The following is a 56,903-nucleotide window of genomic DNA, read 5'->3' as shown; positions in this document are numbered from 1 at the left end:
AGCGAAGTGTTCAAGACGCCACCACTTAATCAGCTTGACAAGCGGCTTGAACCTGTTTTCGAATTTTCCGTTGATGCGTTGGCTCCAATAATAATGAGACATCGGATTGGTCTGACTCCAATTTCCAGAGATTCTATCAGGTATTTTAAACCCATTTCCTGAATTGATCAATGGAACAACATCTACATCAACAAGTCCGGTATTGACGCGCACGGATCGTCTGTTAATCCGCTCTACATGAAACCGTTGATCGAGAGCATCCTTTAATTCGACCAATATTTGCCGTGGGTTGGCAGTGAAGCCATATCTTAGTTTTAGGTATACATCGACGTCTGGCCTAGAATTGAGGTCATTCGCAAAGCAGGGTCTGACCGCAGTGTACCTCGCATAACTTCCTGCAAGGAAGTCGTAGTCCAATCGGCCAGAGAATTGTGGGTGACGCCAGAGATGATCACGTACCGAAATATGTGCAGCGGACGCTGCCTGCCTGATCGTTCTCTTAGGCTCTATGTCACTCAGCAGTTCTTTGAATCGGGCATTGGGCAACACGGTTGTAACCCTGGCTTCATGGCTCTGGCCAGCCAAATCTACCCTTGAAACAAGCACAACCTCAACACCAGGCGCACGTGTTTATCAACTCGCTATCAAGTTGATGTTTGCGACTGCTTACGGCTCCAAAAGTCTCGCGGATTCCGATCAATCCAAAGCGTTAGTGCGTTAGGGGCGCCCCAAATGTCGGAATAACGTCCGTGAACTTTCATTAACTTGATGGCGTTCACCACGCGAAGGCGAAATGGTGATTGCTACCCCCGCTATGGAAACGGCTCCTACTGCGGATGATCCGAAGCGGCTTTCGAAAACTATCGGCAGCGCCTTGAACTCAGCGAGACGGTCATCGGCACAGGAGGTGCTTGCACCAACCAATACCTCAACAGGTGGGATGAGCGTATCACGTTATAGTGCGATCCAATCCGTCACCGCTCGCGGCTCATGAACCTATCGTAGCTGTCCTCCAACGGTTCATCGCTGATCTCGTACCTGTCGCGATCCTCAAGGGTCAGTAGGCTGATGACGAAATCATACTGCTCCGAGAAGACCGTCATCTCCTGGACGGGTTCGCGAAACCACACGCCGCCAGGATGCGCCAAGCCGGTGCGGCCATCGACCAGCGTGTCCGGCCTTGCCGCATGGGACCGACCCGGTATCTCGATCGGGCCCCTCGAGGTGCGAAAAAAGATGCCGGACTTGAGCGCACTCTCGCTCGGCTTCGCCCATAAAATGTAGCCGTCGCGCGAACACACCAGGATGGCCCGCCGCGTCGTGTAGCCCAGCCACCGGAGCGCCGCCGCGATCAGTGAAACGCGGTAGCGCTCGGCGCAGGCCGAGATCATATCGAGGTCCACCCGCTGATGCTGCGGGATTTGACGTCGATAGTCGTCGAGCGGCATCAGGATGCTCGCGGCGAACACGTTCGCCTGATGCTCGATCTGGCCGTACTGCGAATCCCACCGGACCACGTCGTTCGAGCTGCAATGGAAGCCCTCCGGATGGGCCTTCCGATGTAGAAGATAATGTCCGAGCTCATGCGCGAGCGTAAAATTGATCCGCCCTCTCGATTTGAAGGTGTTGTTGTAGAAAATGCCCCAGCCGGGCTTCCCCCCGCGCGGCTTCATCAAGGCACCGTCGAAACCCGGCAGGTCGTCGCCGGCGACGCGCAGGATCGGATCATCCGGAAATCGCGTCTTCGAATATTCCAGCGCCAATTCGGCGATATCGACCGGAAATCGATTCATGCCCTTGACCGCGTTCAGCAGAAGGGAAAGGTCGATCGCCCACCGCTCCGGAGACCGCTCTTTCATTCATCCTCGCCCAGCAGATCGACCATCTTGCGAATTTTGCTTTTGGTCGATGCGTCCATGTGGCGATATTTTCGATAGAAGGCCTGGTCGGCGGCGTCCTCGATCGTGACGCTCGCATTTACATCGACGAGGTAGTCGCTCGTTACGCCCAGCGCCATCGCGATGCGGGCGACCTTGTCGGCCGACGGCCTTGGCGGGTTCTTGTTCTCCAGTTCCCAGATGTAGCTTTTGCTGGATTCGGTGAGTTCGGCGAGTTTGTCGAGCGTAAATCCCTTCTGTTTTCGTAGGTCGCGGATTTTGGTTCCAAGACGGGTTGTCACGACCGCATGCTCCTTCATTCACAAAGTTCAGAGTAGCGATATTTTTCCTCCTTGACAACGAGAACCCGCTGCATTTACCGTGTTCGGAGTTCTGGTATTTTTGCTACCGGCTTTGCTGAACGCCACTATATGTGGTGTTGGAAGGCGTCAGAAAGTAACTATATAGCTGGCGAAAGCGGGGCTTCCAAAGGGAAACGCATTTCAGCCGCTACGGAATGGGACCGCAGAACAGGGTCCCCGAGAGGGATTTTGAGCATGGACGTTATCGCCGAACACAAGCAACTACCGAGCAAGGATTTCGAGGCAGCGTGGGATGCAATCAAAGTCGATGCCTCGGTCAAGGAGAGGCTCGTCGCGCAGGCTGTGCTCTCGCTGCAGATGCGTCAGAAGTTTTCGTTCGAGCAGGTTCCGATGCACGGGCTGATCATCATGTCGGGGCCGCCTGGCACGGGCAAGACGACACTCGCCCGTGGCCTTGCCGACAAGATCGCGAAGGTGGTCGGCAAGGCGCAATATGTCCAGCTTGACGCACATGCCCTCGGCAGCTCCTCGCTCGGCAAGAGCCAGAAGGAGGTGTCAAAAATCTTCAGCCAGACGATTCCGGAACTGGCAATGTCGATGCCGGCCATCGTGCTGCTCGACGAAGTCGAGACGCTCGCGGCAGACCGCCAGAGGATGAGCCTTGAAGCCAATCCGATCGATGCACACCGCGCGACCGATGCGGCTCTGGCGGGCATCGATCTTCTCTGTCGCAAACACCGCAACACGCTTTTGATCGCTACGACCAATTATCCGAAGGCGGTCGACCGGGCCCTTCTCTCCCGCGCCGACTGGATCGAGGATATCGGTCCGCCGAACGCGGAAGCGCGCGCCGAAATCATTCTCGATGTGCTCGCGCTTCTGGGCGGCCAGTGGCCGAAACTCGGATTGCTGAAATCGCAGCTCGCCGCTTTCGTCAAGGCATCGGAAGGGATGGACGGACGGCGGCTCCGGAAGGCCATAACGTCGGCGGCGGCGATCTCCATCGAGACCGCGAAGGACCCCAATAAGGTTACGAGCAAGGACGTGCTCGATACGCTCAAGCGCGCTGCTTCGCAGGCCGATCTGGAGGAAGCGGCATGAAAGTACGTCGCGACATTGCATCTATTCCGAAGCGCTCGGCGGCGCAGACCTGGAAGACGATCGTCGACCTAATCACGGGCGCTGGCACCATCGACAAGAAGGGGTTGGAGGCCGCTGCAAGCGTCATGGAATCGCTCATCGCGGACGAGCACCCGGCCAAGAAGCCCATCGTCGTCAAGGGAATGGGTAGCCGCCTCGTGATCTATTTGCTCTACGGCGAGAATGCGATGGAAGCCGATCTGGAGGTCGACAAGCTCAGCTGGAACCCGACGGCCGGCGACTGGTCGATGACGGCCCCATCCGACGCGGACGATGTCGCCTGGATGAACAATGCGCTCAAGGATCGCGCGCCGCGCATCAAGGTCCACGACGTCGACGAGGCCGTCGACGACGACGAAAGCGCGGCCGGCCAGCAGGCGCTAAAAATCGATTGGGGAGCGCTGGGCTGACAATGACTACCACCTACGCCACTACTTATACGCGCACCAACACGGCGATCTACGTCGCCGACAAGATGCGAAATCTGATGAAAAGCCTGGTCATCAATGCCGGGCTCGATCCGAAATCTCTCGTCGATGAGTGGTCCGACTGGGTTCACGATGCAGCCCGCAAGCTGATGGAAAGCGGCCACCTTTTGAAAATCGTCATTGAATTCTATGTGCCCGGCGCGGCGAACGCGTCCGGCCGGTGGGATTTTCCCATTCGCTACGACGCGAACGGGATCGACGAGATGTGGGTCGATACCGAGTTCTTCAAAAGCTCCTTCGCGAAAGCACCGAAGCCACCGGCTAATTGCGTCTATCGCATCCTGCTTGTCCGAGCTCCCGGCGCGCCGGACGTCGGTCTCACATCCGTTCCCTTCCTAGGTCTCAACGGCTTGTCGGCTCGTGAAGCCGGAACGGTGATTGCAACCCCTGACATCATGGCATCGGCGGCCTACTACAGATGATCACGACGCAAGAAGCTTTCGAAAAATACCGGCAGCGCCTCGAACTCAGCGAGACCGAGCGCAAGGACACGATCAAGAGGCACACCGAGGTGCGCGAACTTATCCGCGCTGATTTTGCCGTCGATCGCGATATTCTGACCGGCTCCTATGGCAGGTCGACGAAGACGAAGCCGCTCAAGGATGTCGATGTGTTCTTCATCCTGGGCCAGAAGGAGAAGGACAAGTACCGCAACAAGCCCCCATCTGAGCTGATCGATGCGTTCGTCAAGACGCTGCGCAACACCTATGGCGACGACGCCGTAGAGCCCGGCCGACGCTGTGCGACCGTTGAGTTCGAAAAGAACACCAAGGATGAAGAAGGCAAGGTGCTTTCGATCGACGCCGTGCCAGCATTCGATATCGGCGACTGCTATGAGATCCCCGACCGCATCCTTGGCAAATGGATCAAGACCGACCCGGAAATCCATGCCGATCAGGCCACGAAAAAAAACAGGGAGCTCGGCGGCACGTGGGTGCCGCTCGTGAAGATGGTGAAGCGCTGGAACAGGTCCGCCGGGAAGCCGATCAAGCCCTCCTTTCTGATCGAGGTCATGATGCAAGAACTCGTAGACGCTCCATTCACTGCGTACCCTAGCGAGGTCAGACGCTTCTTCGCAGCCGCCCTGGATGGCGTCGGAAAGTCATGGCCGGACCCCGCCGGATATGGCCCGCCAGTGTCCGATCAGATGACGCCGGAGCTGATCGCGAAGGCGAAGGAGAGCGTGCGGCAGGCGGAGATGAAGGCTGCGATCGCCGTGCGCTACGAACAGCAGGGACGGCAAGGCGACGCCAACGCGCTCTGGCGCGAGATCATGGGCAAGTATTTTCCGGCGAGTTAGGCAAGGCGAATGGCAGAATCGATCGTAGCACGCCAGCAAGGCGATGATTTCCAGGCGAGGCTGTTTTGGCTTCACGCCACGCTTCTGCTGGATGACGCATCGCCAGTCCGGCGCGTGTTTTTCGAAACCGGTCCTAGGGCATTCGATGATGTAGTCGTGGACTACGATCCGAAAGGCGCGCCGCAGGATCATACCGGCAAGCCTGTTTTGCGCGATCATCTGCAATGCAAGTGGCATGTCCGCCCCGGCCAGTTCGGGTACGAGGATTTCGTCAACCCCGACTTCACAAAGGGCACGAGCGTTTCGATCCTGAAGCGCGCGCATGACGCCCAGCTCGCCCATGCACCGAACGGCGACGGCGCGCGGTTCCAGTTCGTCACCAACTGGGACGCAACCGATCCTTTGCGGAAGCTCATCCTCAATCAGCACAATACGCTCGATATTCCCGGTCTCTTCAAAGGCGGCCCCCGGAGCGAGATGGGAAAGTTCCGCGCGCAGTGGGCGGATCATCTGGGCATCGACGAAGATCAACTGCGGCTCCTCGTGCGCACGCTCGGCATCAATCTGCGGATTCGCTCCGGCGCCGACATCCGCGAGCACTTGAACGAACGCTTCGCTAGGCTCGGCATGAAGACGATCCCCGCAAATGAAGCGGGCTTCTCGTACGATGACACGATCAAGAAGCTACACGCGCAGGGGAGAAAGGAATTCGACCGCGAATCTTTCCGCGACATGGTGCGCAGCGAAAATCTGCTCGCCGATCGCAAAGACCCGCCAAGCTTTACGATCGGGGTCAAGTCCTTCATTCATGCGATCGACAGCCTTGAGGCGCGAACGGACGAGAGCCTCAATCTGGTGCCGAATTTCGAAGGGCGGTATCTGCGCGATGAAAGGTCGTGGAACCAGACGCTCTATCCCGAGCTGAAGGAATTTGTGCTCTCGCACGCGCGGGAGCATGACTCGCTGCGGCTGGTGCTGGATGCACATGTTTCGCTGGCCTTCGCGATCGGTTCGATCCTCGATGTGAAATCGGGCAAGTCGATCCAGATTGAACAGCGGACGGGCGGGCGCCGCTTCTGGTCGCGCGATGATTTTCCGCCCGAACCTGATTGGCCGACGATCGATTGCGATGCGGAAACCTTGGGAGATGGGCCTGAGCGTGCGATCGCCATCGGTCTCACCCACGACATAGGCCAGGACGTCCGGAACTTTGTCTCCAGCAACTTACCCGGCGTCGGCAGCTTCGTTGCGGCGAAGCTTTCACGCACGGCGTCGCAGTCATCGGTTAAGTGCGGCGCGCACGCGGCCCTGCTTGCAGAATCTCTGGTCGATCAGCTGCGAAAGATGGGGCGCAGCCCAAAGACCCACCTGTTCGTCTCCGCTCCCAACGGCTTCACCTTCCTCCTAGGCCAGTTCCACAAGGCGATCGGACCCAGCATCGTCTATGAATTCGATTTTGACGGGCAGCGCACCTGCACCTACAGCGAGGGACTAAACGTGGGTTGAAGGCCTTGCAATAGGCATTCGACCGCAGAGGGGATGTGACGTGGCGGTTGCGCCGAAGGCGCGTCCTGAAGGCCAAGTTCATCGACCTGGAGAACGCCATACGCCATTCGCTGAAGGCGTTCGGCATCGGTTAGGTCGGGCGAGGGGCTTTCCAGCAGGCGGTGCGCACCGCAGTGTCGGAAGATCCGCTGTCGTCCGAGTTGATGGACGCCATGTTGTCGGCGCGTGCAGCGCTGTGGAGGCAGTATTGCCGGCTGCACGATCTCGTCGTCAAAATGGTGGCACGCAGCGAACTGTGCCGCCGCTTCATGGCAATCCCCGGCGTCGGTCCGGTCACAGCACTTTCGTTCATGACTGCGATCGATGATCCGTCGCGCTTCCGCCGCTCACGCGACGTCGCGGCCTACTTCGGGCTGACCTCGGCGATGGCAATCCGGAACCTCGATCGACGTTCAGGGTCGAATATCGAAGGCCGGCGATGTTGATGTGCGACGCTCGCTCTGCGAGGCGGCGTCGGGGCTGATGACGCGCTTCAAGGGCAGAGACAAGGTCTCGAGCTGGGGGCAGGCGATCGCCAAGCGCTCCTGCCACCGCAAGGCCTGCGTCGCCGTGGCGCCCAAGCTGGCGGTGATCATGCACGCCATATGGAGCTACGGAACGTTCTATGCCGGCGATTCCGCGGCGACCCGAAGCGGCTTCCGTTCAGGTCCTTGGCACCAGTCGAAATTCTCAAGGGCGAAGGGCATGACTGGCGAGTCGTGGCTGGATTCCATCCACGGGGAGCCGTTTTGACCATAGGAGCACACCGAAGAAAATAATGGCTGGGAGTAGTCTCAGCTACTTTTCGGCGCCCGTCCGTCGCAGGAGTACCACGGGCTCGATTTGGTTTGGGATGTCCGCCGGACATTCATCAAGAACAATTGGATTGGCCCGGCGAAGGTCGAGGCGAACCGCCCTTTGTTCGTCCGCTATAATCGCTTGTTGACCAACTATTGTTGCCGCTTTGCGAACGGAAGGAAAGCGTGGACAGCAGGGGGGCAGTGCCCTGAGTATTCTGTTGAGCACACCCGGCCCGCGATACAGTCCGAAACAAATACTGGTGGACGATATGGGCAAAGACACCGATTCGGGATTCATCACAGTCGATATGACGGCCACGAACCGACTGCCGGCGCGGGGTCTGGAGTTGATGCGGGTCGTAACGCGCTTCGAATATGCTCTGAAAGAGATCGGCTATGGCAGACCGGGGAAGAACGGTGAAGTCGACGTGGACTGGGACGGATTCGCGAACACAGAACTCAAGGCTGCGTTCTTCAAGCGCATCCAGGAAAACGCCGTAGCGCCAACACTACTTTCCAAACCGCCGAGCAAGCAGATCTTGACCGGAAAGACGCTTGATTGGGAGGAAGGTTCGCCACCGACAAGCGTGCAGGATCTTTTCGGAGCTATGCGTCGGGTCCGAAACAATCTCGTCCATGGCGGAAAGTCGGGCGATAAAGATTCCGATCGCAACGATAAACTCGTCTCGGAATCAATCGACGTCTTGACCGAAGCGCTTAGGACGCATGCCGATCTGCGATTCATGTTCGAGGGCAAGTGGTAGCGTCTCTCAGCCGGCAATCGCCAGGCTGATCACGGGAGTTTATGGCCTACCAAAGATTGTGGGGCGTGCATGGCTGGTCATCGAAGAACGGAATTCGTCATCGAATTTCTGGGAGCGGACACCTCTGTTTCGGTGGTGCGCCACACAATGGCGATTGCGTTCTGCCTGGCTGGGCCGATGCTCGCCGGAGCTATCCTAATTTTTTCTGCCTCAACGCGACTTCCTAACATACTGCCAACTCGCCGCTCCCCTTTTCGGTCTTTTCGGATCACTGTTGTGGCTAGCTTGGCCGTGGTTTCGTACAGACATCGAAGCTTCTTTTCGCATTCATCGTATCGATACCGATGAGCGCGACGACGAAGACGCCCTCGAGGCCCCCTAAAGGTAACGACGGTCAGCCCACTCCTGGATCGCGCCGAAAAGGCAAGCTACAGCTATGTTGCAGCTGCGCTGGCGCTAAGTTGGCTACTGACATTGTTGCCGGTTTTGAGCAACGCATTTTCACCTGCCACCGCTGTCGATCCAACGGCCATCACACAGAATGTCATTGCTTTGAGCATCACGGTTCATCAGCAAGGCATTGAGATAGAGCCCTGAAAGCAAAACAGGCTACGCTCGATGAACTGAAGGTGCGTATCGGCAACCTCGAAAGTCGCTCTGCGCAGAAGCAATAAAGCTCGGCACGACCCTTTGCCGGTCTAGTCGTCTTTCGACATCATGTGGTCGCAGTAGTCGCACACGCGCGAGTTGTTTACCGACATGTTTGAAACGCCGAGCGACGTGCCGCAACGAGCGCACCGTCCGCTAATGGCGTAGTCACACCAAAAGCACTTCACCGTATCGCCGGTCTCAACATAGGTGGCGTTAGAACATTCCGGACAGTCATGAATTACCGAATCCAATCCTTCCTTCGCGGCGATATAGTCGTCCGCTCCAAACTGAGTCTCGACGAGAAGTTCAACTGTTTGTTCCGCCGAGAAGCTATCGGCACAGGCCTTGCACCGGCCCTTGATCTCGGCAGGGTCACTATTGTCGACGTCTTCCTGATAAAGCAGTGACGAACCGCATGTCGGGCAACGAATCTGCGCCCGGTCCGTTATCTCGCCCCACCATGCGATCGCGTTGAACGTCCCGTCGCATTCGCGCTTCAACTTCTCGAAGAACTTCTTTTCCGCAAGCATCACATCCCACGCATCTCCGAGCTCCGCTTTCGGCGACCGCTCGAGAATGGCGAAGAATCCTTCCACCAATGGAAAGCAGGACGCGATCGCCTGCCGGATCGCCTCCTTGGGAGCTTCCGAGTGGTAGTGCTCGAATTCGTTGCGAAGTTTCTGTAGATCCTTGATCTCACCCGCCGGCCACGTCAGTCGGAAGGCCTTGAACCGCTCGCGCAGCTCTGCGAGGTCAATCGTCTGAAACCCCTTCGGCTGATGGACGAGGTCGCCGTCGTCGTTTAGAACGGGTGCGAATTTCGAGGCGAGAACGTCCATCGGGTCAGCATCAGGCGCAGCATTCAGAAGACATTGTTTCCCGAGCAACAGGACACCCGCGTAAAAATTTCGCAGCGCACTGACCGGTCGACGCTCATCATTAGACTGAAAGTCCTCGATTCCCATCTGGATAGAGTGAACCGCGTTCTCAAATATGTCCGTCATACGAATCTCGGCCTCAGGTAAAAACCACTGTTAGTGGATAGCCGCCGCCGGTGTTCCGGCGACGGCAGGTTATTCGTCACGCAGGGTTGGCGACCGCTTGCGCCATTGCATCGACTGTGAGCGCAAACAGCGCCGGCTTCTCGATCGTTGCCTTCAGGCTTTCGGACCAATCTGGATTGCGCGACGCCCACGACAATATCTTGGATGCGCCGAGACGCCGATGACTTGCGAGATAACGCGACGAAATTTTCGCCGGGACCGCCTCGCGCACGAACTGGGCGTTCGTCGGTCGAATCGTGGCGAACAGCCCGTACGCTTTGGCGAGTGTCTCGAGCTCGCCTTCTTCGGCAAGCGCGGACAGCAACTCCAAAACCGGACCAGAGGGTGTGGTGTAGGCTTCCGACCCTTGGCGGGTGATAGCGTCCGCAACACGCCGGGCGTTGCGAACGCCGATCGCTACGAGCGCATCGTGCAAGGCGCGCATCGCCTCGGCGCCACCCGTATCTGCCCAGTACTCAGCTTTTCCGCTTCTGTAATCGGCGATGTAAGTTGCGATCGCCTCCGCATCGGGGGACAGAACTCTCACCCTGCCTTCCCGGATATCCAGAATGCCGGCAGCGGTCAGGGCCTCAAGTTCTGCTTGGAACCTCGGGTGAAAAACATCGTCCCGAAATACCGACTCCAGATCGCCCTTAAAGACAAATGCCAAGGTGTCGGGTTCGAGCAAAGGAACCGCCCGAGCGCCTCCGTGGATGTTCAGGAGCGGCCCAATAACAAGCTTCTCCCTGAGCTGTTGGCCGGCTCCTGAACCTGGCCGCAAGAGCGACGTCCGACTGCGATGCAATACAGAAGCCGCCATCAGGTAGGGAAACACGTCACGATACCACCGAGGCGGCGTCTCAGGATCTGGAGCGGCTTCAGCCGGATCTTCGTCAAGCCAAGCTGTCACCGGTGGATGGCAAGGTAGCGGCAACGCCGTCAGCAGCCATTTGCGAAAGGCGGCTGGGTCGATCGTTCTCGGGGTTCGACTGAGAGCCGCTTCGAGGTCGTTCCAGTCGCGAAAACCACCGCCATGCGCCACGGCAGTCTGGCATTTACTCAACGGGTAGACGAAACCGCTGCCGTCAAACAGCCGCTTCAGCTCTTTTGCGCGCCTCTTGGCGCCATCGATTGTGGAATACATTGCGATTACCTTCATCTGGGCCAGGTCGAAACGCGCTGCTCGTCTCTGCGGCCCCAATGAGGGTTACGTCGCTAGAGGGTGACTCGTTGGACCAGGGGTCCTTCGCCATGGCAGCGGCCGCGCCGACGATGACGGCGCTTACCCTCCAATATAAACTGGCGATGCGAAGTTTCAAGGATGTCTGAAAATGCGTTGGATGACCCAGATTAGGCTGTACCGGTGTTCGCCTTCTGCTCGGCCTTTCTCAGCGAGCGGAGGCCCTGCCGATAGAGCGATGCATAGCGTCTTTGGAGCGCGGCGAATCCATTAGCCTGCGCAATTTCGGGAACAAGCACCAGGAGGATCCGTGTAGCATTTAGAAGTGCCAGCGCCGCCAAGGAGGCTGCATCCTCCATGTCAAAAGAGCTGAATTTCGGTTCGATTCGTAGCCTCTCAATGCCCTCCTTGTCCGGCGCCACGTGACGCTGAATTGCAGTCAGAGTCACGTGCACCGTATCCGCCGAAAGCTCACGGAAGGAATGGGTCAGCCGCGGAAGCGCAGTGTCGAGCTCGGATATCTGCAGTTTGCTTTATTTTGGCATACGTTGAATGAAGTCGCTGAGCGTCTTGTCCGCTTCCGTGGTCAAGGTAGAACTCTTGCTCCGGAATCGTATGGCGCGCGATCGGCGACTGGCATCATCGTCGTCCTTCAAACGAGTGAGATAGGTCGGGTCAGTTTCCGCCATCTCAAGGTGTAACGCACATTCAATGATCGATCGGCACGTCGTACGAAAAGCAAGGTCTCGTTTCGTCTCCGCAAGAATCAGCGCCGTCGTCAGCTCACTCAATAGCCGAGCATAGAGTGCCAGCACGACTGATTTACGCCGCTCATGATCAGAGAGCGCGAGGGATCTCTTTGCCAACTGCAGTCGGTTGGCCACTTCTGCGAAGTCTACGAGCCATTTGTGCCAGGCGCGCCGCACGGTCATGTCATGTCACCTCTTAGCTCACCACCGCGTCGCTCACGTGCCGCCAACATCTTGCACCAAGTCGACGCAAGACGTCGCATTGGCAGTCTTCATTTCGTAGGAGGTGAATCAGATACGGTACTGGCCACCAATTCGAAGTCATCAGGATGAGCTCCGAATGTGGCTTCGAACATCGCTTTTGCCAGGCGATTAGATCGTCATTTTCTCGACGACCGGTTAACCAGTGAAAGTCATAGCGAAACGCACCGTCCTCAAGAATCCACTGCCGTGTCAAATTGTAGAGTAGCGTCGAGCCGAAAAAGACATTGAGGGTCTCGTGCACAGCGGTTTCATCGCGACCACGCACTTTCCGTGGAAAGATGCCATCCTCGTCCGAACGGTCCGAGAACAGGGAAAGATTCCGAATAAGCAGTTCGCGATACTTGTCGGTGGCACCAGTCCCCCCCGTATAGGCACCGGGCCAGCAAAAGAATTCAGGATGCTCATATTTATCGCGACAGAACGAGAGGAAATGGGCAACCATCACCCTGATTGGTTGGTTTCTGGGCGAGAAACGAAAGGTTTCCCATTCGCGCATCAGCGCGGTCGCACCGACATCGTCACCGATCAGGTTGACGATGTTCTCGAGTGCCGCCATCGGATGGTCATAGCCGCACCGCGACGTTAGAGCTCCTGCGACGTTGACGTAATCTTCGAGACTACGGGACTGTATCGCGCGCGCCAGCGCCGGATTATCTTTCGCTGCTGCGCAGAGACGGGTGAACCGCGCACCCGGGTCGATATCGATAATGATGTCGTCTGGTCCGTTGAGTGGAAACGGGAATCCACGAGTCGGATTCATCGCAAGGTCGCAGATTAGTAGGAATAGCGAGACGAGCGGATCATCTACCCGTGCTGGCCAGTCGAATCTGGTCAACCGCCGAAACTCATCAAAACCTGAAACATAAACGCCTTCGAAATAGCCCGTGACCTGCCACTGAACTGTCATCCAGCTGCGATTAGAGCCTCGACCGTTTTTGTTACGCCTTGTGACGCGGGTTGAGCAACCGGCGGAGGCGCGGAGCCTTCCATCAGCACAGCGTCGGAGCCGGTTGCGGTGATGACCTCGGCATAGGCTGCCGGGGTCTGGTAGCCGAGCGAGGAATGAGGCCTCGCGGTGTTGAAGTCCTCCCGCCATTCGGCGATGGCGCTGCGGGCGTGGTCGAGGCCGAAGAACAGGCTCTCGTTCAAGAGCTCGTCGCGCATGCGACCGTTGAAGGATTCGACATAACCATTCTGCATCGGCTTGCCCGGCGCGATGTAGTGCCATTCGATCGCGTGATCCTTCGACCATGCAAGGATGGCGTTCGACGTGAACTCGGTGCCGTGGTCGGAGACGATCATGCTTGGCTTGCCGCGCTGGGCGATCAGTTCCGTCAGCTCGCGAGCAACCCGACGGCCGGAGATCGAGGTGTCCGGGATCGCGGCCAGGCATTCGCGCGTCCCTTCGTCGACGATGTTGAGCACGCGGAACCTCCGGCCACAGGCGAACTGGTCATGCACGAAATCCAGCGACCAGCGTGCATTCGGCTTTGCCTCGACCAGGATCGGCGCCCGCGTGCCGACTGCTCGCCGTCTTGCCCGGCGCTTGCGCACTGTCAGACCTTCCTCGCGACAGAGACGGTAGATACGGTTGACCCCAGATGCCTCGCCCTCGCGCCTGAGCAGGATGAACAGCCGCCGGTAGCCGAAGCGTCGGCGCTCGTTGGCGAGGTCGCGCAGCCGACCGCGCAGCTCCGTCTCTGGCGGGCGGCGAGACTGGTAGCGGATCATCTTGCGATCGGCACCGACGAAGGAACAGGCCCGACGCTCCGATAGGCCCATGACGGCCTGCAGATGCGCTACGGCTTCGCGCTTGGCGGCGGGCCCTACCATTTTTTTGACAGAAGCTCGCGCAATGCCGAGGCTTCGAGCATCTGGTCGGCAAGCAGCTTCTTCAGCTTGGCGTTCTCGTCTTCCAGAGCCTTCAGCCGCTTGGCGTCAGAGACGTCCATCCCGCCATACTTGGCCTTCCAGTTATACAGCGTCGCCTCCGAGACCCCGTGCTTGCGGGCAAGATCGCCCGCCTTCGCACCCGCCTCATGCTCGCGCAGAACCGCGATGATCTGCTCTTCCGTAAACCGCTTTCTCTTCATCAGTCCGTCCTTCAATCAAGGCCCGGACTCTAATCTCAGATGGAGGAAATTCTCAGTGGCAGGTCACACGAGCTAAAGAAAAGGTTTCGAACGAACGTCGCAGTGCGCTATCGGTGATCGCAAGCTACCACACGGCTTGAACCGCCTGTTGGTCGAAATTGTCGGCAAAGGGTAACTGTACAGACTTCTAACATTTTGGATCTGACGGTCCTTCTAGGCGCCGTGCCGCTATCGCTGCTTTGAACTTCTTAAGGGCCTCGGCCTGAGATGGCGCGACTGCCATTTGACTTGAGCGGGAAGAGGCGTCGATCTGACCATGGAGTTCCGTTCAACGAGAGGAACTCGCCATGGCTACCCTGTCGACCGATGCACCAATCTCTCCGCTTCGCCAGCGCATGCAGCACGACATGCTCATGCGTGGCCTAGGCTCCCATACCCAGCAGGACTACTTTCGTCACCTCCGGCGCTTCGCTGTGTTCCTTGGCCGCTCGCCCGACACGGCGACGGCTGCGGACATCCGTCGATTCCAGCTGCATCAGCATGAGAGCGGCGTCGGCCCTGCGACGATCAATGGCGCGGTCTCGGCACTGCGGTTCCTGTTCCTCGTGAGGCTGAAGCGTCGGGATCTGGCGCGTGCGCTGGTGATCATGAGGTATCAGCGCAAGCTGCCCGAGGTGCTGAGCGTGGAGGCGCGGCTGCTCGAAGCCGCACCCGGCATCAAGTACAAGGCCGCGCTCGGCGTCGCCTATGGCGCGGGCCTGCGCGTGTCCGAGGTTGCGCACCTCAAGATCGACGAAATCGACTCGACACGCATGCTGATCCGCGTCGAACAGGGCAAGGGACGCAGGGACCGCAACGCTATGCTCTCGCTGCAACTTCTGGAACTGCTCCGGCTGTGGTGGCGCGAAGGCAGGTGGCGCGGGGTGATGCTCCCCCATGGCTGACTGTTCCCCGGGGCGCAGCTTCACCGCGCCGATCTCATCGAGGCAATTACACCGCGCAGTCCAGGAGGCAGCCAAAGTCGCCGGCATCCGCAGCTCACACCTATGTCGGCCTCCGTTACCTTGCCGCGAGCTGGCTTAACTAGGACGTTGCTCATACCTCCTACTCCTCGCATCGACGAGACCATCTCGCCCATCGGTAGTCTTTAGCCGAAACAGAGTGAGGTCAGCCGGCGCGTGCGGCTTTTGTGCGATTACGTCCACCTGCCGCTCTTTTGACGCTATGCACGGAGACGGCTTTGGGAGCCACCACGTCGCCGAGCCGCTCTATACGGAGGGCCGCGCGTGAGGGAAGGCGAACGACGAGTTCGAGTTGCCCCCCGATCGCCTCGACGTAGCTTTTAAGAGTAGACAAGTACATGTCGGCTTGTTTCTCGATCTTCGAGACCGAAGGCTGCTTGATCTTGAGGACCGAAGCGATTTCGGCCTGGGCCTTTCCAGCGGCACGCCGCAAATCGCCGAGACTCTCGACTTCTCCCCTTAATTCTTCGAATCGCGCGTCGACCCGCTCCCGACGATCCTCGGGGAGCGCAGCGATTAGGTCGTCAAGCTTGCGTCCCATCACTTCTTCTCCTTCTTCGCCGCCCCCAAACGGTCGAGATGCCCTTGATAGCGCTTGTCCGCCTTGGCGATCAGACTTTTATAGAAGCGCTACTCACTCACGCCCGACTTATCGCCGGCGACGAGCAGGATCGCCTCCCGCTTCCGGTCGAATGCGAACGCAACCCGCCAGACACCATCATCAGCGTCGAAGCGAAGTTCTTTCATGTTCGCGAAGCGAGTCATTCAAGGTCCGCATGCGGTCGCCCCAGCTGGGGCCCGAACACACCGAGCAGCTTAGCCGAGGCCAATAGCTCATCTTGGACTGTCTGGTGCAACGCCTCGACTCCCCGTCGAACTCATCGCCAAAAACGGCTTCGCAAGTCATATATAGCTCCTAGGCTATGTGGTCAAGATCACAAGCTGCCGAACGATAGTCTGCGGCCGAAACAAGGTACGCGCGATCGACGATAATCCGGCCGCCGTTGACACGACTGGCAATTCGCGACCTGTCTGCGCTATCGAGCGGCATCGTCACCGGCGTTCTGACGGGCATGGCCGGCGCGTAGCTGTCGCTTGGCCAGAATGCCGGCTTGTCGTGAAAGGTATGACCGCCAGCAAGGGTTCCATCGCGCCGGCAGCGCTCACCGTCGCCAAATGGAAACCGGTGCCGGCGAGGTTCGCGTGTCTGGCGGCGAAGGTCGCCATGGCCCGGAGGTGAAGCCGGCGAGGCAGCTGCGCTGGTCCATGCGTAATCGTGTGGAGAACCGCGCCGCGCCGTGCATCGCATCTCTCGTCCCGCTGCGCTGCTGAGGCCTTTTCTGTCAGGCGGTCTAGGTTTCGCGCTTCGGGCCGAGCAGGAACACTATGAGGGCAGCGAGGAACGTGGCAACAGCACTGTAGGCAATGGCACTGGTAACCCCGGCATTGTCCACCAATAGTCCGCCGAAAATCGCGCCGGCTGCGATTGCCACTTGGAATGCTGTGACCAGCAGCACACCGGCGCTTTGGGCCTGCTCGGGAACGGCCCTCCGTACCATCCACGTCTGCAATCCCACTGGCACCGCGCCGAAGGCAAACCCCCACGCGGCAACAGCAATCGCCGAGGCCAAGGCCGATGCTCCCGCCGTCAGCAGCGAAACAGCGGCTATCGCTATGAGCAGCGGTGCAAGGGCCGCGACTGCCTTGAGACTGTACTCGGCCAGAAGCCCGCCGGCCAAATTGCCGAAGAATCCGCCGATGCCAAAAGCCAGCAACACAAGCGAGATCGTCTCGACATCCAGCGCGGGAATCTTCTCGAGGAAGGCGCGAATATAGGTGATTCCGGCGAAGTGGCCGGAAGCGACCAGCAGGACGACCAAAAGCGCAACCTTGACCATCGGAATCTGAGCCACATCCAGCAGGCTGCGGAAGCTAGCCACTCCAATCGGAGGCAGTCTCGGAATGGTTATGAGTTGCACCAGCAGTGTAGCCGCGCCGCCGACTGCGGCGAGCATGAAGGCGCTTCGCCATCCCCAGATATCGCCGACATAAGCGCCGATTGGAGCTGCGCAAACGGTAGCCACCGAAACGCCGGTGAGGATGATCGACATAGCGCGGGCCAGGAGGTGGCTTGGAACGAGCCGCATCGCCAATGCTGCCGACATCGACCAGAAGCCTCCGAGCGCTATGCCGAGCACGATGCGTGCAGTCAGGAGAACCGCCAGCGACCAGGCGCCGGCCGCCAGAACGTCCGACAGGATCAGCAGCAGCGTCATCGCCCACATGACGATCCTGCGGTCCAGGCGCTTTGTGATAATGGCCACCGTCGGCGCCGAGATCGCCCCGACGATAGCTGTCGCCGTCATGGCCTGTCCAGCCGCTCCCTCGCTGATACCGAGATCATGCGCGAGGGGCGTGAGCAGGCTCACAGGCAGAAACTCTGCCGTGACCAGCCCGAAGGTGCCCAAGGAAAGCGAAATGACCGCACCCCATGCGGGACCAGACGGTGGGACGGGCTTTTCTGGGTCGCGCAGAACAGCGTCCATGACACCTGCTGCGGATTGGGTCATGAACGAAGTCTCCACTTGATGCAATGCAACATGATGTTGGCTGCCTTGACCCAAATCTAAAAACACAAGCGCATTTCCCGGCGGCGTTGCACGGAGGAGGGGATGTTCATTGCTTCGCGATATTTTGTGACGGTGCGGCGCGCAACATCGATGCCGGTTTCCTTCAGCCGGACAGCGATGTCCTCATCGGAAAGCACGTGGCCGGGAGATTCTGCGGCAATGATCGCTTTGATCCGATGCCGGACAGCTTCGGCGGAGTGCGCATCGCCGCCTTGGCAGGACGCGATCGCGACGGTGAAAAAATACTTCAGTTCAAAGACGCCGCGCGGGGTAAGCATGTACTTGTTCGAGGTCACCCGGCTTACCGTCGACTCGTGCACGCCGATCGCGTCAGCGACGGTTCTGAGATTGAGAGGCCGCAGGTGGGCGACGCCATGTTCCAAAAAGGCATCCTGCTGACGCACGATTTCAGCCGCAACCTTAACAATGGTCTTGGCGCGCTGATCGAGGCTGCGGATTAGCCAGTTCGCATTTTGCAAGCATTCGTCGAGAAATGCTTGATCTTTCGAATTTTGGGCAGTTTGACGCGTGACTTCGGCATAGTAGGTTTGGTTGATCAGCAGCTTCGGCAGCGTGGCGGGATCAAGTTCGATCTGCCACCCGCCTTGCGGCGAGGGCGTGACCCAGACGTCGGGTATGATTGATTCAGACGCACCGGATTGGAATCTGTTCCCAGGCTTGGGATCGAGCGCCCGAATCTCATGCATCATGTCGAGAAGGTCTTCTTCATCGACGCCGCAATGCTGCTTCAGCGCCTCAAAATCGCGTCGCGCAAGCATTTCAAGATTGGCAACCAAAGCTGCCATTGCCGGGTCGAGCCGGTTTCGCTGGCGCAACTGGATCTCGAGGCATTCTCTGAGATTTCGCGCAAAAACTCCCGGTGGATCAAATTGCTGCAAGGTTCCGAGAACCCGTTCCACAACAGCCTCACGGACATTCAGGCTCTCGGCCAGCTCCAAAAGGTTTGCCCGAATATAGCCAGTGTCTTCCAGATCGGCGGCAAGCTGGCCAGCGATCAGCCGCTCCTGTGGTGTGAACGCAGTGAGGGCGATCTGACGAGCGACATGGTCGTGCAATGTTTCGGCGAGGGTGGCAAACTCGTCGAGGGAAGGGCCATTGCCCAGCGGGTTGTTGGTCGTGTTGCGAAGTGATTTCCATTGCCCGAGCCGTTCAGGCGACCCTGCCCCGGTCGGTCCTTCAACGGCGTTTGTGCCAGGGCCGACAGGCTGATCCGCTCCCGAAATCGAAACGTCGTCAAAAGGCCCGCCATCGCTTGATGCAGATTCCAAGAGCGGGTTCTTCTCAATTTCCCGCTCCACGAACTGATGCAGTTCAGTATGCGCCAGTTGCAGCAAGCGTATCGACTCAATGAGTTGAGGCGATGCCACCATGGATTGCTTCTGGCGTTGAAGCAGGCTTGCTGAGGATTGCATGGTGAGCGCGATAATCCTGTCGAGGAGCCTCTTGGGGCCGGCACTGGCACCAGTGAGACGTTTTCTAGGTCAACCGGCGGCTTTCAGCGTTTCGAGAACGTTTTGCGGGGATGAGACGCCATAGGGGTCGGCCTCGCAGTTGTCGGAGAAACCTTCCTCCTCGAACCAGTGCTCCACCACGCCATTGTTGATCAGGGCGGCGTAGCGCCAAGAGCGCATCCCGAAGCCGAGATTGTCCTTGGCGACGAGCATGCCCATTTTGCGTGTGAACTCGCCTGAGCCATCGGGGATGAGCTCGACCTGCTTCAGGCCCAAGGACTTCCCCCACGCATTCATGACGAAGGCGTCGTTGACTGAGAGGCAGTAAATCGCGTCAATTCCCTCCTTCTCAAACTCATCATAGAGCTCTTCGAACTGGGGCAATTGGTAGGTCGAGCAGGTTGGTGTGAAGGCGCCAGGCAGCGAGAACAGGATGACCCGCTTGCCGGCAAAGTAGTCGTCAGATGTCTTTTCTTCCCAGCGATATGGATTTGGCCCCTGGACTGACTTATCGTGAACGCGCGTGAGAAAGGTGACGAAGGGAATTTTCTTTTGAACTGTCATCAAGTTGCTCCTAAAGAAGAAAACTGGCGCTGAATTCTGGCAGAGGCTGGCGCAATACCGAGCAGAGGCTCGTATGCCCGGCACGGGATGAGGACCTCGCGGCTCGCAACCTCCTTTTCCCCTCTCGACGTATGGGAACGTCTTGGCGGCTGGTCTTGGCCACCCGAACGCAATCGATCTGAGCGAGCTGGATACCGTCGAGCCGCTTGCTTTCCACGGCTATGGCGCCGAAAGCGGGATCGGTCACCCGCGATCGTGCCCGGGGAAAAGGGATAGCGGCCGGAAGTAGCCAATATCGCAAGCATGTGGGGGCCTGAAATGTCAGTTCACGCAGACTCGGGTCACTGGACTGGTTCAGCGTGTTGTCGATATGTGGCAGTGACCCGCCGGCCTTGGCTTGGGTGACCCTTTGACGGGGCCCTTGGGCACTCCCATGCTGAACAGAACCGGTAAACGGCATTTGCGCGAGCGGCCCGTGTTGGCGTGCCGGCATCGGACCAGCCATGCGCAAAGCGGCCACCGAGAACGGCCTTCCGGAGGAGACGATGTCCCGATGTTCAGCGGGAACGGGCACCGCCTCCTCAGGCCACTGTCTAGAGCTTCGCGCGTCGGGCATGGTGCAAGTCGCTTTCATCGTGATTTGATGGTGCTCTAACCAGGAGCAGCAAGCGGCGTGCCATTTCAAATAGAGGTGCTGTTGGACCGCACCTTCTTCTCGGAGGCCGTGTCTTAGAAGATCGGGCGCGCGCTATGCCGCCTCGTCACACAGGCAACAACGATGCTGTATGGTGCGGATATTCGGCGCTTCAGCCCCGGCTGGGCAAAGAAGAACCGGAAGCCGAGCCGATGCACTACCTGAGGCTGCGGGCACTCCGTCGTAGCGTGTGCCGCTAGCGTTCATGGGTGCGCAGGCACGGCTATCGCGAACACGCGCCTGTCGCAGCAACATGAGCGCGCGCTCTTGGGCAAGCGCCCTGGCGCCGTGAGGATCGAATTCCCCAATCGTGTCTGTTTGCCGCCCTCTTATGTTCAAAACTGGACCAGAATGTCGCAGGCCCGACCTAAAGGTCGCCCGAGGCGTTCTGTCCGACACTGTACCGTCGCCTTTGTTGCCCGCGACACCGGCTTATTTCGCCTAGCTCTTCTCTGGCCTCAGGCTAAGCCGCTGAGAAGCTGCCAAGATTTTTTTCTGCTGCTGCCAAATTGGCACGAGATTTGAAGCACCTTCGTTGCGGCCGGGAGCCGCCGACCGACTTTCATTTCGTGGATGACACGAATGGAACGAAGAAAGAAAAGCAAAATGTCAAATCCGCGTCGGATAGCGTCTATGGGCAGGGGGTCCTCGGCGAAACCGCCCCTACCAAACAGCGCGCTGGCCTTGTCGACCCTTGCGCAGGAAATCTTGGCCGGCGGCGAGTCAAAGGCTGACCACACCGACTTTATCCTGACCCGAAGGTACAGGATAACGTTCTGCATCTCGCCGCGCGTTTGCCTAGACAGTTAAGCGTCAGCCGATCCTGATAATCGGTCTGCCTTCCGACGACGTCGTCTACATGCCGTCTGAGGTCTTCTCTACCGCAGCGCCCGCCGGTCACCTTCCGCCCTTCCATCGCTATAGAGTGAAGTGCCACCCATGTCCGAACAACCTTTGCCGACGCTGCCGATGTGGCGCGTCGATCACATTGAGCCCTCGCCTGAGATGTTGGCCTTACGGGCCAACGGTCCGATCCACCGCGTGCGCTTCCCGTCCGGGCACGAAGGCTGGTGGGTGACAGGCTATGACGAGGCCAAGGCAGTGTTGTCCGACGCGGCGTTCCGGCCCGCGGGAATGCCGCCGGCGGCATTCACCCCGGATTCGGTGATTCTCGGTTCGCCAGGATGGCTGGTCTCGCACGAGGGGGGCGAGCATACGCGGTTACGCACGATCGTGGCGCCGGCCTTCAGCAACGGCAGGGTGAAGCTGCTGGCGGAGCAGGTCGAGGCGATCGCCGCGCAGTTGTTCGAGACGCTGGCGGCCCAGCCCCAGCCCGCCGATCTGCGGCGCCACCTCTCCTTTCCGCTTCCGGCCATGGTCATTGGCGCGCTGATGGGCGTGCTCTACGAGGATCACGCCTTTTTCGCCGGGCTGTCCGACGAGGTGATGACGCACCAGCATGAAAGCGGCCCGCGAAGCGCGTCGCGCTTGGCCTGGGAAGAACTCCGCGCCTACATTCGCGGCAAGATGCGGGACAAGCGCCAGGATCCGGGCGACAACGTGCTGACGGATCTGGTCGCGGCGATCGACCAGGGCAAGGCGACCGAGGAAGAGGCGATCGGCCTGGCGGCGGGCATGCTGGTGGCGGGGCACGAGAGCACCGTCGCGCAGCTCGAATTCGGCCTGCTGGCCATGTTCCGCCATCCGCAACAGCGCGAACGCCTGGTTGGCGATGCATCCCTGGTGGACAAGGCGGTAGAGGAAATCCTGCGCATGTACCCGCCGGGCGCCGGCTGGGACGGCATCATGCGATATCCGAGGACCGACGTGACCATCGCGGGCGCGCATGTTCCCGCGGAGAGCAAGGTGCTCGTCGGCCTGCCGGCGACGTCATTCGATCCGCGCCATTTCGACGACCCGGAAATCTTCGACATCGGACGTGACGAAAACCCGCACCTGGCGTTCTCCTACGGGCCCCACAACTGCGTCGGCTTGGCGCTGGCCAGGCTGGAACTCAAGGCGGTGTTCGGTTCGATCTTCCAGCGCTTTCCCGCGCTGCGCCTGGCCGTGGCGCCCGAAGAACTGAAGTTGCGCAAGGAGATCATCACTGGCGGGTTCGAGGAGTTCCCGGTGCTCTGGTGACACGCGGACGCCACCAGGAATCCCGATGTTCTCGAATTGCCGGCGCGCCTGCCGCGCCGATCAGATCAGCCAGCCAACAGGTGACCAAGATGGACGTGCAAGACACCATGGCATCATGCTGGGACGCCTTCGCCGAACTGGCGTCGCCAGCGTGCATTCAGGACCCGTACCCATTCATGCGGTGGTTGCGCGAGCACGATCCGGTACATCGCGCGGCGTCGGGCCTCTTTCTGTTGAGCCGGCACGCCGACATCTACTGGGCGCTCAAGGCCACGGGCGATGCTTTTCGGGGGCCGGCGCCAGGCGAACTGGCGCGCTATTTCCCGCGAGCGGCGACCAGCCTGTCGCTAAGTTTGCTGGCGTCCACTTTAGCGATGAAGGAACCTCCAACGCATACGCGTCTGCGCCGGCTGATCTCGCGCGATTTCACCATCGGCCAGATCGACAAGCTGAGGCCGACCATCGCTCGCATTGTCGCAGCGCGCCTGGACGGCATGGCGCCCGCACTGGAGCGCGGGGAGGCAGTGGACCTGCATCAGGAATTCGCGCTGGCCTTGCCCATGCTGGTTTTCGGCGAACTGTTCGGCATGCCCCCGGATGACATTCTCGGGCTCATCACCGGCATCAGCGCCATTCTGGAAGGCCTGAGCCCGCACGCCAGCGATCCCCAACTCGCCGCGGGGGACGCGGCCAGCGCCAGGGTGCAGGCCTACTTCGGCGACCTCATACAGCGCAAGCGCACCGACTCCCGCCACGACATCGTGTCAATGCTGGTCGGCGCACACGACGACGATGCCGAGACGCTGTCGGATGCGGAATTGATCAGCATGCTTTGGGGCATGCTGCTGGGCGGCTTCGCCACCACTGCCGCGGCCATCGGCCATGCGGTCCTGGCGATGCTGGCGTATCCCGAACAGCGGCACTGGCTGAAGGGAGATGCCGTGGGGCTGAAGGCTTTCGTCGAAGAAGCCCTGCGCTATGACGCGCCCGCCATGTTCAGCTCCATTCCGCGTATCGCCCAGCGCGACATCGAACTGGGCGGCGTGGTGATCCCGAAGAACGCGGACGTGCGCGTGCTGATCGCGGCCGGCAATCGCGACCCGGACGCCTTCGCCGATCCCGATCGCTTCGATGCCGTGCGGTTCTACGGCACCAGTCCTGGCATGTCGATCGACGGGAAGATCATGCTGACCTTCGGCCACGGCATCCACTTCTGCCTTGGTGCGCAACTGGCCCGGGTGCAGTTGGCCGAGAGCCTGCCGCGGATCCAGGCGCGCTTCCCCACGCTGGCATTGGCCGAGCAGCCGACCCGGGAGCCCTCCGCGTTCCTTAGGACGTTCCGCGCGCTGCCGGTACGGCTGCATGGGCAGGAGGGCTGAGATGCGCGTCCTGGTCGATCAGGATCTGTGCGGAACGACCGGGCAGTGCGTGCTGACGCTGCCGGGCACCTTTCGCCAGCGCGAACCGGACGGCGTGGCCGAAGTGTGCGTTACGACGGTCCCGCAGGCGCTGCACGCCGCCGTGCGGCTTGCGGCGAACCAGTGCCCGGTCGCCGCCATTCGGGTCATCGAAAGCGACGCTGGCCATGACGAGTGCGCCAGCGCCGACCCGGCGCCTTCTCCGACGCAGGCCCAGCGGCATGCCGCGAAAGACCAATGCAATTCAGGAGACACGATGGGAAGGTTTGAAGGCAAGGTGGCCGTGGTGACCGGCGCTGGCGCCGGCATCGGCAAGGCATGCGCTCTCGCCATCGCGCGCGGAGGCGGCAGAGTGGTGGTGGCCGACATTGATGGCCCGGCGGCCATCACCTGCACCGCGCAGATCGCGGCCGAAGCAGGCCACGCGCTGGCCATAGCCATGGATATCGCCGATGAGCAGGCGGTGGCAGCGCTGTTCGAGACGGCGGAGCGGCACTTCGGGGGGGTCGACCTGCTGGTGAACAATGCGAGCGCCATGCATCTGACCCCGCGCGACCGCGCCATCCTCGACCTGGACCTGGCAGTCTGGGACCAGACAATGGCGACCAATCTGCGCGGCACGCTGCTCTGCTGCCGGCAGACCATCCCACGGATGATCGCCCGCGGCGGTGGCGCGATCGTCAACATGTCGTCGTGCCAAGGGCTCAGCGGTGACACGGCGCAGACGTCCTACGCCGCGTCGAAGGCGGCGATGAACATGCTCTCGGCTTCGCTCGCCACCCAGTACGGTCACTCTCAGATACGCTGCAACGCGGTTGCGCCGGGTCTTATCATGACCGAGCGTCTCCTCGCCAAGCTGGACGAGTGCATGCAACGGCATCTGCGCCGGCACCAGCTCCTGCAGCGCGTCGGCCGCCCCGAGGATGTGGCCGCGCTGGTGGCGTTCCTGCTCTCCGACGATGCTGCGTTCATCACCGGCCAGCTCGTGTGCATCGACGGCGGCATGCTGGCGCATGTGCCGACATATGCCGACGGTGGCAACAGCTGCGCCGCGCGCCCTGCAGACGACACCGAATCGGCGGCGGCGGCGCGCTGCTGATGGACATGCTGCTCAATCCACTCAACCGTCGGCACCGGCTGCGATGCGACATCCCGGTCATGCCTGGCGCTTTCCCCCTGGTCGGGCATCTTCCCGCCATTGTCTGCGACCTGCCGCGCCTGCTGCGGCGCGCGCAACGCACGCTGGGCAGCCACTTCTGGCTCGATTTCGGCCCTGCCGGACATCTCATGACCTGTGTGGATCCGGACGCATTCTCACTGCTCAGGCACAAGGACGTGTCCTCGGCGCTGATCGAAGAGATCGCGCCCGAATTGCTTGGCGGAACGTTGGTTGCGCTGGACGGCGGCGCGCACCGGCAGGCGCGCGATGCCATCAAGGCAGCGTTCTTGCCCAGGGGGCTGACCCAGGCCGGGATCGGCGACCTGTTCGCGCCCGTCATCCAGGCGCGGGTGCAGGCATGGCGCGCCCGCGGCGAGGTACTCATCCTGCGCGAAACCGGCGACCTGATGCTGAAGCTTATCTTCAGCCTCATGGGAATCCCCGCGCAGGACCTGCCGGGATGGCATCGCAAGTACCGGCAATTGCTGCAGTTGATCGTCGCGCCACCGGTCGACCTGCCCGGACTGCCTTTGCGGCGCGGCCGTGCCGCCCGCGACTGGATCGACGCGCAGTTGCGCCAGTTCGTCCGCGACGCACGCGCGCATGCCGCGCGCACCGGGTTGATCAACGACATGGTGAGCGCCTTCGACCGCAGCGACGGTCCGCTCTCCGATGACGTCCTGGTCGCGAATATTCGCTTGCTGCTGCTTGCCGGTCACGACACCACTGCCTCGACGATGGCCTGGATTGTAATCGAGCTGGCGCGGCAGCCTGTGCTGTGGGACGCCCTGGTTGAGGAGGCGCAACGCGTGGGCGCGGTGCCGACCCGGCACGCGGACCTGGCGCAGTGTCCGGTCGCCGAGGCGCTGTTCCGCGAGACACTGCGCCTGCATCCGGCGACCACGCTCTTGCCGCGTCGCGCGCTGCAGGAATTGCAACTCGGCCAACGGCGCATTCCCGCGGGCACCCATCTATGCATCCCGCTGCTGCATTTCTCGACCTCGGCGCTGCTGCACGAGGCGCCTGATCAGTTCCGCCTGGCGCGGTGGCTGCTACGCACACAGCCGATCCGGCCCGTGGACATGCTGCAGTTCGGTACCGGCCCACACGTCTGCATCGGCTACCACCTGGTATGGCTGGAAATGGTGCAGTTCTGCATCGCCTTGGCGCTGACCATGCACAAGGCCGGGGTGCGGCCGCAGTTGCTGAGCGACGTCGAAAAAGGCCGTCGCTATTACCCTACCGCACATCCGTCAATGAAAATTCGAATAGGCTTTTCATGAGCTGGCATCGCATGCCCTGTGTGGCAAGGCAGCGGCGCCGGCGGGGCGCGGCATTGCTGCACTCAGCGCACGCACTCGTGTGACGCCGGCAACACCGTGACGACTTGCGCTCGCCGTGGCCGTCTCAGCTACAAGGACATGAACAACATGCAGACCGGTTCCACTCCACGCGACCGAATCGGCGTTTCCGCATCCGGATTGGGCGCGCAGGCGCGCGGCGCATCTGGCGGCCTGCTCCCGGAGATCTGGATGCAGGACGGCGCAAAGCGGGTCGAACAGGCGCTGGCGCGTCTGCTCTGCGCCGAAGACGACGGTAAGACAGAGTTGATGGCGGCCATGCGCTACGCCACCTTGCATGGCGGGAAGCGCACCCGCGCCTTGCTCTGTCTGGCTGCCGGCGCACTGGCGGGCACGCCGGCGCACATGCTCGACGACGTCGGCGCCGCCATCGAGATGATGCATGCCTGTACCCTGGTCCACGACGACCTGCCCTCGATGGATGACGACGTGCTTCGCCGCGGCCTTCCGACCGTGCACGTAAAGTTCGGCGAAGCCACTGCGATCCTGGTCGGCGATGCGCTGCAGGCCCACGCCTTCCTCACCCTGGCGAGCCTGGATGCGCCGGGCGACAACCGTATCGCGCTCGTGCGCGAACTGGCGCAGGCGGTGTCCGCCGAGGGTGCCGCAGGCGGGCAGGCCATCGATCTGTCGTTGGTCGGAAAGCACGCCGGGCTGGACAGGATCCTGGCGATGCATGGGATGAAAACCGGAGCGCTAGTGCGCGCGTCGGTTCGTATGGGCGCGCTATACTCCATCGCGGAGGATGCCGCGCACGCTGCGCTGTATGCTGCGCTCGATCGCTACACCGCCTGTTTCGGGCTGGCGTTGCAGGTGGCCGACGACATTCTCGACGCGACGGCGGATACCGCGACTCTTGGCAAGACCCCCGGTAAGGACGCGGCGGCGCAGAAGCCGACCTGCGCGTCGATCATGGGGCTGCAGGCTGCGCGCCAGTTCGCCCTGTACTTGTTGCACGACGCCGGGGAGGCGATCGCCCCTCTGGGGCCGCGTGCGGAAGGGTTGGCGCAGATGCTGCAGCGGGCCAACGTCTATCTGTCCGCGCCATACGCATGAGCGCGCGCATCCGTAAGGACTCGCCCCTGTGCTGCTGCGATCGGCCGGCGGGCGCTGCATGCTGCACTGTGTCCGTGTCGACGGCGACGTGCGCGGCGTCTGCCCGTTTCTGTTCTCGTTAGCCCTCTGCAGAAGGAACATACCGCGTGAACGCGCTGTCCGAACAGATCCTTTCCGAATTGCGTCATCTGCTGAGCGAGATGAGCGACGGCGGCAGCGTCGGTCCGGCCGTCTACGACACGGCGCGAGCTCTGCAGTTCCACGGCAACGTCACCGGTCGGCAGGACGCGTACGCGTGGCTCATCGCGCAGCAACAGGCCGATGGCGGATGGGGAAGCGCGGACTTCCCGCTGTTTCGCCATGCGCCCACGTGGGCGGCGTTGCTGGCATTGCAGCGTGCCGATCCTCTTCCCGGCGCTGCCGACGCAGTCCAGGCTGCAATCCGGTTCCTCGAGCGCCAGCCCGATCCCTACGCGCGTGCGGTGCCGGAAGACGCGCCCATCGGCGCGGAGCTGATCCTGCCACAGTTGTGCGACGAGGCCGCATCGTTGCTGGGCGGCTTGGCGTTTCCGCGCCACCCGGCGCTGTTGCCGTTGCGGCAAGCACGCCTGGTCAAGCTGGGGGCTGTGGCGACGTTGCCGAGCGGCCATCCGTTGGTGCACTCCTGGGAAGCCTGGGGGACGTCGCCAGCCACCGCATGCCCGGACGACGACGGCAGCATCGGCATCAGTCCAGCGGCCACCGCCGCGTGGCGTGCCCACGCCGTGACACAGGGGAACACGCCGCAGGTCGGGCGCGCCGACGGGTATCTGCAGGCGGCATCGCGGGCGACGCGCAGCGGCATCGAAGGTGTCGTTCCCAACGTCTGGCCGATCAATGTGTTCGAGCCATGCTGGTCGCTGTACACCTTGCATCTGGCCGGTCTGTTCGCGCATCCCGCTTTCGCCGAGGCGATGCAAGTGATCATCGCGCAGCTCGACGCCCGCCTCGGAGCGCGCGGTCTGGGCCCGGCCTTGCACTTCGCGGCCGATGCGGACGACACCGCCGTTGCGTTGTGCGTCCTTCGCCTTGCAGGCCGCGACCCGGCGGCCGACGCGTTGCGCCATTTCGCAACCGGCGAGCTCTTCGTCACCTTCCCCGGCGAGCGCAATGCCTCGGTGTCGACCAACATCCATGCCCTGCATGCGTTGCGAATTTTGGGAAAGCCCGCCGCCGGCACCAGCGCCTACGTCGAGGCCAATCGCAACCCGCACGGTCTATGGGACAACGAAAAATGGCACGTTTCCTGGCTGTATCCAACCGCGCATGCGGTCGCTGCGCTGGCGCAAGGCAAGCCCCAGTGGCGCGACGAGCGCGCGCTGGCAGCGCTGCTGCAGGCGCAGCGCGACGACGGCGGCTGGGGCGCCGGTCGCGCGTCCTCATTCGAGGAAACCGCCTATGCGCTGTTCGCGTTGCACGTGATGGACGGGAGCGAAGAGCCGGCAGGGCGTCGGCGCATCGCGCAGGCGGTGGCGGGTGCGCTGAAGTGGATGCTCGCTCGCCACGCGGCGCATGTATTGCCCCAGACGCCGCTGTGGATCGGCAAGGAACTGTATTGCCCCACGCGGGTGGTGCGCGTGGCCGAACTCGCCGGGTTGTGGCTGGCGCTTCGTTGGGGGCGGCGCGTCTCGGCCGAGGGAGCAGGAGCCGGGCCATGATCCCGACCGATCGCGCGCTGCAGCAGGTGCTGGAATGGGGGCGTTCCCTGACTGGGTTCACCGACGAGCATGGCCTGGAAGCAGTCAGGGGCGGCCAGTACATCCTGCAGCGCATCCACCCGAGCCTGCGCGACACCAGCGCCCGCACCGGCCGCGATCCGCTGGACGAGACGCTGATCGTGGCGTTCTATCGCGAACTGGCGCTGCTGTTCTGGCTGGACGATTGCAACGACCTTGACCTGATCGCGCCGGAGCAGCTCGCCGCGGTGGAGCAGGCGCTCGGGCAAGGCGTGCCGTGCGCGCTCCCCGGATTCGAGGGCTGTGCTGTGCTGCGCGCTTCGCTCGCCGCGCTCGCCTACGATCGTCGCGACTATGCTCAGCTTCTCTACCATACCCGGTGCTACTGCGCGGCGCTGCGTGCCGGACACGCGCAGGCGGCAGGGGCAGAGCGCTGGTCCTACGCCGAGTACTTGCAGAACGGCGTGGATTCGATCGCCTACACGAACGTGTTCTGTTGCCTGTCCTTGCTGTGGGGGCTGGACATGGCGACCTTGCGCGCGCATCCGGCGTTTCGCCAGGTCCTGCGGCTCATCTCCGCGATAGGGCGCTTGCAGAACGATCTGCATGGACGCGAAAAGGATAAGTCGGCCGGCGAGGGAGCTAACGCGGCGATCCTGCTGCTGCAGCGCTATCCGGCTATGCCTGTGGTGGAGTTCCTCAACGACGAGCTGGCCGGCCATACCCGCATGCTGCACCGGGTGATGGCGCAAGAACCCTTTCCACCGCCGTGGGGACCGTTGATCGAAGCCATGGCGGCCATCCGCGCGCAGTACTACCAGACCTCAACCAGCCGCTACCGCAGCGACGCTGCGGGGGGAGGCGAGCGTGCGCCGGCCTGAACGCGCGGGAAACGGCGGCGTGCGCGCGCTGCCGTCGGTCCGATCCGACGCAACGCCGTCGCCCGATGCGGCGGATGGGTCGAGCATCAGCGACACCAAGCTGAGCCGGCGCAAGGACGACCACCTGGACATCGTGCTGGATCGGCGAGCGGCGTGGGCCAAGGCCGCCGGCTGGGAGTGCATTCGTTTCGAACACTGCGCATTGCCCGAGTTGGACCTGACGCAGATCGACCTCAGCGCCTCGCTGCTGGGCAAGACCATGCGCGCGCCTCTGCTGATCAGCTCCATGACCGGCGGCATGCCACGCGCCGAGGCCATCAACCGGCATCTGAGCGAGGCAGCGCAAGCCTTGCGGATCGCCATGTGCGTCGGTTCGCAGCGCGTGAGCCTGCAATCCCGCAACTCCCAGGGGCTGACGCGCGCGCTGCGCCGCCTCGCCCCAGACGTTCCCTTGCTGGCCAATATCGGCGCCGCGCAACTGCGCGAGGCCGACGGCCTGGACCTCGCGCGCCGGGCGGTGGGTGCACTGGAGGCCGATGGACTCATCGTCCATCTCAATCCGCTGCAGGAAGCGGTACAGCCGGAAGGCGACCGCGACTGGCGCGGCGTCCTGGCGCAGATCGCTCGCGCCGCACGCAGCCTGGGCGTGCCGATCGTGGCCAAGGAAGTCGGGTCGGGCCTGTCCGCCTCGGTGGCCTGTGCGCTCGTAGAGGCGGGCGTGGCGGTGATCGATGTCGCCGGCGCCGGCGGCACCAGTTGGGCCGCGGTGGAGGGCGAGCGCGCCCGCGATGCCGCCGACCGCGCAGTGGCGATGGCGTTCGCCGATTGGGGGATTCCGACTCCGGCCAGCGTGCAGGCGGTCCGTCGGGCGCTGCCAGCGGTGAAGCTGATTGCGTCGGGCGGGATCAGCGACGGCGTCGACGTGGCCAAGGCTATCCGCCTGGGCGCGGACATCGCCGGGCAGGCGGCTGGCGTGCTGCGCGCGGCTACGGTATCCACCGAGGCGGTTGTCGCGCATTTCGAGATCGTCATCCGCCAGTTGGCCGTCGCCTGCTTCTGCACCGGCTCGGCTGATCTGGCGGCTTTGCGTCAGGCGCGCTTGTTGGCCTCGGCGCATCTGCCCGCCGGTTGATGTCAGCCTCGATCGCACGTGGCGACGGGCGCCTAGTCTCACTGTGTCAGAAAGTCTCGGAAGCGGGGATTCGCGCTGGTCGCGGGCTTGTTCGGGTGCTGCTTTGTGATCAGGGAGGCGCCCCGCCGTAGCCGACTGGGGCATCTGAGAGTGAAGCCGCATTCGACGCCATGTCGCGCTTTGATCGGGGTGATCGGTCACGCCAACCGAGTTGAGCCCCTGAAGGGGCCGGGGGTGCTGGAGGCCGGCTACGCTTGGACCGCATCAACCCCTCGGAAAGCTACAGCGACGGCCACGGCAAGCATACCAACATGGTGGAGAGCTATTTCAGCCGCCTTCGCCGCATAGTCGCCGCCAGCACCACCCCGTTTCGCACCGCTATCTCTACCAGTACGCCATCATGCAGCATGGCTGGAAGATCACCCTCGCAATTCCAACGGCGATAACGCATTTAGGCTGCTTGGCCGAGCGATGCAGCATGGAGTGGCGTACGTGGAAACGTTATTGGCAGCGAAACGTGGACAAAAATAATTCGCAAATTCCCGCATTTCGCCAAATTAGCAACCAAATTGCTACGTACGCATTTATGACGCACCAGATTGCACGTTGCATGTTTGCAGAAAATTGACAAATATGTGCGTTGCTTGTATGGCGCGCCCAACTAGCATTTACCCCGCTGGGCCAGGGAACGGGAGAACGACGCATGATGATGGAGAAAGGTGTAAAGCCGAGGATCGCTGAAAGATGCGCTCTTCCGCGTGACATTTCAAGATTCAAGAAACTGCACGAAAACGGTCGCGCGGTTATCAAGCCGAATCCTGACAAGACTCTCGGTTATGTGTCTACCGCTGAATTGGTGAATGAAACGGTGAAAACCGCTTCGTAACCCTGATTTCTATTTGCTTTTAGAGGGCGAAGGTTTACCAACCTTCGCCCTCTTGCTGTTTGGGGCGGCTGGGAGTTCGATTTGAAATGATTCCGTTTGATGAGACAAAATTGGATGAATGGCTCTCCGACTACGAGTCGTTCAATTACGCGTTCCGTCAATTTTGCTACGCGAATTTCAAGGTCCATGAGCTCGACGCGCAATTCATTCCCAACGTTATAAAGCAAATTCACGCCCAGTGGGTCAGCGACAACGAAAAGTGGCTGAATGAAGAGACGCCCGAACATACGACTAGGCTATCGCACGTAAAAATTCTCGCCTTGCTTCTTTATAATCTGAACGCGGAACCGTTTCTCGGCAATTTCTTCGATCACGAATATCAGGAAGACGTCCCTTACGCTTTCAAGGGAACCGACGAGGAAAAGGCCGCTGCGCGCCGCGATCTCATAGATGGCCGTGAAGCAATTTTGGCTTTGGACTTCTGCCTTCTGATCATCAACTGGTTTGAGAAGAACCGGATGGATCGCGCGATCCCGTACCGACAGCCGATGACGCCCGACATGCGCCACGATCTTCTCGGGTACCTTTTGAATGGGAGCGTTGACCGCAAGGCCCTTTACCTGATTTTGAAGGCCATGTATCTTCGGCCAAGCAAGGGCGGCTCCGCCAATTAGCAATCCTTCCCTCTTTTAACGCTCTCCGCTGCCTTGGCTTTCCGCTTCCGCGAACCTTCGTGGAATTGACGTCCTGTCTAATCGGCTCGACAAGGAACGCGTCCGTCCCAGCCCTTCGGCCTGAACGACCCGCTGGGCCCTCTCTTTGTTTGACTTGCTGCCTTCCGCCGCGGGCTTCATGATAACCCTGCAAAGCTCTCCGCCGAAGCGGTTGGGTTTGCGCCGCAATGGCCTAATCCGCGACGGGTCGCCCGTGGCTATATGATACGCGAACAGATCATAGAGTTGTGACTTGCTTGTCGGAGATACCTTTGCGTATCATCGCGCATTCGAAAAGATCGTTTACGTATCATAATGGATTCTCAATCGGAAATTCTTCTCGAAATTGGTGGGCTTTTCAGGCAGGCCAGGCTGGCGGCTGCGATGACGCAGGAGCAGGTCGCTGATTTGGCGGGTATATCCCGTCCCCGATATCGCGACATCGAAAAGGGAGCCGCAGCCGCGCGTGCGACAACGCTCATGAATATTGCTCGAGCGCTCGGTCTGGAAATGATGCTGGTTCCGCAAGCCATGGTGCCGGCTGTTCAGGCTCTATTGCGTCCGCATCATGATGACGATCGACCGGCCTTTGTTTCTCAACCTGACGATGACGATCATGCCTCCAGTCTTTCGCGCACCTAAGACGATCCCGTCGCTGGACGTGCTCTTGAAGGCAGTGAAGATCGGCACAATCGTCAGGACGCCGGGCGATATGCATTCAACTTCGATGAGGCCTACTGCGCGACGGGCGGCTTTCCGGTTGTCAGCCTCTCGTTTTGGGCAGCGACGGGAGTGTTGCGGAAAGATCCGAAGCCTGTGCCAAGCGCCTTGCCCGCTTTGTTCGCGAACCTCCTGCCGGAGGAGAAATTGCGCAGGCGATGGAAGGCACCACGAAGGCAATGTGCGGCCAGGCAATGATTTCGACCTTTTAGCGGCGCTGGGCGCCGATCTGCCGGGAGCCGCACGGGCGTTGCCCAGTGACGGCGCGATAGCGGTTTCGCAGGATGCTTCAAAGGATCAGCCCAAGGCACGGTTCTCGCTTGCCGGCGTGCAGATGAAGCTGTCGGTCATGAAGAACATTGGAAAAGGCGGCGGCCTTACCTTGCCGATGGACGACGAGCAGGGCCGGTACATTGCCAAGTTCCCTTCGACGGCCTTCCCGGGCTTTTCCGAGAACGAATTCGCCAACCTGGCGCTGGCAGCAGCAATCGGCATGGACGTTCCTGAATGCGAACTGGTCGAGAAGTCCGATTTTGAGGGCGTTCCCGAAGAATTCAATACGCTGTCTGACGGCAAGGTCCTTCTCGTCAAACGCTTCGATCGCGGCGCCGGTGGCGAGAGGATACACATCGAGGATTTCGCCCAGGTCTTCGGTGTCTACCCCTCGCGCAAATATGAGGGGGCTGCTTATCACGACATAGCCTTGGCTCTTGGCGTGGCCGTCTCGCCTACGGCGGCTCTCGAGTTCGTCCGCCGCATGGCACTGACCGTCATCACCGGCAATGGCGACATGCACCTGAAGAACTGGTCTTTGATCTATCCCGGTAACGGCGACAAGCCGGCGCTTGCACCAATCTACGACCTCCTATCCACCGTGCCATATATTCCCGCCGACGCCATGGGGCTGTCGCTTGGAGGAGAGCGCTCGTTCAAGGCGCTAGCAGCACCGCGATGGAAAGCATTTGCGAACCGTGCACGGCTTCCGGAGCCAGCAGTCCTGAAGGCAGTGGTCGAGACGGTCAAACTCGTCAACGAGTACTGGTGGCATCTGCCTGAGCGCGACGTTGTCGCAGCGAAAGTGCTCGAGCGGATGACGAACATGTGAAGGCGATGACGCCGATACTGAACTCCTGTGCCGACAAGTGAGCCGAGACCCCTCGAATTGCTGATATAGCGGGACCATCCGCCTGTGGCACCGGATGAGTGGCCGCGGACCGATGGTATGCCAGCGTCGCGCGCAGGATTCTACGCAGTCTCGACGAGGACACGCGAGACGAAGCACGTCAGCTCGCTGGCACAAAAAGTTTCGCAGCTTCCCGCAAGTAGGTTGAGATGCTGTTCGTCCACGTCAACACAACGACGCGGTGCAAACGAATTCGGTGACTGAGGATCGCGATCCGACGCTTTGTGTCGCCAATGTCGCGTCCGCTACACGGGCTGTTCCGACGATCCTTTTCTTGGAACTCAAGCTAAACCCCTGAAAAACTAGCATGAAATCATTCATCGGTTGGATCAGCCAAATTGGCATGAGTCTTGAGATCCTTAGGTGCGAGGCGGCTAGAGCTGCCCGACCGGCATTCAAGTCGCGGCAGCCGCGATGAATGGGAACGAAGGAAGGAAAGCTACATGTCAGGTTTGCGTCAGATCGCCTTTTACGGCAAGGGCGGCATCGGCAAGTCCACCACCTCCCAAAATACGCTCGCCGCCCTGGTCGACCTCGGGCAGAGAATCCTCATCGTCGGCTGCGACCCCAAAGCCGACTCCACCCGCCTGATCCTGAACGCGAAGGCGCAGGATACGGTCCTGCATCTTGCGGCAGAGGAAGGTTCGGTGGAAGACCTGGAACTCGCGGACGTGCTCAAGGTCGGGTACAAAGGCATCAAATGCGTGGAGTCCGGCGGCCCTGAGCCGGGTGTCGGCTGCGCCGGCCGCGGAGTGATCACCTCGATCAACTTCCTCGAGGAGAACGGCGCCTACGACGATGTCGACTATGTCTCCTACGACGTGCTCGGGGATGTGGTGTGTGGCGGTTTCGCGATGCCGATCCGCGAGAACAAGGCCCAGGAGATCTATATCGTCATGTCCGGCGAGATGATGGCGCTCTATGCCGCCAACAACATCGCCAAGGGCATCCTGAAATACGCCCATTCGGGCGGCGTGCGGCTCGGTGGCCTGATCTGCAACGAGCGCCAAACCGACCGCGAGCTCGACCTCGCCGAAGCGCTGGCTTCCAGGCTCAATTCCAAGCTTATCCACTTCGTGCCGCGCGACAACATCGTCCAGCACGCCGAGCTCAGGAAGATGTCTGTGATCCAGTATGCGCCGGACTCGAAGCAGGCCGGGGAATACAGGGCGCTGGCCGAGAAGATCCATGGGAATTCGGGCCAGGGCACCATCCCGACCCCGATCACCATGGAGGAGCTCGAGGACATGCTGCTCGACTTCGGCATCATGAAGACGGACGAGCAGATGCTTGCCGAGCTTCAGGTCAAGGAAGCGGCCAAGGCGGCCGCACAGTAGCGACCGCTGCCGACATGAGGCGCCGCCCTGACCTGGTGCGCCTTTCAAAGAACGGCGCCTCGTCGGTGAGGCGTCACCCTGAACCTTGAAAGGGGTCCCATGAGCCTGGAATACGAGAATGACGGTGCCCTCCATGCGAAGCTTATCGAGGAGGTGCTGTCGCAATACCCTGACAAGTCGGCGAAGCGCCGCAAAAAGCACCTCAGCGTCGCAAAGAGCGGCGACGAGGCTGGCGAGGAAAGCGAGGTCCTTTCCGAATGCGATGTCAAATCGAACATCAAGTCCATCCCCGGCGTGATGACGATTCGCGGCTGCGCCTATGCCGGCTCGAAAGGCGTGGTGTGGGGTCCAGTCAAGGATATGGTCCATATCTCGCACGGGCCGGTCGGCTGCGGGCAATATTCCTGGTCTCAACGCCGCAACTACTACGTCGGCACGACCGGCATCGACACGTTCGTCACCATGCAGTTCACCTCCGATTTCCAGGAGAAGGACATTGTTTTCGGCGGCGACAAGAAGCTCGAACGGATCATCGACGAGATCGAGGAACTGTTTCCGCTGAACAAGGGCATGACTGTGCAATCCGAATGCCCGATTGGCCTGATTGGCGACGACACCGAAGCTGTGTCCCGCAACAAGGCTAAGGAGCACGAAACGACAATCGTGCCGGTGCGCTGCGAGGGCTTCCGCGGCGTCTCGCAATCCCTCGGCCACCACATCGCCAACGACGCGATCCGCGACTGGGTGTTCGAGAAGAAGGACCTCGAGTTCGAGGCCGGCCCGTACGATGTCAATGTGGTCGGCGACTACAACATCGGCGGCGACGCCTGGGCTTCGCGCATCCTGCTCGAGGAGATGGGTCTGCGCGTGGTCGGCAACTGGTCGGGCGACGCTACGCTGGCCGAAATAGAGCGAGCGCCAAAGGCGAAGCTAAATCTCATCCATTGCTACAGGTCGATGAACTACATCTGCCGGCACATGGAGGAAAAGTATGGCATCGCCTGGATGGAGTACAATTTCTTCGGCCCCTCCCAGACTGAAGCCTCTCTGCGCAAGATAGCCAAGCACTTCGGGCCGGAAATCGAGGCCAAGGCCGAGGCGGTCATCGCCAAATACCGGCCGTTGGTCGATGCCGTAATCGCCAAGTACCGGCCGCGCCTCGAAGGCAGGACGGTGATGCTCTATGTCGGCGGGCTGCGCCCCCGTCACGTCGTCACGGCATATGAGGACCTGGGCATGGTGATCGTCGGCACTGGCTACGAATTTGGCCATAACGACGACTATCAGCGCACCGGCCATTACGTGAAGAAGGGCACGCTAATCTATGACGACGTGACTGGTTACGAGCTGGAGAAGTTCATCGAGGGGATCCGTCCTGATCTCGTTGGCTCCGGCATCAAAGAAAAGTACCCGGTCCAGAAGATGGGCATACCGTTCCGTCAAATGCATTCCTGGGATTATTCCGGCCCGTATCACGGCTACGACGGCTTCGCGATCTTCGCCCGCGACATGGATCTGGCCATCAACAACCCGGTCTGGAACCTCTACGACGCCCCCTGGAAGAAAAAAGCCGAGCCGTCGGCAGCGATCGCAGCCGAATGAAGCCCTGGCCTCCCGTAAGCCGGGAGGCCGTTAAACGCCTGTGGCCCTTTGTCCGCGGGAGACTTGAAACGTTTCGACGTCCCTGTGCCGCCGTATGGCGGGCCAGATGGAAAGAGGTAACCACCCATGCCGCAGTCGGCTGAAAAAGTTCTCGACCACGCGCCCCTGTTCCGCGAGCCGGAATACAGGCAGATGCTCGCCGAGAAGAGGCTGAATTTCGAATGTCCTCACCCGGACCAGATCGTTGCCGACCAAGGCGAATTCACCAAGACGTGGGAATACCGCGAAAAGAACCTTGCTCGCGAAGCGCTTGTCGTGAACCCCGCCAAGGCCTGCCAGCCGCTCGGCGCGGTGTTCGCGGCCGCAGGCTTCGAGCGAACCATGTCCTTCGTCCACGGCAGCCAGGGCTGCGTGGCCTATTACCGCTCGCACCTGTCGCGCCATTTCAAGGAGCCTGCTTCGGCGGTTTCCTCCTCGATGACCGAGGACGCGGCAGTGTTCGGCGGCCTGAAGAACCTGGTCGACGGGCTCGCCAACACGTACCAACTCTACGACCCGAAGATGATCGCCGTCTCGACCACTTGTATGGCGGAGGTCATTGGCGACGATCTGCACAGCTTCATCGAGAATGCCAAGGACGAAGGCTCGGTCCCGCGCGACTTCGACGTCCCCTTCGCCCATACGCCGGCCTTCGTCGGCAGTCATGTCGATGGCTACGACGTCACGCTCAAGGGGATTTTGGAGCATTTCTGGAAAGGCGAGGAGCGAACGGAAGCCGAGGGGACCATCAACATCATTCCGGGTTTCGACGGGTTCTGTGTCGGCAACAACCGGGAACTAAAGCGCCTGCTCGATCTGCTGGGCGTCTCCTATACCTTCATCCAAGACGCCTCTGACCAGTTCGACACGCCGTCGGACGGCGAATACCGCATGTACGACGGCGGCACGAAGATCGAAGACGTGAAGAAAGCACTCAACGCCGAGGCGACGCTGTCGCTGCAGCATTACAACACCCGAAAAACACTGGAGTATTGCGAGGGGGTAGGGCAGGCGACTGCCTCGTTTCATTACCCGCTCGGCGTCCAGGCGACCGACGACTTCCTGATGGAGGTCTCCGCGATTTCCGGCAAGCCAATCCCCGAGGCAATCCGCCTGGAGCGCGGCCGACTTGTTGACGCCATGGCGGACAGCCAATCCTGGCTGCACGGTAAGAAATACGCCATCTACGGCGATCCGGACTTTGTCTATGCCATGGCCCGCTTCATCATGGAGACGGGGGGCGAGCCGACCCATTGCCTCGCCACCAACGGCACCTCGGCATGGGAAGCGGAGTTGAAGGAACTGCTTGCATCATCGCCCTTCGGCAAGGGTGCTCAAGTCTGGGCGGGCAAGGACCTCTGGGCGATGCGCTCGCTGCTCTTCACCGATCCGGTGGACCTGCTGATTGGCAACTCCTATGGCAAATATCTGGAGCGCGACACCGGCACGCCGCTGATCCGGCTGACGTTTCCGATCTTCGACCGCCACCATCACCATCGGTTTGCGCTCATGGGCTACCAAGGCGGATTGCGCGTCCTGACGACGATCCTCGATAAGATCTTCGACAAGCTCGATCGCGAGACAAACGAGACGGGCGTGACGGACTACTCGTATGACCTCACCCGCTAAGCATGACGGTCGGCTTTGGCCGGTCGTCTTCCCGAGGGACTTTGGAGTCCGACGCAATGTCCTTGCTCAAAGCCAAAATCCAGGATGTCTTCAACGAGCCCGCCTGCGAGCAGAACCGCGGCAAGGATGCCAAGGCGCGCAAGGAGGGCTGTTCGAAGCCACTGACCCCCGGGGCGGCGGCCGGCGGCTGTGCCTTCGATGGCGCCAAGATCGTGCTGCAGCCGATCACCGACGTTGCGCATTTGATCCATGCGCCGCTCGCCTGCGAGGGCAATTCCTGGGACAACCGCGGTGCGGCTTCGTCCGGGCCAACGCTGTGGCGCACAAGCTTCACGACCGACCTCACCGAACTCGATGTTGTGATGGGGCGGGGCGAGCGGAAGCTTTTCAAAGCGATCCGCGAGATCAAGGAAGCGTATGGGCCGCCGGCGATCTTCGTCTATCCGACCTGCGTGACGGCGCTGATCGGCGACGACATCGAGGCCGTGTGCAAGCGCGCTGCGGAAAACTTCGGATTGGCCGTTGTACCGGTCAATGCGCCGGGCTTCGTCGGCTCCAAGAATCTCGGCAACAAGCTTGCCGGCGAGGCGTTGCTCGAGCATGTCATCGGCACGGCCGAGCCCGACGATGCCGGCCCTTACGACATCAACATTCTTGGCGAATTCAACCTCTCGGGCGAATTCTGGCTGGTGAAGCCGCTGCTGGATCGGCTCGGGATCCGGGTGCGCGCCTGCATTCCGGGTGACGCACGTTACGTCGACATTGCCGGCGCGCACCGCGCCCGGGCGGCTATGATGGTGTGCTCGACCGCGCTCATCAATCTGGCACGCAAGATGGAAGAGCGCTGGGACATCCCGTTCTTCGAAGGCTCCTTCTACGGCATCACCGATACCTCGGATGCACTCCGGAACATAGCTGAGCTGCTCGTGAAGCAGGGTGCTGATCCGGAGCTCCTCGGCCGCACCGAGGCGTTGATTGCAGAGGAGGAGGCGATCGCTTGGAAGAAGCTAGCCGCCTACCGGCCGAGGCTCGAAGGCAAGCGCGTGCTGCTCAACACCGGCGGCGTGAAGTCCTGGTCGGTCGTCCATGCGCTGATGGAGATCGGGATCGAGATCGTCGGCACCTCTGTCAAGAAGTCGACCGTCGAAGACAAAGAGCGGGTCAAGCAGATCCTCAAGGACGACAACCATATATTCGAGCAGATGGCAGCGCGCGAGCTTTACGCCATGCTCTCCGAACACAAGGCCGATATCCTGCTATCAGGCGGGCGCACGCAATTCGTCGCTCTGAAGGCCAAGACACCCTGGCTCGATATCAACCAGGAGCGCCAACATCCTTACGCCGGCTATCACGGCATGGTGGAACTCGTACGCCAGATCGACCTCGCTATTCATAACCCGATCTGGCGCCAGGTGCGGGAACCGGCACCATGGGATTGCCCGCCTGCGGTGAGGCAGGAACTGCCGCGCACGAAAAGCGAGACCGCGACCTTGCATGTTGTCCAGGAATTCGCCGGCACGACGGCCGGTGATTTCGGCGAGTGTTGAGGAGAGCCGATGGTCCGCATCCTTCCCCAGACCAAAGCGGCGGCGGTCAATCCGCTGAAGTCATCGCAGCCGCTGGGTGCCGCCTTGGCCTTTCTTGGCGTCGACGGCGCGATGCCGTTGTTCCACGGCAGCCAGGGCTGCACCAGTTTCGCGCTCGTGCTCTTCGTGCGGCATTTCAAGGAAGCCATCCCCTTGCAGACGACGGCGATGGACGAGGTGGCGACGATCCTCGGCGGGGCAGACCATCTGGAAGAGGCGATCCTCAATCTCAAGGCCCGCACAAAGCCAACGCTGATCGGGGTCTGCACCACGGCGCTGGTGGAAACCCGGGGTGAAGACTGCGCAGGCGATATCGCCAATATCAGGCTGAAGCGCAGGGAAGAACTCGCGGGTACGGAGGTGGTGCTAGCCAACACACCGGATTTCGATGGCGCGATCGAAGAGGGCTGGGCCAAGGCTGTCACCGCGATGATCGAAAGGATTACGCGGCCCGGCGAGCAGGCGCGGCAGTCGAAGAAGATCGTGATCCTGCCTGGCTGGAACCTCACTGTGGCTGATATCGAGCATTTGCGTGAGATGGTTGAAAGCTTTGGACTGAAGCCCGTGATTCTGCCGGACATCTCCGGCTCGCTCGACGGTACGGTGCCCGACGGGTGGGTCACGACCACCTATGGCGGCACCAGCGTCGAGGATATCCGCGAGCTTGGCATGGCTGTGCAATGCGTCGCGATCGGGGAGCATATGCGCCGCCCGGCCGAGCTGCTGCAGAGGTTGACCGGCGTGCCTTACGTGCTGTTCCGGTCGCTGACTGGATTGAAGGACGCCGACCGGTTCGTCTCGCTGCTATCCGCAGTTTCGGGCGCGGCAGCGCCGGTTGGGGTGCGCCGTCGCCGGGCGCAGTTGCAGGACGCGTTGCTCGACGGACATTTCCCCTTTGGAGGCAAGAAAATTGCGATCGCTGCTGAACCAGACCAACTCTACCAACTCGCGAGCTTCTTCATCGGAATGGGCTCCGAAATCGCGGCGGCGGTCACAACGGCCGCTATGTCGAAAATTCTGGAGGAAGTACCAGCGCAGTCGGTTCAAATTGGCGATCTCGGCGATTTGGAAGCGCTTGGCGCCGGCGCTGATCTTTTCGTTACTCATTCCCACGGCCGCCAGGCGGCGCAGCGCCTCGGCATTCCGCTCATGCGGGTCGGCTTCCCGATCTTCGACCGGCTCGGGGCCCAGCACAAGCTCACAATCCTCTACCAAGGGACCCGCGACCTGATCTTCGAGATCGCCAACATTTTTGAAGCCAACCGGCACGCGCCAACGCCTGAAGCGCCTGACCCACTGCGTAAGCGAGAAATACCAGATGAGCTCAGTTCGCCGCCTCTCGCTCGTCACTGACGAGGTTCACGCACCGACGCCGGAACGCCAAGCCGGCGCATTGCGCGTGGCAATCGCCACGCAGGACATGAAGAACATCAACGCCCATTTCGGCTCGGCCAGGCGCTTTGCTGTCTACGACGTGATGCGCGAGGAGTGGAAGCTCGTCGAAGCCGTGGCCTTCGATGACGTTTCCGACGAGAGCGGGAAGCACCGAACCGAGGGCGATGACCGCATCACCCCGAAGGTGGAGGCGCTGAAGGGCTGTCATCTCCTGTTTTGTCGGGCGATCGGCGGACCTTCGGCAGCCAAACTTGTTTCGGCAAAAATTCATCCGATCAAAGTGCCGCAGCCCGAGACCATCCAAGAGGTGCTGTTGCGCACGCAGATGATGCTCAGGACCTGTCCTCCCCCTTGGCTGCGCAAGGTGCTGGCGCAGGCAGGTGTCGCTGAACAGAAACCCTCCTTCGAGGACGAGGGCTGAATTGAGGAGTAGCCGAAATGTTTGAAGCCGCTGTTAGCCCTGCCGCCACCGAGGACGAGGCGGCCCTTGCCACCCCGTTCGTCAAATGCCTCGTGCGGTTGATCCGTGCCAATGATTCCCACGGGTCATGGGAAGGCAAATCGGACCCCGAGCTGCTGGGCGACTTCATCATCACCAGGCAACAGCGCCGTGCAATTCCAATCATCGGCGATCCCGATCCGGACGTGCTGTGGAGGCTCGATAAGTTCTACACCGCCGTCGGGCTTGCGATTGAGGAGCGCACGGGCCTGATGGCATCGCCGATGATGGAGATGAGCCATGAGGGCTTCGGGCGCGTGCTCTTCACAGCCGGGCGGTTGGTCGTTCTGTCAAAGACCCTGCGCGACGTCCACCGGTTCGGTTTCGAGACGTTCTGGAAGCTCGCCGCGGCCGGTACCAAACTGGCCGGCGATGCCACCGCAGCCATTGAGGCTCATCCCGAGGTGGCGCGGGCGTGATGCAACCGACTTTCGATCGAGGGGATCATGTCAGGTCTTGAGGACATGCGGTGGCCAGCCCTCTCAATTGAGGCGGCCCAGGCCGATATGGTTCTTGGGATAGCGCTGATGAAGCCAGGGGTACTGATCTGTTCGCAAGATGCGGAGTTGTATCTGTACTACAGCCACATTCTGGGGGTGGATGGCTTCAGGATTGAACTGGCCAGAAGCGTGGAGGAAGCGCTGGCATTAGCCAGTGAACGGGAGCCGCAGGCCGTGGTGCTGGACTGCCAGCCGGCAAGCTCGACAGGGTCTACCATCTGTGCCCAGCTCAAGGCGGAGTTCCGGAACAGAGGCCTGCTGGTTATTGCGCTGATCGCGCCCGGCGCCGAAAACCAGCAGCTCGATCTCTTGAAAGCAGGTATTGACGAGAGCTTTGTGCGGCCCTTCACGCCGGCGATGCTGCTCGACTATGTACGCACGAAGCTGGCGCTACCGAAGCCGGGTTCAAACGGGATCGAAAATGGCAGCTGGCTCTGCTGCGGCAGCCTTGAGATGAAGCTCGACGCCCACCGAGTTCGCGGCAATGGCCACGACATCCACCTCGGACCTCTCGAATTCAACCTGCTGCGGCAATTTCTTGAGGCTCCCGGCAAGGTCTTCAGCCGAGACGAGCTGATCGACGCGGCCTGGCCGGACAATATCCATGTCGGTGAACGCACTGTCGACGTCCATATCAGCCGGATCAGAAAGGCGCTGAAGGCGGCCTCGCCAGGTAGCGTCATTCGTACTGTCAGGTCTGCCGGCTACTCGCTCGAGAAGCTGGACGACTGAATCGCGAACGGATGGTGTGCCACTCTCCGTCTTCGTTGGAAGGCAAGTCTTGCGGTTCGAAACGCGCTACGGGCCCGACATCTCAGGGGGAAGCAGTCAGATGGCCTTCAAGAAAATACTCAGTGTGACGGGATCTGACCATTCCGATCGGGACGTCGCAATAGCTGCTCGCTTGTGCGCCGAGGTCGGCGCGTATCTTTCCGTACTAATTATATCGCCTCCGCCGCTCCTGATGTCGCCTCCGCTTATTGGGTCCCCTCCGCCGTTGGGCGGTGGCATCCCCGAGTGGTCTAGACATCGCACACACCACATTGCCGCACGGGAACAATTTTCACAGGAGATGGCCAACCTGGAAAAGACATGCAGGGAAATTCACAAAGTGCTGAGAGCCACGTGGCGCTGCTATGATGTCGACACCGAACACTGCGACAAGGCTGGCGTCGGTGACGCGGTGCGACAGCGGGCGCTCTGCACCGACCTGACAATCGTCGGCCCCGCACTTCTCAACGAGACTAGTCTCGGACCCCTTGTTATCAACGGCAGCTTGTTCGACACGGGAAAGCCGGTGCTTGTCGTACCGGAGGGCGCTGAGGCGACTCTGTCTCCACGGCGCGTGCTGGTCGGCTGGGATTCGCGAGTCGAGGCGTCCCGTTCGATTCGAGAAGCGCTGCATCTGCTAGCCGGTGCTGAGGAAGTTCGTGTCGCAGTCGTCGATCCGGAGGCGACCTGCACCGGAAACGGCGCAGAGCCGGGAGCCGACATCGCTGCCTATCTCACTCGGCACGGTGCTCGGGTTTGGGTCGACCGGCTGGCGAGCCGCGGCAAACCGGTGGCCAAGGTGCTAGCGCAGCACGCAATCGACATGTCTGCCGACGTGATCGTCATGGGCGCTTATGGCAGCCGCTGGTTGCGCGAGCGGCTCTCCGGTAGCGTGATAAGATGGATAGTTGGCACGCCTTTGCCGCTGTTTTTGGCCCGCTGACGGGTTCTGAAGTAGCACCGATGCTGTTCAAAGCTCTACTCCGCTGGCCACCTACCCTGATACCAAGTCGGAGGAAGGTCGCCGCAAACGAGCAGGTTTCGCGAAGCTCATGAGCAACTTGGAAGCGCCGCCTCGAAGCACATTCCCCGGACGCCTCTAACGCGCTCGGTGTCTGCTCGCCGAGACAACCCGTAACGCGCAGACAAACGGCCGGGCAGAAGCCCAGGCGTCCTCAATGCGCTCAAACACAGATACCCGAGCCGGCGTCAGGTCGAGAAAGAGAGTCGTTTCAGCGCGGCAGGCCGCGTTCGGACCATAGCCTCTTCGTACTAGCGTTATCACGATTTCCCTCACCACTGGCCGGGAACTGAACACGGAAACGACTGTGCAGCGGCCAACGCACCGACCTTCGAGTCCGACGGTCTTGCAGGCCCTCGGCGCGAACGGTGGCATCAATCAGGTAGCATCGCCTGAGATGGTAGCCGTCAGCGGCGAGGGCGGCCTCATCTTCGGCGTTTTCAGTCTGCCTTGGCCCATCGCGTGGCGACCTAGCGGCATTCAGGCCGGCCAATTCCGACAACGCTCACATTCGCACCAGGTGGTCCCTGTAGGGCTTGCGCACAGGGACACAGAACAACAAAAGTAGGATCCGGGAGAGTTCACCGGCCCGGCATATGCCGGCAGATCCAGCTCTCTTCGGGCCGATCACCTCCTCGATCTGGCGTTATTCGCGACACGCAGCCGGACATGACCGGCTTCGTCGTGAAACTCTGGCGTTGCGAGCCAGGAATTCAAGCGCAAAGCGGAAGAGGTAGGGCAGAGGCGATGCTCGGAGGGAGCGGCCCCTGCAATCGCAATGGCGTTCCGCGCTACCACTTGAGCGACCGAAACGACAAGAAGCTCAAGCAAGGCTTGAGGCGGACGATGATGACGAGGCTGGCCGTAGCCAACGCGGTCATGCATCTGTTCGTCCCTATGTGTCGAGACGTCGGTGGCCACGCTTCTGCGCCGACGGGAAGCGGGTGGTGCGTGTCCAAGACCTGACAGTGGCGGAAAATATGTCGCGTCCAATACAAGCGGCGATCTTGGGCGCCAGAAGTTTTTCAAAGCATTATCAAGCGTTTACCGCGCGCTGAGCGCGTGGCACGGCCTTTGCGAATTGAGATTCAGCAACACTGAGTGAAGGCTGACTGCACGCAGATGCGCAAGACGAACAATGCTCTCCCTTCGTTGAACCCTCGTGCCCCGTCTCAAAGGGGAACAAGCTTGCGCATAAGGTCACGCAACCGTTGGCAATGGCTTTGGAGGGCAAGATGATGTTGCGGATGGGGTCACCGGCTCCTTCGATCAAAGTGGAGGACTGGCTGCGTGGCGAGCCCCTTGCGGACTTCCAGCCCGGCAAAGTCTATATCGTCGAATTTTGGGCAACTTGGTGCGATCTATCTGCGGCGGAGATGCTCGAGCTGATGCAGCTACAGGAGAAATACAAGGACAGCGGACTTGAGGTCGTCGGGATCGCGGCTGATGAAGACGCTCCAACGGCCGTCGAGGCCCGGACCAAGTTGGACGCGTGGTTGGCCGAAAAGTGCCCGGATCTGAATCATCGGATTGCGTTCGACTACACAGGCGAAATGAAGAAGCTTTGGAGGGAACCCAGCTTTTGCGTCGGGGTTCCGACCTCGTTCGTAGTCGACCGAGACGGCTGCATTGCCTTTACCGGTCATCCCAGCCAACTCGGTGAGGTTTTGCCGAAAGTGCTCAACGGCAGCTGGCGTACCAGCAACAAAGCGAAAGCTGCCGATCAGGAGCGGATCGCAACAAGCGAACCGCTGGCGCGCGGACAAGCGTTGACGAAGCCGATCGATGACAGGTTCTGGGCGGCGGTGAAGTTGGAAGATTGGAAGACGGCGCTCTGGGCTATCGAAGAGGGCATTGCCTTGATGCCGGACGACCTCAATTTCCGCCTGGCCCATGCACATCTGTTGCTTCACAAAATACAAGACATGTGGACCGGCTTGCCCGTGATGCGCCAGTTGGTTCGCGACGCGATCGACAAAAATTCCGAGGATTGGATGGTTTCGGCGCTAGACCAACTTTTCCATCCGGCCAATGACCATTCGCGCCTTCCCCCTGCTGAGCGCTTCGCGATGGGCAAGGAGCTGTCCGAACACATCCTGGCGCTGAATCCCCCGCAAGGCGACAGTCCCAAGTTCGGATCCTATCCCGCGGTCGCCCGGTACTATCACGAGAACGGCAACAATGATCGCGCGATCGAGTTGGTCGAACTGGCACTGACGTCGCTGGACCGTCCGGAGCCTATCCCGGCCGAATTGAAAGAGCAGCATCTGCCGGATTTGCTGCAGGCCCTCGCCGAGTACAGGGGTGCGAAGGCTTGTTGCGGCGCTCTCTTTGCCGCTGCGCAAAACAGTTTCCCGAAGGTGCCAAAGCGCGGTCGGCCGAGGAAGAATGATAAAAAAGGGTAATTGGTCGAATGGCTTACCTGGCCAATTCGTCCATTCCCCTGGCATGACCGCGGCAAGGAGGGTCCATGCAGCACTTGGCCGATTGTTTGCAGCAGATCGAGGCTCGAATATTCATGCCCTGTGGCCGCATTGCGGCGGAAGTGATGTACGGCGCGAGTTCGCGTCGAAGATCTCGCAGTCGAGGAGGTGTTCAAAGTCGGCCACGAGGACATCAATTGAGTGGAATGGGCCGCCCCGAGCCGCGCGTCGGCTGCGCAAGTGTGCCCGAAGTAGGCGTCCCAGAAAACAGGCAGCGTGCTTCGAGGAAGAGGACTGAAATTGAGGAGAAGGCGAAATGTCTGATACCGCAATCTGCCGAGGACGAGGCGGCCCTTGCCACCCCGTTCGTCAAATGCCTGGTGCGGATGATCCGTGCTCAGGAGTCCTACTGCTCATGGGAAGGCAAATCTGACGCCACGCTGCTGGCTGACTTCATCGTCATCAGAAAAGCGCCAAGCGATCCGTGGCATGGGCTACCCCGATCCGGACGTGCTGTGGAGGCTCGATTTGTTTTACACCGCCGTCGGCTTGCCATTGCGGAGCGTCTCCGCCCGGTGACATCGCCAATCGTGGAGATGAAACCGTAAGGACTTTGGGCCGTGCTTTTCATGGTCGGGCAACTCGTCTTTCTGTCCAGACGTCCATGGGTTCGGCTTCGAGACGTTCAGGAAAATCGCGGAGGCCGGTACGAAACTGGTCGACGATTCGACTTCAGCCATCGAAGCCTAGCCCGACGTGGCACGGGCGTGAAGAAACCGAGTTCGAGGAAGGATTTATGTCAAAGCTGGATGAGATGGGGAAGAAAGTCCCAAGGCTTCAGCTGCGCGCGGCAGTTGCCAAGATGAAATTGCGACCTTGCAGAGGATCTCCCGGGAAATGGACTGAGATAGAGGAAGTTGCTCAGGAAACGTCGGCGGTTTTTGCCGAGTTGGATGGTGCCAAGAGAGCGCTCGCTGCAATGAAGAAGTTACGATGACGAACACATTTATCACCCGCGACGGCTCCGGATGGGTGCCGGAATATCTCACCGCTATAGACGTCACGACCTGCATCGGCTGCGGCCGCTGTTTCAAAGTCTGCTCTCGCGAGGTCATGCATCTTTACGGCGTCGATGACGCGGGTGAAACCCTCGGCGCCTGCGACGACGAGGATGACGATTTCGATGGCGAGCTCAATCGCATGATCATGGTCGTCGATCATGCCGGCCGCTGCATTGGCTGCGGAGCCTGCGCCCGCGTCTGCCCGAAGAACTGCCAGACCCATGTTGCGGCCGACCATGTCGCAGCATGATCTGAGGAGACAAAACCAGGAGAACGGCGTTGCCCTTTAGAATCTTTTGTCGCGTCCTGGGGCTGGTGCTGTGCAGCACCGCACTGACTGTCTACTTCGCTTCTCATTCCCTTGGCACAGTAGTCGTCACGACGCTGACTTGTTCGCTGCTCCTTCAGCTCGCGTATTTCGCAAGCGTGCTCTTTCTGATCTGGCGGTCTGGCTCCGATAGCCGAGCTGGCCAAAGGGCTGAGCATTTCGGCAGTTGCAAGGAAGTCGGATCCGAGCCGCCTGACCTTGATGAGGTGACGAATGAATCCGCAGATTTGCTCCGGCGCGATCAAATGCTGGCCATATCGCTGCTGCTGCCTTGACGCCTCATGACAAGGTCAGTGCTCAAGATAGCGCCACTTTGGACCAACCATCAACATTGAGCAGATATTAGAAGGAATACTGTGCTTGAGAAATCCATGGTGACCGCAATCCGGTCATTCTGGTTAATCCAGGAGAGGCATTCTTGAATACCATACGCATTGGTAGCCTCTCGCAGTATACCGGCGTGCGGTTGCAACTCTCAATGACGAACGAGGCGCTGGAATTAGTAATGGGACTCTTCGGCGTCCGATAACCCAGACGACCTCAAATCAAAGACGCCTCTAGAATGACTCGTGCATGGCTAATTCAGCTCCATCGCGTGTTGCCGGAGAGAAAATGCTGGGAAAGTTCGAACGCTATCCGCTCACCATTGGACCCAGGCCCATCGAGAAGCTCGACCGCCTCTCCAAGCACCTGGGAGACAAGGTGGAAATCTACGCCAAACGCGAAGACTGCAACTCCGGTCTCGCGTTTGGCGGAAACAAGCTCCGGAAGCTCGAATACATCATCCCCGACGCGATCGCGTCAAATGCCGATACGCTTGTCTCCATCGGCGGCGGGCAGTCCAACCACACGCGGATTGGTCGCCGCGGTCGCCGCCAAGATCGGCATGAAATGTCTCCTGGTTCAGGAGAGCTGGGTACCACATGAGGACGCCCGCTACGAGCGGGTCGGGGACGTTCTCTTGAGGCGGATCATGGGAGCAGAAGTGCGCCTTGTCGACAAGGGCTTCGATATCGGCATCCGCCGCAGTTGGGAACAGCCGCTCGATGAAGCCAAGTCAACGGGCGGCAGGCCCTACGCAATACCGGCCGGGCCTCAGTTCACAAATATGGCGGGCTTGGGTACGTCGGGCTCGCGGAGGAGGTGCGCGCCCAGGAGAAACAGCTCCTACATCGTCGTTTGGACGGTCACGGGCTCGACGCACGCCGGCATGATCGTCGGATTCGCCAAGGACGGTCGGCAGCGCAACGCTCGCGATTCAAACTGAACATCCGACGCTCTAAACATTGCCCAACATACAGCGAAGCTCATCGAGCTCGGAACGGAAATCCTCGAGGATGATGTGGTGTTGCTCAAGGAGTACGCCTACCCGCGTTATGTTTTCCGTCCGAGGAAACCAAGGATGCAATCCGTCTGTACGCACGGCTCGAGGGTATAATTGCCGATCCCGTCTATGAGGGCAAATCGATGCAGGGGATGATCGACCTCGTCCAGAAAGGCTTCTTTCCAGAGGGATCGGGGGTCCTCTACGCGCATCTAGGCGGTGCGTCGGCGATCAACGGGCACGGCTACACCTTTCGCAACGGCTGATGCTCGACAGATTGCGATTTCGCCGTCCTTCCATGCCGGCGATTTGGTTCGAGGGCCACCCAGTAAACCGAGGGAGCCGGCGGTTGATTGCCGCCCCTTGCGAAGCTGACTGAGTTCATTTGGAAAATTTTGATCGATGGAATCAGAAAAGTGGAGGCATCCGATGATCTTAGTTACAGGAACTGGGCTCTGCCATCCCGGGCGGCAGGGTTTTGGAAATAACGACTACCGCCGGCTGCATCGTCGGATGTTCTTTTTGTCCGCAGGACAAGTTCGCCCATCGGCAAAGAGCGGTCTCTCATGTGAAGCATCTTCGTCTTGATGATTTCAATCGATATCTGGCGCGCTTTCCAACTTCCGTCGACATTAGTTTCGCCGGGTACTCCGAGCCTTGGCTCAATCCGGTTGCACCGAAATGGTCGAGCACGCTTATGCCAAAGCCATGGCATCCAGACTTTCACGACGCTTATAGAATAGGGGCGGGATCTACAATGGTTGTGAGCGCTGCGCTGGAGGATATTCGTGATCCATGTTTGCGATGATGGGCGCCTATATGAATAGCCGCCGTGTCAAAGACAAGTATCTCGATTTGATTCGTCAACTGGGCGACGCAGACATCTCGTCGATTCGTTTCGTAGTCTTGGGTGAGGCCCATCCCGATATCGTCGACATAAACCCTGCCGAAGCGCTAGTTCGCACGCGGCCGGTGAGTAGCAGGGGTGGAAGCGTCGCCCATAAGAATGTTGAACCACGGCAGCCAGTCGTCGGAGTTCTGACTTGCCTGGACGAACGATAGTATCGGAATGTTCTTCTTCCAAACAGCGACGTCAGGCAAATTGAGGAAGCCGGCTGCGTTGCCTAGGTGATGGCCGAGTTTTCGGAAGGTCTTAACTGGCAGCAAAGCGCGTGGTGCGTTTACAGGAGTAAGTCACCATCACGCTGTTCTCATCGCGACCGCGGCATTCGAAGCGCTCGAAAGCATTTTCATCAGGTCCTCCCGGGTCAACCAAACGAGCCAGTCGTCGTCGTGTATTCCGCGCGCTGGCAATCGCGCGACTGCCCCACGCTCTTTGCGCAGATAGCCGTTACGATCTGCTACACCTTTTTCGATGTTCCAGGCAGCAACGAGGGCGTAAACAAAATCCGGTGACCATTTGGCCCAAGCCAGTCCAAACGCGATCCGACTAAGAAAAGGCAGGAGACCAAGTCCCCGAAAATCCTCCCGAAGCCAGAGGTCACCGCGATACGCTACAAGCCCGGTAATTCTTCTGGCCGACGGTGCGTAGCAGATACAAGAAGAGGCAGGCCCTGCTTTGAGAGCAGGGTCCGCGAAGTAGTCTCCCAGCGTCTCAAGGTGCTCATGAAGACTTTTGGTGGAGAGATCGTAAAGCCGCATTGCTTGGACGTGCGCTACTCTGTCTGCCCGGTCCCTGCCGATAACCCAGAAGGCATTTCCAGGTAAAAGGTCAGAACAATCTGGCCGAAAATGTGGATAGGTCGGGGACTTTCCAGGAAGCCCATCGGTGATCCTGATATACTCTTCAAAATTGTCTCCAATGGTGACGTGGAGACCGGATTTAAGCAACGAGTCGTACGCCCCACAGATGAACTTTGAAACTGTCGTTGTAGTTACATCGTTTCGCATGCGACTCCTCGACCTCAAAGAAGTACGATCCGGCCTGAATTTACTAGAGCAAGGAATAGATACTGCAGAGAGCTAGCGTAACGTCTTCTCATGGTACAGCTTAGGCCTATAGTCTTATCTGTTAGTCTCGTCTTGCGTCCTACCTATACCGCAAGCTCGCGCCGCGAATCGGGGTTCATGACAGTTCCTCCGTTTAGGGGCAGATGGTCATCGGCGACGCGCCGGTCGCTACCTGCTGCCGCCTCGCAAGAAGGGCATCAAAAATCGTGCCAATTGGCCGAACGAGGCGAAGAAAACATTTTGGTGGTTGTTTTCAGCCGTTTGGCCTGATGGCAAACTAAGGAATTGGGCAACAAGCCTGTGTCGCAGACCCAACAAAGCTGAAGGTGGGATGTGGTCATCTGAGACTGTTATTGACGTTGCCGGAGAGCCAAACGGCAGGCGCCCTCCCCACCTACGGCAGGGCTGTCCGGGAAACCTATCTGGCAATCGAAACGCAGCGGGCGCCGCACAACACGACGGCAGCTCTGGCGTTCGAGACTCTTGAAAACCAGCATTGCTCGACCGATGCCTGATGCGACGATCCTGCGATCTTTTGTTCAAGTCTTCGCTGCAGATCGGCTTATGGTCGAACCCGCAGGCAGTTTTCAAAGCTCGTGGCTTCGCGGCAGCAGACCACCTTCGTCGGAACGCTTAAATTCGCCATGGCCGACCGGAGGGCGTCCTCATTGCAATCAGACAAAATCGGGAGGCATATTCTTTCAGTTCTAGTGGAGGAAATCCAACGCTTGGAGCCCGCGCTTGAATACGGCGATGATTTTGTCGGATCAGCTGTCAGGTGAACGGGGGTGGCTGCTGGTTGTGCTCGGCAAGGAAGCGATTGATGGGCTTGGTGGTTGAAGTCGGAGTGGAAGTCGCCGGGCGAGGGGGCGCTTCGACAATTTGGCGACGAACACTTCGAACGCGTCGAGGCAAGAAGCATGAGATCGGGGTGGGGAGGTGAAGCGCTCATGGCGGTCGAGCCGGCGGCGCATCTTGGCTTGTGGCGGGTTTGTTGTCGAGGACTACGGTGCACCGCTGTGGGCGGGACCTCGGCGTTGATAGCAGTCAGGAAGCGGATGGACTCCTGATGGCAATGCAGCTGCATGAACGACGCGGGACGGTCAGATCCCATGGGCGGGTGGATAGCGCTGCTCTTTGACAGAGTGGAGTTGTCCACCAAGCACTCTGGAGACGACCATGCCTATTGTAGCTGACCGACCCGAACGACGCAGTATTATAGCGGGCGGTTCTGCCATTCGGCCACCTCCTCAATCTCCACCGCAGACGCTGTCGGCGTGACCTTGACAAAGCCGAGCCGAGCCGTATCCCGCTGCGGCCTGAGCGCGCATCGCTCGTGATCGCATTGCGCGCCAGCCAAACAGAACCATCAGTTTTGAACACCGACAGGTCAAACTGCGTTCCTGGAAGATTACAGTCCCAACTTATCCAAATTCTCCGTGCCAACAGATTCTTCAAATAACTTTATTAGACTCTTCGCGACCGCAAATCGCTAACAGTGGTACGTTCACCCCCAGGTCTAAGGCCTGCGCGGTGGAAAAAACTGATGCCAAGCTACGCTCAGACCGCCCCACGTTATGCAACGGAGGTCAATCCAAATGGCAAGAAGAGCGCTCGTCCTAATTGAGGGCACAACGAGCAATGGTCCGCTATACGTCCAGGCGGCACAGCGACTTGGTCTTAACCCAATTACCCTCTCGGGCGACCCAGCTCAATACGACTATCTGGCGGCGGAAGGCGATGAGGCAATCCGTGTTGATACAGACAATCTCGATGCACTGATCGGCGAATGTTCCCGCCTTCGTGCGATCGATGACATCGCTGGCATTACGAGCGCCACGGAGTCTTTCTATGCGACAGTTGGAAAGCTCTGCCGGTATTTCAATCTACCGGGACCGAACCCCGCATCGGTTGAACGATGCTGCGATAAATTCCTTCAACGTCAGCTCCTCGCGAAGTCCGGCGTTCCAGTACCTGCTTTTCGCGTGGTTGCGAATGTGACGGACGCAGAAACCTCTGCCGTGGAGATCGGCCTGCCGGTGGTTCTTAAGCCCGCTGTAGGCATCGGGAGCAGCGGTGTCCAATTGTGCCGCAAATTCGACGAGGTGACCGAACATGCGACCTATTTATTCGGCGGAAAGCACAGATGGCTCTCGTCTCAAAAGCAACGCAAATGGGAGTCCTCGCCAAGAATAATGGTCGAAGAATTTGCACAAGGAGCGCATTACTGCGCTAACATAATGGGAAATGATGTCACTGCAATTGCAGCAGTTGAATTTGGCCCCCCACCGCATTTCGTCATTCGTGAATACACGTTTCCGGCACCGCTGACTGATAGCGAGCATAAACGTATCACCGATGTTTCGCTGGACTGTTTGCGAGCTCTCGATCTTGGGTGGGGACCAACGAACATTGAATTCCGGTGGACGAAGCGCGGCCCAGTTGTCATTGAAGTCAATCCGCGTATGGCGGCGGGGGATCCTAAACTGATTCAGTTGGCTTACGGTGTCGATCTCATTGCCGAGCACCTCAAGCTTGTCATCGGCGAGGAATGGGATCTGCGCAAAAGGCATTCGCAGACTGTGGCCTGGCGGTCCCTGCTTCCTGATTGCGATGGTATACTCGATTGGATCGATGGCGGCAGCCGGGCGGCTGCAGTGCCGGGTGTCGCCGAGGTCAAACTAATTGTTCAACCTAAAACGCCGATCGTGAGAAAAGGCGATTGCCGAGACTCTATGGCATGTGTCATCGCCGTTGCACCCAACCTTGCTCAGACTCAAGCGACCCTTCAGCTTGCCTCCGGCTTAATCGATTGGTCGATAACGCCATTTCCAGCCGAAAAGGAACAATCTCGGGCCCAAATCCATTCGGCTCCAGTGCCGGCGGCTCAAGATAAGATGATGGGTATCAAGCCCGCTGGTTAGCAAATAGGCAGCCCCGACGGGGACTTGATACTCGCACCGGACGAGCAAGGTAAAGCACCGAAGGGATTGCACGTCCTGTCGATTGTGATGTGACGACGGCCTTCACCGGTGATTCAACTCCACTTTGATAAGGTTGTCTAATCGCCGTGGGTTGTCTTCGCGGTCAACATCAGTCGCAGCATGATGGAGATTCGCGGGACGAGCCTTCAATGTGGACGACCCACTTTGCTGAGTCACTGCCATCAGCGGAATGGCTCGGCTCACGTCCCGGCAGGGACGCCTCAGGCGTTCAGATTCTGAATGCTATCCGGATTTATGCTGTGGCTCCTGCATTCGCATTAAAGAGCTCGCCGGTTTTAAGCATCGAATGCATAGTCACCGCCAGTTTGCGCCACAGCCACGGCAGCTCGTTTGCCGATCCTCTCCCGGAGTTGGAGACCCATGCCCGCAGGGTGCTCTCGGTTGAGCTACGCGTCAGAACAACTGACCTGCCATGGGTAATTTCCTCCAGTTGGGATTAGAGTCCGGCCTCGTTTTGATCCGATACCATTCTTTGGACCGCGGGAAGTCGTGCTTGGCATCGTAGCGGAAGCGGCGAAGCGGGACCGGGCTACGGATCGGCTCTGCCTTGGCCGGAATCAACGCATCAATGCCGCGACCCTCGAACGCTCCGAACACTTGCGCGTAGGCTTCGCCGGCATCGGCAGTGACGGTGCTAAAATAACCCGGTCGACACCAGGGCGGCTTCGATCCGTTCTACGATCATCTGTCCCTCGTTGATCTCCCCGGTGGTCACGGCAACATGGAGAACTACCCCGCGCAATCGCCATGCTCGCATCCGGATCCGTGATGAAGAATTTTGAACTTTCCTGTCTTGCGGCTTTTTCTGATCGCGCTGCCTTCGCATCTGCATTCGCCGCGCTCACCGCCTCACGGTGGCCCAACGCCAAGCTATCCCAGCTGACGTCGGCGCGGATTGGCGAAGCATCGACATGAATGACTTCGCCCTTGGCGATTTTGGCGTGGATACAGGCTTGTACAGTGCGCTCAAAGATCCGCTGGAACCGTTCTTCACCCCAGCGCTGGCGGATTCTCGTCAACGAAGAATGATCGGGCAATGCCTCATCGAGGCCGTAGCCGACAAACCACCGGATCGCGATGTTGACGTGCGGCTCCCGCATCAGCCGGCGATCATGCGCAATTCCAAGCAGGAAACCCGCGAGCATCAGAGCGCGGTCTAATCGACAGCTAAGTTCCGCACGTAAAGCGGTGTGAAATACACGCAGGGCTGGGGCGCGATCACCGCCGTGGTCGCCTATCATTGCAACCGGGCGAAGCATCGCCGAAGCGAAGGGCGCCTTTGATCAAGGCGCCCGTGATTCCGGTCTAAGCCAATGCAAGTGTTCGGCTACTCGATGCGTTTAGCGTTTATAACTCTCGGGCATATAGCGGTCTGAATTGACGCCGTCCGACATTGTGTCAGATTCGTCGGGTCCTCGACACAGGCTTGTTTAGGCAATCTCTTGTC

54 protein-coding genes and 6 pseudogenes (1 of these 60 running past the window's edge) are annotated in these 56,903 nt (G+C 60.2%); 41 read left to right on the top strand and 19 right to left on the bottom strand.

Translation table 11 applies throughout. From position 1 onward, the window contains the following. From NKJ89_RS28300 to NKJ89_RS28290, 3 genes are all read right to left on the bottom strand, one after another. Window positions 1–549, bottom strand: the 5' portion of a protein-coding gene (locus NKJ89_RS28300) for an SMODS domain-containing nucleotidyltransferase (RefSeq protein WP_352607369.1). Its footprint begins 345 nt before the window's first position; only the first 549 of its 894 coding nucleotides appear in the window; its start codon is at window positions 547–549; the stop codon falls past the left edge of the window. A 425-nt stretch (window positions 550–974) separates the two neighbouring features. Next, window positions 975–1,859, bottom strand: coding sequence for an ImmA/IrrE family metallo-endopeptidase (locus NKJ89_RS28295; protein WP_352607367.1), 885 nt, complete (start codon window positions 1,857–1,859; stop codon window positions 975–977). Then, on the bottom strand, window positions 1,856–2,197 hold the full coding sequence (locus NKJ89_RS28290) for a helix-turn-helix domain-containing protein (protein WP_352607365.1): 342 nt from the start codon (window positions 2,195–2,197) through the stop codon (window positions 1,856–1,858). The genes NKJ89_RS28295 and NKJ89_RS28290 overlap by 4 nt, the downstream gene beginning before the upstream one ends. Before the next feature lie 237 nt (window positions 2,198–2,434). Here NKJ89_RS28290 and NKJ89_RS28285 point away from each other — a divergent pair, with 237 nt between their 5' ends. The 7 genes and pseudogenes from NKJ89_RS28285 to NKJ89_RS28255 all read left to right on the top strand — a co-directional run bounded on the left by NKJ89_RS28285 (window position 2,435) and on the right by NKJ89_RS28255 (window position 8,237). Continuing rightward, window positions 2,435–3,301 carry an AAA family ATPase gene (locus NKJ89_RS28285; RefSeq protein ID WP_352607363.1) on the top strand — a complete coding sequence of 289 codons (867 nt, stop codon included), beginning with the start codon at window positions 2,435–2,437 and terminating at the stop codon, window positions 3,299–3,301. Beyond that, window positions 3,298–3,750, top strand: coding sequence for a CBASS system Cap8 protein (locus NKJ89_RS28280; protein ID WP_352607361.1), 453 nt, complete (start codon window positions 3,298–3,300; stop codon window positions 3,748–3,750). The genes NKJ89_RS28285 and NKJ89_RS28280 overlap by 4 nt, the downstream gene beginning before the upstream one ends. Window positions 3,751–3,752: 2 nt before the next feature. Continuing rightward, window positions 3,753–4,250, top strand: coding sequence for a hypothetical protein (locus NKJ89_RS28275; protein WP_352607359.1), 498 nt, complete (start codon window positions 3,753–3,755; stop codon window positions 4,248–4,250). Further along, entirely contained in the window at window positions 4,247–5,128 is an 882-nt protein-coding gene (locus tag NKJ89_RS28270; RefSeq protein WP_352607357.1) for a CBASS oligonucleotide cyclase, read from the top strand. Before NKJ89_RS28275 ends, NKJ89_RS28270 begins: the two co-directional genes overlap by 4 nt. Before the next feature lie 9 nt (window positions 5,129–5,137). After that, a complete protein-coding gene (locus tag NKJ89_RS28265) occupies window positions 5,138–6,634 on the top strand; it encodes an SAVED domain-containing protein (protein ID WP_352607355.1) in 1,497 nt (498 codons plus the stop codon). 26 nt (window positions 6,635–6,660) lie between these two features. Further along, window positions 6,661–7,426, top strand: a pseudogene (locus NKJ89_RS28260) (IS110 family transposase); the annotation flags it as partial. A 316-nt stretch (window positions 7,427–7,742) separates the two neighbouring features. Further along, window positions 7,743–8,237: a hypothetical protein gene (locus tag NKJ89_RS28255; RefSeq protein ID WP_352607353.1), complete on the top strand. Its 495-nt coding sequence runs from the start codon at window positions 7,743–7,745 to the stop codon at window positions 8,235–8,237. 698 nt (window positions 8,238–8,935) lie between these two features. Here the strand turns inward: NKJ89_RS28255 and NKJ89_RS28250 are convergent. From NKJ89_RS28250 to NKJ89_RS28220, 7 genes are all read right to left on the bottom strand, one after another. Beyond that, entirely contained in the window at window positions 8,936–9,892 is a 957-nt protein-coding gene (locus NKJ89_RS28250) for a hypothetical protein (protein ID WP_352607351.1), read from the bottom strand. Between the two features lie 76 nt (window positions 9,893–9,968). Continuing rightward, window positions 9,969–11,075, bottom strand: coding sequence for a hypothetical protein (locus NKJ89_RS28245; protein WP_352607349.1), 1,107 nt, complete (start codon window positions 11,073–11,075; stop codon window positions 9,969–9,971). Between the two features lie 206 nt (window positions 11,076–11,281). After that, on the bottom strand, window positions 11,282–11,560 hold the full coding sequence (locus NKJ89_RS28240) for a hypothetical protein (protein ID WP_352607347.1): 279 nt from the start codon (window positions 11,558–11,560) through the stop codon (window positions 11,282–11,284). Between the two features lie 84 nt (window positions 11,561–11,644). After that, window positions 11,645–12,043, bottom strand: coding sequence for a hypothetical protein (locus tag NKJ89_RS28235; protein ID WP_352607345.1), 399 nt, complete (start codon window positions 12,041–12,043; stop codon window positions 11,645–11,647). A 13-nt stretch (window positions 12,044–12,056) separates the two neighbouring features. Continuing rightward, window positions 12,057–13,031, bottom strand: a complete 975-nt coding sequence (locus NKJ89_RS28230; RefSeq protein ID WP_352607343.1) for a hypothetical protein — start codon at window positions 13,029–13,031, stop codon at window positions 12,057–12,059. Continuing rightward, window positions 13,028–13,981 carry an IS3 family transposase gene (locus NKJ89_RS28225; protein ID WP_352607390.1) on the bottom strand — a complete coding sequence of 318 codons (954 nt, stop codon included), beginning with the start codon at window positions 13,979–13,981 and terminating at the stop codon, window positions 13,028–13,030. The genes NKJ89_RS28230 and NKJ89_RS28225 overlap by 4 nt, the downstream gene beginning before the upstream one ends. Next, window positions 13,951–14,217: a transposase gene (locus tag NKJ89_RS28220; protein WP_003603283.1), complete on the bottom strand. Its 267-nt coding sequence runs from the start codon at window positions 14,215–14,217 to the stop codon at window positions 13,951–13,953. Before NKJ89_RS28220 ends, NKJ89_RS28225 begins: the two co-directional genes overlap by 31 nt. 347 nt (window positions 14,218–14,564) lie before the next feature. On the opposite strand from NKJ89_RS28220, the gene NKJ89_RS28215 reads away from it, so the two are divergent. Then, window positions 14,565–15,161 carry a tyrosine-type recombinase/integrase gene (locus NKJ89_RS28215; RefSeq protein WP_352607341.1) on the top strand — a complete coding sequence of 199 codons (597 nt, stop codon included), beginning with the start codon at window positions 14,565–14,567 and terminating at the stop codon, window positions 15,159–15,161. Window positions 15,162–15,384: 223 nt separating this feature from the next. Here NKJ89_RS28215 and NKJ89_RS28210 read toward each other — a convergent pair whose 3' ends face one another. From NKJ89_RS28210 to NKJ89_RS28180, 6 genes are all read right to left on the bottom strand, one after another. Next, entirely contained in the window at window positions 15,385–15,780 is a 396-nt protein-coding gene (locus NKJ89_RS28210; RefSeq protein WP_023760408.1) for an XRE family transcriptional regulator, read from the bottom strand. Between the two features lie 89 nt (window positions 15,781–15,869). After that, window positions 15,870–16,004 carry a type II toxin-antitoxin system RelE/ParE family toxin gene (locus NKJ89_RS28205; protein WP_352607339.1) on the bottom strand — a complete coding sequence of 45 codons (135 nt, stop codon included), beginning with the start codon at window positions 16,002–16,004 and terminating at the stop codon, window positions 15,870–15,872. 587 nt (window positions 16,005–16,591) lie between these two features. Continuing rightward, the gene (locus NKJ89_RS28195; RefSeq protein ID WP_352607337.1) at window positions 16,592–17,809 is read right to left on the bottom strand and encodes an MFS transporter; all 1,218 of its coding nucleotides are present in this window, start codon (window positions 17,807–17,809) and stop codon (window positions 16,592–16,594) included. Between the two features lie 56 nt (window positions 17,810–17,865). Further along, entirely contained in the window at window positions 17,866–19,302 is a 1,437-nt protein-coding gene (rpoN, locus tag NKJ89_RS28190) for an RNA polymerase factor sigma-54 (RefSeq protein ID WP_352607335.1), read from the bottom strand. A 69-nt stretch (window positions 19,303–19,371) separates the two neighbouring features. Continuing rightward, window positions 19,372–19,905: a peroxiredoxin gene (locus NKJ89_RS28185; RefSeq protein WP_352607333.1), complete on the bottom strand. Its 534-nt coding sequence runs from the start codon at window positions 19,903–19,905 to the stop codon at window positions 19,372–19,374. Between the two features lie 1,152 nt (window positions 19,906–21,057). Next, window positions 21,058–21,381: a hypothetical protein gene (locus NKJ89_RS28180; RefSeq protein ID WP_352607331.1), complete on the bottom strand. Its 324-nt coding sequence runs from the start codon at window positions 21,379–21,381 to the stop codon at window positions 21,058–21,060. A 157-nt stretch (window positions 21,382–21,538) separates the two neighbouring features. On the opposite strand from NKJ89_RS28180, the gene NKJ89_RS28175 reads away from it, so the two are divergent. From NKJ89_RS28175 to NKJ89_RS28020, 32 genes and pseudogenes are all read left to right on the top strand, one after another. Continuing rightward, window positions 21,539–22,741, top strand: a complete 1,203-nt coding sequence (locus NKJ89_RS28175; protein WP_352607329.1) for a cytochrome P450 — start codon at window positions 21,539–21,541, stop codon at window positions 22,739–22,741. Between the two features lie 89 nt (window positions 22,742–22,830). Then, a complete protein-coding gene (locus NKJ89_RS28170) occupies window positions 22,831–24,120 on the top strand; it encodes a cytochrome P450 (protein WP_352607327.1) in 1,290 nt (429 codons plus the stop codon). After that, window positions 24,104–24,247, top strand: a pseudogene (locus NKJ89_RS35810) (ferredoxin); the annotation flags it as partial. The gene NKJ89_RS28170 and the pseudogene NKJ89_RS35810, both read left to right, overlap by 17 nt. A gap of 168 nt (window positions 24,248–24,415) precedes the next feature. After that, the gene (locus NKJ89_RS28160; protein ID WP_031248760.1) at window positions 24,416–25,258 is read left to right on the top strand and encodes a glucose 1-dehydrogenase; all 843 of its coding nucleotides are present in this window, start codon (window positions 24,416–24,418) and stop codon (window positions 25,256–25,258) included. Further along, the gene (locus NKJ89_RS28155) at window positions 25,258–26,601 is read left to right on the top strand and encodes a cytochrome P450 (protein WP_352607325.1); all 1,344 of its coding nucleotides are present in this window, start codon (window positions 25,258–25,260) and stop codon (window positions 26,599–26,601) included. The genes NKJ89_RS28160 and NKJ89_RS28155 overlap by 1 nt, the downstream gene beginning before the upstream one ends. Before the next feature lie 147 nt (window positions 26,602–26,748). Next, window positions 26,749–27,735: a polyprenyl synthetase family protein gene (locus NKJ89_RS28150; RefSeq protein WP_352607388.1), complete on the top strand. Its 987-nt coding sequence runs from the start codon at window positions 26,749–26,751 to the stop codon at window positions 27,733–27,735. A gap of 146 nt (window positions 27,736–27,881) precedes the next feature. Further along, the gene (locus NKJ89_RS28145; RefSeq protein ID WP_352607323.1) at window positions 27,882–29,432 is read left to right on the top strand and encodes a hypothetical protein; all 1,551 of its coding nucleotides are present in this window, start codon (window positions 27,882–27,884) and stop codon (window positions 29,430–29,432) included. After that, window positions 29,429–30,331 carry a terpene synthase family protein gene (locus tag NKJ89_RS28140; RefSeq protein ID WP_023775465.1) on the top strand — a complete coding sequence of 301 codons (903 nt, stop codon included), beginning with the start codon at window positions 29,429–29,431 and terminating at the stop codon, window positions 30,329–30,331. Before NKJ89_RS28145 ends, NKJ89_RS28140 begins: the two co-directional genes overlap by 4 nt. A gap of 28 nt (window positions 30,332–30,359) precedes the next feature. Next, on the top strand, window positions 30,360–31,463 hold the full coding sequence (gene fni, locus NKJ89_RS28135) for a type 2 isopentenyl-diphosphate Delta-isomerase (protein WP_502904169.1): 1,104 nt from the start codon (window positions 30,360–30,362) through the stop codon (window positions 31,461–31,463). Window positions 31,464–31,717: 254 nt separating this feature from the next. Beyond that, window positions 31,718–31,977, top strand: a pseudogene (locus tag NKJ89_RS28130) (transposase); the annotation flags it as partial. Window positions 31,978–32,166: 189 nt separating this feature from the next. Beyond that, window positions 32,167–32,349 carry a hypothetical protein gene (locus tag NKJ89_RS28125; protein WP_352446513.1) on the top strand — a complete coding sequence of 61 codons (183 nt, stop codon included), beginning with the start codon at window positions 32,167–32,169 and terminating at the stop codon, window positions 32,347–32,349. An 86-nt stretch (window positions 32,350–32,435) separates the two neighbouring features. Then, entirely contained in the window at window positions 32,436–33,023 is a 588-nt protein-coding gene (locus NKJ89_RS28120; RefSeq protein ID WP_352446515.1) for a hypothetical protein, read from the top strand. 354 nt (window positions 33,024–33,377) lie between these two features. Beyond that, window positions 33,378–33,704 (top strand): helix-turn-helix domain-containing protein, encoded by a 327-nt coding sequence (locus tag NKJ89_RS28115; RefSeq protein WP_352446517.1) that lies wholly within the window; start codon window positions 33,378–33,380, stop codon window positions 33,702–33,704. After that, window positions 33,679–34,928: pseudogene (locus NKJ89_RS28110) on the top strand (type II toxin-antitoxin system HipA family toxin). The gene NKJ89_RS28115 and the pseudogene NKJ89_RS28110 overlap by 26 nt, the downstream one beginning before the upstream one ends. Before the next feature lie 480 nt (window positions 34,929–35,408). Then, window positions 35,409–36,302: a nitrogenase iron protein gene (nifH, locus tag NKJ89_RS28105; protein WP_023706403.1), complete on the top strand. Its 894-nt coding sequence runs from the start codon at window positions 35,409–35,411 to the stop codon at window positions 36,300–36,302. Window positions 36,303–36,401: 99 nt separating this feature from the next. After that, on the top strand, window positions 36,402–37,904 hold the full coding sequence (gene nifD, locus NKJ89_RS28100; RefSeq protein WP_352607321.1) for a nitrogenase molybdenum-iron protein alpha chain: 1,503 nt from the start codon (window positions 36,402–36,404) through the stop codon (window positions 37,902–37,904). Between the two features lie 126 nt (window positions 37,905–38,030). Further along, window positions 38,031–39,572 (top strand): nitrogenase molybdenum-iron protein subunit beta, encoded by a 1,542-nt coding sequence (gene nifK / locus NKJ89_RS28095; RefSeq protein ID WP_352607319.1) that lies wholly within the window; start codon window positions 38,031–38,033, stop codon window positions 39,570–39,572. A 56-nt stretch (window positions 39,573–39,628) separates the two neighbouring features. Continuing rightward, window positions 39,629–41,119: a nitrogenase iron-molybdenum cofactor biosynthesis protein NifE gene (nifE, locus tag NKJ89_RS28090; RefSeq protein ID WP_352607317.1), complete on the top strand. Its 1,491-nt coding sequence runs from the start codon at window positions 39,629–39,631 to the stop codon at window positions 41,117–41,119. A gap of 9 nt (window positions 41,120–41,128) precedes the next feature. Further along, window positions 41,129–42,511 carry a nitrogenase iron-molybdenum cofactor biosynthesis protein NifN gene (gene nifN / locus NKJ89_RS28085; protein ID WP_352607315.1) on the top strand — a complete coding sequence of 461 codons (1,383 nt, stop codon included), beginning with the start codon at window positions 41,129–41,131 and terminating at the stop codon, window positions 42,509–42,511. After that, the gene (gene nifX / locus NKJ89_RS28080; protein ID WP_352607313.1) at window positions 42,477–42,974 is read left to right on the top strand and encodes a nitrogen fixation protein NifX; all 498 of its coding nucleotides are present in this window, start codon (window positions 42,477–42,479) and stop codon (window positions 42,972–42,974) included. Before nifN ends, nifX begins: the two co-directional genes overlap by 35 nt. Before the next feature lie 17 nt (window positions 42,975–42,991). Next, the gene (locus NKJ89_RS28075) at window positions 42,992–43,471 is read left to right on the top strand and encodes a NifX-associated nitrogen fixation protein (protein WP_352607311.1); all 480 of its coding nucleotides are present in this window, start codon (window positions 42,992–42,994) and stop codon (window positions 43,469–43,471) included. A 27-nt stretch (window positions 43,472–43,498) separates the two neighbouring features. After that, window positions 43,499–44,284 carry a response regulator transcription factor gene (locus tag NKJ89_RS28070; protein WP_352607309.1) on the top strand — a complete coding sequence of 262 codons (786 nt, stop codon included), beginning with the start codon at window positions 43,499–43,501 and terminating at the stop codon, window positions 44,282–44,284. A 379-nt stretch (window positions 44,285–44,663) separates the two neighbouring features. Then, window positions 44,664–45,266 carry a universal stress protein gene (locus NKJ89_RS28065; RefSeq protein ID WP_352607307.1) on the top strand — a complete coding sequence of 201 codons (603 nt, stop codon included), beginning with the start codon at window positions 44,664–44,666 and terminating at the stop codon, window positions 45,264–45,266. 1,313 nt (window positions 45,267–46,579) lie between these two features. After that, window positions 46,580–47,749, top strand: a complete 1,170-nt coding sequence (locus NKJ89_RS28060; RefSeq protein WP_352607305.1) for a TlpA disulfide reductase family protein — start codon at window positions 46,580–46,582, stop codon at window positions 47,747–47,749. Window positions 47,750–47,814: 65 nt separating this feature from the next. Continuing rightward, entirely contained in the window at window positions 47,815–48,375 is a 561-nt protein-coding gene (locus tag NKJ89_RS28055) for a hypothetical protein (RefSeq protein WP_352607303.1), read from the top strand. Between the two features lie 188 nt (window positions 48,376–48,563). Then, window positions 48,564–48,764 (top strand): CCE_0567 family metalloprotein, encoded by a 201-nt coding sequence (locus tag NKJ89_RS28050; protein WP_352607301.1) that lies wholly within the window; start codon window positions 48,564–48,566, stop codon window positions 48,762–48,764. Continuing rightward, on the top strand, window positions 48,761–49,078 hold the full coding sequence (fdxB, locus tag NKJ89_RS28045; RefSeq protein WP_352607299.1) for a ferredoxin III, nif-specific: 318 nt from the start codon (window positions 48,761–48,763) through the stop codon (window positions 49,076–49,078). Before NKJ89_RS28050 ends, fdxB begins: the two co-directional genes overlap by 4 nt. 65 nt (window positions 49,079–49,143) lie before the next feature. Further along, window positions 49,144–49,431, top strand: coding sequence for an exopolysaccharide production repressor protein (locus NKJ89_RS28040; RefSeq protein WP_352607384.1), 288 nt, complete (start codon window positions 49,144–49,146; stop codon window positions 49,429–49,431). Between the two features lie 337 nt (window positions 49,432–49,768). Next, on the top strand, window positions 49,769–50,083 hold the full coding sequence (locus tag NKJ89_RS28035; protein ID WP_352607297.1) for a pyridoxal-phosphate dependent enzyme: 315 nt from the start codon (window positions 49,769–49,771) through the stop codon (window positions 50,081–50,083). Next, window positions 50,043–50,423: a PALP domain-containing protein gene (locus NKJ89_RS28030; RefSeq protein WP_352607296.1), complete on the top strand. Its 381-nt coding sequence runs from the start codon at window positions 50,043–50,045 to the stop codon at window positions 50,421–50,423. Before NKJ89_RS28035 ends, NKJ89_RS28030 begins: the two co-directional genes overlap by 41 nt. Window positions 50,424–50,623: 200 nt before the next feature. After that, window positions 50,624–50,746, top strand: a complete 123-nt coding sequence (locus NKJ89_RS28025) for a hypothetical protein (RefSeq protein WP_352607294.1) — start codon at window positions 50,624–50,626, stop codon at window positions 50,744–50,746. A 529-nt stretch (window positions 50,747–51,275) separates the two neighbouring features. Next, a complete protein-coding gene (locus tag NKJ89_RS28020; protein WP_352607292.1) occupies window positions 51,276–51,542 on the top strand; it encodes a hypothetical protein in 267 nt (88 codons plus the stop codon). Between the two features lie 138 nt (window positions 51,543–51,680). Here the strand turns inward: NKJ89_RS28020 and NKJ89_RS28015 are convergent, their stop codons facing one another. Beyond that, complete coding sequence (locus NKJ89_RS28015) at window positions 51,681–52,391, bottom strand: hypothetical protein (RefSeq protein ID WP_352607290.1); 711 nt, start codon at window positions 52,389–52,391, stop codon at window positions 51,681–51,683. A gap of 1,658 nt (window positions 52,392–54,049) precedes the next feature. On the opposite strand from NKJ89_RS28015, the gene NKJ89_RS28010 reads away from it, so the two are divergent. Next, window positions 54,050–55,375 carry an ATP-grasp domain-containing protein gene (locus NKJ89_RS28010; RefSeq protein WP_352607288.1) on the top strand — a complete coding sequence of 442 codons (1,326 nt, stop codon included), beginning with the start codon at window positions 54,050–54,052 and terminating at the stop codon, window positions 55,373–55,375. A 313-nt stretch (window positions 55,376–55,688) separates the two neighbouring features. Here the strand turns inward: NKJ89_RS28010 and NKJ89_RS28005 are convergent. Both NKJ89_RS28005 and NKJ89_RS28000 read right to left on the bottom strand, forming a co-directional pair. Continuing rightward, window positions 55,689–55,862: pseudogene (locus tag NKJ89_RS28005) on the bottom strand (IS110 family transposase); the annotation flags it as partial. A gap of 65 nt (window positions 55,863–55,927) precedes the next feature. Beyond that, window positions 55,928–56,604 (bottom strand): annotated as a pseudogene (locus NKJ89_RS28000) (transposase); the annotation flags it as partial. Window positions 56,605–56,903 lie beyond the last annotated feature (299 nt).

The sequence above is a fragment of the Mesorhizobium sp. M0047 genome (assembly GCF_040323315.1).
In the GTDB taxonomy this organism is placed as follows: domain Bacteria; phylum Pseudomonadota; class Alphaproteobacteria; order Rhizobiales; family Rhizobiaceae; genus Mesorhizobium.
Note: the sequence above shows the minus strand (reverse complement) of the source record. Positions and strands in the feature narration are given on the sequence as shown.

Coding starts and splice junctions, on each gene's coding strand:
- NKJ89_RS28295 (WP_352607367.1), bottom strand. CDS start 1,859: ATGAAAGAGCGGTCTCCGGAGCGGTGGGCGATCGACCTTTCCCTTCTG.
- NKJ89_RS28290 (WP_352607365.1), bottom strand. CDS start 2,197: ATGAAGGAGCATGCGGTCGTGACAACCCGTCTTGGAACCAAAATCCGC.
- NKJ89_RS28285 (WP_352607363.1), top strand. CDS start 2,435: ATGGACGTTATCGCCGAACACAAGCAACTACCGAGCAAGGATTTCGAG.
- NKJ89_RS28280 (WP_352607361.1), top strand. CDS start 3,298: ATGAAAGTACGTCGCGACATTGCATCTATTCCGAAGCGCTCGGCGGCG.
- NKJ89_RS28275 (WP_352607359.1), top strand. CDS start 3,753: ATGACTACCACCTACGCCACTACTTATACGCGCACCAACACGGCGATC.
- NKJ89_RS28270 (WP_352607357.1), top strand. CDS start 4,247: ATGATCACGACGCAAGAAGCTTTCGAAAAATACCGGCAGCGCCTCGAA.
- NKJ89_RS28265 (WP_352607355.1), top strand. CDS start 5,138: ATGGCAGAATCGATCGTAGCACGCCAGCAAGGCGATGATTTCCAGGCG.
- NKJ89_RS28255 (WP_352607353.1), top strand. CDS start 7,743: ATGGGCAAAGACACCGATTCGGGATTCATCACAGTCGATATGACGGCC.
- NKJ89_RS28250 (WP_352607351.1), bottom strand. CDS start 9,892: ATGACGGACATATTTGAGAACGCGGTTCACTCTATCCAGATGGGAATC.
- NKJ89_RS28245 (WP_352607349.1), bottom strand. CDS start 11,075: ATGTATTCCACAATCGATGGCGCCAAGAGGCGCGCAAAAGAGCTGAAG.
- NKJ89_RS28235 (WP_352607345.1), bottom strand. CDS start 12,043: ATGACCGTGCGGCGCGCCTGGCACAAATGGCTCGTAGACTTCGCAGAA.
- NKJ89_RS28230 (WP_352607343.1), bottom strand. CDS start 13,031: ATGACAGTTCAGTGGCAGGTCACGGGCTATTTCGAAGGCGTTTATGTT.
- NKJ89_RS28220 (WP_003603283.1), bottom strand. CDS start 14,217: ATGAAGAGAAAGCGGTTTACGGAAGAGCAGATCATCGCGGTTCTGCGC.
- NKJ89_RS28215 (WP_352607341.1), top strand. CDS start 14,565: ATGGCTACCCTGTCGACCGATGCACCAATCTCTCCGCTTCGCCAGCGC.
- NKJ89_RS28210 (WP_023760408.1), bottom strand. CDS start 15,780: ATGGGACGCAAGCTTGACGACCTAATCGCTGCGCTCCCCGAGGATCGT.
- NKJ89_RS28205 (WP_352607339.1), bottom strand. CDS start 16,004: ATGACTCGCTTCGCGAACATGAAAGAACTTCGCTTCGACGCTGATGAT.
- NKJ89_RS28195 (WP_352607337.1), bottom strand. CDS start 17,809: ATGACCCAATCCGCAGCAGGTGTCATGGACGCTGTTCTGCGCGACCCA.
- rpoN (WP_352607335.1), bottom strand. CDS start 19,302: ATGCAATCCTCAGCAAGCCTGCTTCAACGCCAGAAGCAATCCATGGTG.
- NKJ89_RS28185 (WP_352607333.1), bottom strand. CDS start 19,905: ATGACAGTTCAAAAGAAAATTCCCTTCGTCACCTTTCTCACGCGCGTT.
- NKJ89_RS28180 (WP_352607331.1), bottom strand. CDS start 21,381: ATGCAGAACGTTATCCTGTACCTTCGGGTCAGGATAAAGTCGGTGTGG.
- NKJ89_RS28175 (WP_352607329.1), top strand. CDS start 21,539: ATGTCCGAACAACCTTTGCCGACGCTGCCGATGTGGCGCGTCGATCAC.
- NKJ89_RS28170 (WP_352607327.1), top strand. CDS start 22,831: ATGGACGTGCAAGACACCATGGCATCATGCTGGGACGCCTTCGCCGAA.
- NKJ89_RS28160 (WP_031248760.1), top strand. CDS start 24,416: ATGGGAAGGTTTGAAGGCAAGGTGGCCGTGGTGACCGGCGCTGGCGCC.
- NKJ89_RS28155 (WP_352607325.1), top strand. CDS start 25,258: ATGGACATGCTGCTCAATCCACTCAACCGTCGGCACCGGCTGCGATGC.
- NKJ89_RS28150 (WP_352607388.1), top strand. CDS start 26,749: ATGCAGACCGGTTCCACTCCACGCGACCGAATCGGCGTTTCCGCATCC.
- NKJ89_RS28140 (WP_023775465.1), top strand. CDS start 29,429: ATGATCCCGACCGATCGCGCGCTGCAGCAGGTGCTGGAATGGGGGCGT.
- NKJ89_RS28125 (WP_352446513.1), top strand. CDS start 32,167: ATGATGATGGAGAAAGGTGTAAAGCCGAGGATCGCTGAAAGATGCGCT.
- NKJ89_RS28120 (WP_352446515.1), top strand. CDS start 32,436: ATGATTCCGTTTGATGAGACAAAATTGGATGAATGGCTCTCCGACTAC.
- NKJ89_RS28115 (WP_352446517.1), top strand. CDS start 33,378: ATGGATTCTCAATCGGAAATTCTTCTCGAAATTGGTGGGCTTTTCAGG.
- nifH (WP_023706403.1), top strand. CDS start 35,409: ATGTCAGGTTTGCGTCAGATCGCCTTTTACGGCAAGGGCGGCATCGGC.
- nifD (WP_352607321.1), top strand. CDS start 36,402: ATGAGCCTGGAATACGAGAATGACGGTGCCCTCCATGCGAAGCTTATC.
- nifK (WP_352607319.1), top strand. CDS start 38,031: ATGCCGCAGTCGGCTGAAAAAGTTCTCGACCACGCGCCCCTGTTCCGC.
- nifE (WP_352607317.1), top strand. CDS start 39,629: ATGTCCTTGCTCAAAGCCAAAATCCAGGATGTCTTCAACGAGCCCGCC.
- nifN (WP_352607315.1), top strand. CDS start 41,129: ATGGTCCGCATCCTTCCCCAGACCAAAGCGGCGGCGGTCAATCCGCTG.
- nifX (WP_352607313.1), top strand. CDS start 42,477: ATGAGCTCAGTTCGCCGCCTCTCGCTCGTCACTGACGAGGTTCACGCA.
- NKJ89_RS28075 (WP_352607311.1), top strand. CDS start 42,992: ATGTTTGAAGCCGCTGTTAGCCCTGCCGCCACCGAGGACGAGGCGGCC.
- NKJ89_RS28070 (WP_352607309.1), top strand. CDS start 43,499: ATGTCAGGTCTTGAGGACATGCGGTGGCCAGCCCTCTCAATTGAGGCG.
- NKJ89_RS28060 (WP_352607305.1), top strand. CDS start 46,580: ATGATGTTGCGGATGGGGTCACCGGCTCCTTCGATCAAAGTGGAGGAC.
- NKJ89_RS28055 (WP_352607303.1), top strand. CDS start 47,815: ATGCAGCACTTGGCCGATTGTTTGCAGCAGATCGAGGCTCGAATATTC.
- NKJ89_RS28050 (WP_352607301.1), top strand. CDS start 48,564: ATGTCAAAGCTGGATGAGATGGGGAAGAAAGTCCCAAGGCTTCAGCTG.
- fdxB (WP_352607299.1), top strand. CDS start 48,761: ATGACGAACACATTTATCACCCGCGACGGCTCCGGATGGGTGCCGGAA.
- NKJ89_RS28035 (WP_352607297.1), top strand. CDS start 49,769: ATGCTGGGAAAGTTCGAACGCTATCCGCTCACCATTGGACCCAGGCCC.
- NKJ89_RS28030 (WP_352607296.1), top strand. CDS start 50,043: ATGAAATGTCTCCTGGTTCAGGAGAGCTGGGTACCACATGAGGACGCC.
- NKJ89_RS28025 (WP_352607294.1), top strand. CDS start 50,624: ATGCAGGGGATGATCGACCTCGTCCAGAAAGGCTTCTTTCCAGAGGGA.
- NKJ89_RS28020 (WP_352607292.1), top strand. CDS start 51,276: ATGTTTGCGATGATGGGCGCCTATATGAATAGCCGCCGTGTCAAAGAC.
- NKJ89_RS28015 (WP_352607290.1), bottom strand. CDS start 52,391: ATGCGAAACGATGTAACTACAACGACAGTTTCAAAGTTCATCTGTGGG.
- NKJ89_RS28010 (WP_352607288.1), top strand. CDS start 54,050: ATGGCAAGAAGAGCGCTCGTCCTAATTGAGGGCACAACGAGCAATGGT.